This window comes from Bacteroides sp. AF25-5LB, from assembly GCF_003602965.1.
GTDB classification, from domain to species: Bacteria; Bacteroidota; Bacteroidia; order Bacteroidales; family Bacteroidaceae; genus Bacteroides; species Bacteroides uniformis.
In genome coordinates, this window is the sequence record NZ_QTMC01000023.1 from 1 (window position 1) to 56,581 (window position 56,581).

Consider the following 56,581-nt stretch of genomic DNA (forward strand, 5'->3'; position numbering starts at 1 on the left):
TTTTTGTTGCTCAGGTACTTAAAAAAAATATTTTATAATAGTGTTGCGGAATTAAGGTACATATAATAAAGTGGATGCGGATTACTTTACTACGGTTCAAGGTGAAGGCAACAGCTTCAATCCGGCCATGTGGGGAAAAATTGTAAACGGTGCTGTGCAAATGAAACACTTGGGCGGTGTGTTCTGCATCAAAGTGCCTAAGATGCCTATAAAGGCAGGAACCTTGTCTCTTATTGTAGACAAGAAAATTACCGGCACTTTTGCGGTGAACTTAAATGACAATATTCCTGTCATTGCATCAACAGAGACAAGTACCAGTGAAAATAATACAGTAACTATTGAATTCAGTGGTGCTACCCAGGATCAGCCCGGTGTTTTCTATGTGCCTGTTCCTACCGGGACATACGATGTACGTATAAAAGTTACAGAAAACCAAGGCTCTACTGAAAAAGTGAATGTTGCGGCAGGTACTTATACTATTGTCCGTTGTGACTTGAAAAAAATCGAATTGACCAACGGAAATATAGATGCTACGGTTCCTACAGAATCTAGCTCCTTGGATGATGCCGCTACGAAGTTGGCAAGTAACGATGCAGTAAGGGTCAACGGAGAAATTTCAGGTACCAGTAATACAATCAGCGTTCCTGCCGCAACTTCGGGTACCGGTAAGAGCCTTTCATTGGAGAAAGTAGCGAGCGGAGCATCCCTTACGGTTTTAGACGCGAATAGTTCAGGTTCTACAGATAATTCCGTAGACAACTTCACCTTATCAATTCCCAACAATGAAACTGCTGGGTTTGAACCGTTGGATGTAACTATAACCATGCCGAACACAACCGTTGCCCTGACCGGTAACGCGGGTGCAGCTATTTATGGTACAGTCACATCCGAAACAGCAGATAATACACTTGTCATTGGCAACGGTGTGGAAGTTAAAAAGGTGGTCGTGAAAAAAGGTAATATCCGCGTAAATAAGGGAGCGAAACTGGTAGCTATTGAGAAATCGTCAGATAATCAAGCAACGACTGTAACAGTTTATAAAGAGGATGGTGCTGAAATTCCGTCTTCGTTGGGTGAAGAATTTGTCGTTATGGATGCCGCTGTCGCCGATATGCAGAAAGTGTTTGCAGAAGGCGGTACTTACACTTTGCCACAAGACATGAATATTGTAGGAGTTGAAATGATGGTTCCTAAGGGCAAAGAGGTGACACTTGATTTGAATGGCAAGACACTAGAAGCCGCGAACGATGGTCTTATTAGAGTAGAAGGCTCTTTTATTTTGCAAGACAATGCTGGCAATGGTGTCATTAAGGCTACGAAAGATTATGTTTATCAAGTTTATTCTACCGGTATTATTTATGTGGATGGTGAGGATGCCAAAATGACGATGAAGAGTGGTAACATCTATGCAGTACGTGACAATCCGGCAAATAACGGACAGTTTGGTATCGGACTCTGGCGTGGTGCTGACCTTACGATCGAAGGTGGTAAGATTGAAGCCGGTTGGTATGCAGTTTCTGGTAACGGTCAAAATACGACACAGAATTCTGTGATCAACATCACGGGTGGAGAATTGATTTCTGCGGCAGACTATGCTGTCTATTTGCCGCAAGCCGGTACTACCACAATTTCCGGTGGAACCATCAAGGGTGCTTGTGGTGCAATAGGTATGCGTAGCGGCACATTGAATATTAATGACCAGGCTAAGCTCATTGGAGAAGGTACAGGAGATTCCGGTCAATGGGGTGACGGTACTGGAACTATGGGATATGCTGTGATTAACATTGGTACTGGCAATCAAAATACTTATGGCGATTGTACAGTCAACATTACTGGTGGCACATTCATTGCCGAAGGCAAATCGGTAGGAATTGCAAAGCGTGAAGATGGAGCAAAGCACAATATCACAGTGTCGGTTACTGGTGGCACGTTCTCCGATTTGAGCGCAATTGGCTTTATCGCTGAAAATGCGGATGTAAACATTGAACTCAACAAAGATATTGAAATCCAAAAGGCTGTAACCTTGATGAAGGCAGGAGCAATGACAACCGTCAATCTGAATGGTTATACTATTGCCAATAAGACGGATTTTAATAATGCAGGCGATTGGGAAACAGAAGGATTTGTTGTGACTGCCGGTACTCTTAATATCGAAGGAGAAGGTAATGTGGAATGTATAGCCAATACAGAAAATGATGGTTTTCGTGAGGTGATTTCGGCCTATGGTACGAGTGTCGTTAATTTGCGTGGAGGTAACTATAAGAACTACCAACAGAAAAATGGTCAGTATGATTTGATTTATGCAAGGGATAATGCAGTAGTCAATATCTACGGTGGTACTTACGAATCCGGCGGTTATAATGACAGAGGTTATTGGGTGCTGAACCTAAAAGACAATTCTGCTGCTGAAATCAATGTGTATGGTGGTTCATTTAAAAACTTTAATCCGTGTAACCACCTTTGCGAAAACCCCAATGCCAACTTTGTGGCTGAAGGCTATCAAGTGACATGTGACGGAAAGGTTGCCACGGATGCACATGATTTATTAAGTGGAGACAAGACTTATGTAGTTAGCAAAATTGCACAATAGCTGTTGAGTAATAATAAATGTCAGGTATAGGAAACCGTTTCGTTCGTCAAGGCTTCGGAACGGTTTCCTTTTTTTCATAACAAATGATATTCTATCATGAAAATCAATCCAAACTTCAAGCTCCGCGAAATGGCCGGAGAAACCATCATCGTGAATCAGGGACATACGGGTGCCGACCTTACCCGCATCATCTCTCTGAACAAATCCGCGCGTCTGCTATATGAACGGCTGGCAGACAAGGATTTCACAACGGAAGATGCTGCGAAAATCCTGATGGACACTTACGGAATAGACGGACAACAGGCATTGAAGGATGCCACAGCCTGGATGGAGGCACTGAAAAAATGCAAGGTAATCGAATGAAAGAGATCACACTGTACAGACACGAGCGGATGCTCTTCGCCCTGCTCCGGGCCTCGCTGCACGAGCGGAAAACAGAAATCACACTTTTCCTGGACAGCACTGACGAGGAGTGGAAACAATGCCACCGCCTGGCCGTAAGTCAGGGAGTGATGGCGCTGGCATGGGACGGTGTGATGAGACTACCGGCGGAACTGCAACCGCCCCTTTCCGTAAAGCTGGCATGGGCAGCCGCTGTAGAAAGGTACGAGAAAAAATATCTTCACTATTGCAGGACGGCAGATGAACTTTCCCGCTTTTATGCGCAGCATGGCATATCCGCCATGCAGATGAAAGGCGTGGGACTCTCCGCAATCTATCCCGTTCCATGCCACCGCGAGGGAGGCGACATAGACATTTACACCTATTCGGCGGACAAGAGCCGGATGAGCGACGGGGAGGCGAACAGGTTAGCGGACAGCCTGATGCGGCTGGAGAACATAGACGTGGATACGGAACATTCCCCCAAGCACAGCGTATTCTACTACAAAGGTGTTCCGGTGGAGAACCACAAGACCTTCCTGAACGTGGAGAGCTATAAGGCGGCCAGAGAGGTAGAAAAGATGCTGAAAGAACACATGAACCCGCAACCGACGGAATTGGACGGAGGCCGGATCCTTACCCCCTCGCCGCTCTTTAATATGCTGTTCGTTGCTTTCCATGCCGCCCAGCATTACGGGAGCGGTCTGGTGCTGCACCATCTCTGCGACTGGGCGTGCCTGTTGAAAAAACATGGCCTACACATACCGGCAGGCGTCACTGACCGCCGTTTCCTGCGTTTCGTGTCGGCACTGACTCTGTTGGCCGACAAGCTGCTGGAGACGGACGTACAAGTGGTGGACGTACAGGAGAATCTGGCACGGAACATACTGGAGGAGATGCTCCATCCGCGTTACGGGACAAAGGTGCCGGTCAAAGGCAGAGCCGGCATCATCCTCTACAAGGCAAGGAGGATGGCACACCTCACTGCACTCAGGCGTGAGGTATTGGGTGCTTCTGTATATAAGACGATACTGCATTCGGTCATCGCGCATATCCGAGAGCCGAAAACCATATTCCAGCGAGGTACGGAGCAATGACACTGAAGAGAATCTGGCATCTGCTGCAACCCGAAGAGCGCAGGAAGGTATGGAAGATGGCAGGGACGGTGTTCTTCTCCGCACTGCTCGATTTCGTCTCCCTGGCGGCACTGCTGCCCGTACTCTATATCCTGCTGGAAGGGGGCGAAAACCGGCGGGCTGCCCTGCTGTTCTGTCTTCTGGCCATAGGGGTCATCGTTGTCAAGAGCGTGCTGGCAACCGTTTTCACCCGTTACCAGGACAGGTGTCTACTCTCTTTCTACCGGAGACTGAGCTTCTCGCTGTTCTCCGCGTATTACCGCCGCGGACTGCTTTTTATCCGGGAGCGCGGCAGCAGCAGGCTGGCATACGAGACCAACGTTGTATGCTACTCCTTCAGCCACGGCCTGCTCTCCTCCATCTGCCGCATGGCGGGCGACGTGCTGCTCGTCATGCTGGTGACGGCAGCTTTACTCGTGTTCGACGGCATGTCAGTATTGCTACTGTATGTCTCGTTCCTCCCGTTCATGTGTACCTATCTCCTCGTGGTGAGGAAACGGGTCAGGAAATACGGCGAGGACGATATGCTTGCCAAGCGGGAGCAGTCGAGAACCGTCATGGATACATTCGGGGGATACATGGAATTGGAGGTGAACGGTGCTTTCCCCGTCTCTCAGACCGCCTTTCTTAAAGGTCTGGACAGGATAAGCCGCAACCGCATGAGGCTTGACACCGTGCTCGGACTGCCGCTCTTCCTTTCCGAACTGTCGGTTGTCATCGCACTTGGCCTGCTGGTGGCTTCCGGGGACGGAAACGTGAAGATGGTGGTGGGTGTTTTTGCCATTACGGCATTCCGCCTGCTTCCTGCCCTCCGCACCTTGTTGACGGGATGGACGCAGATACAGAACGCGGCATACAGCCTGAATACGATAGAGGAAGGGCTGGCAGGACCGGCAGAGGCGGTCAGCACATATTCCGAAGAAATACCGTTCGAAAAGGAGATAACCGTCAGGAGGCTTGCATACACCTATCCCGATGGCGGGCCGGTGCTGGATAATTTCAATTGCCGTATCCGTAAGGGGGAGCATGTCGGCTTTCGGGGGGCCAGCGGTGCGGGAAAGTCCACACTGTTCAACTTGCTTGCAGGTCTGCTCGAACCCGATTCGGGAGAGATACGGATTGACGGGGTACTCCTGAACGGGATGACACGCGCTTCCTGGATGAGGCGGCTCGGCTACGTCCCCCAGGAGGTGTTCATCTTTAACGGTACACTGGCCGAGAATATCGCCTTGGGCTATGGGACGATTGATTACGGCAGGGTGAAGGAACTGTTGGGACAAGTCTGTCTGGGCAGGTGGGCGGAAGCGTTGCCGGATGGCATGGACACCCTGCTCGGTGAAGCGGGTGGAAGGCTCTCGGGCGGGCAGAGACAGCGTATCGGCATTGCCCGCGCACTTTACAAGCAGGCGGAGGTCCTGCTGCTGGACGAGGCGACATCGGCACTCGACAATGTGACGGAAAGGGAGGTGAACGAAACCCTCTGCCAACTGAAAGAAAGATATAAAGGACTGACGATACTTTCCATTGCCCACCGGGAAAGTTCGCTGGCTTATTGTAAACGGATTATTACCATTGGAAATGAAAATGAATAGAACTTATCAGGTTGCCGGACACCGCTTCATGCTATGGGGAGACAAACTCTGCAAGGCTGTAGAAGGAATTGCCGGATTTAGGCCTTTTGAATCCCAGGATGGCGAGGTGCTGTTCGCCTTCATGGAGGATACCGCCGTGCCGGTGATGGAAAACGTGGAATATACCTTCGGATACGAGGATGTCAGGGGCTTTTTCGGACGGACGGTCAAGGGCTTCATGTTGAAGCTGGAGCCTTCCGGAGGGAATGCGCTGTATCTGTGGTGTACCGACGGAGGGAATGAGGTGTGGATATGCGGCAACCTTTCAGCACGTCTGTACCGCTTCGCCTTGTGGGTGGGCTATGGACTGATGACGCTTCCGTACGGCACCATAGCCGTCCACAGCAGTTGCATCGTTTACCGGGACAGGGCGGTATTGTTTCTCGGTGAGAGCGGAACGGGAAAAAGCACCCATACACGCCTATGGAGGGAGCATGTGGAAGGTGCTTTCCTGCTGAACGATGACAGCCCGGTGCTGCGGGTGGAAGACGACGTCGTGCGGGTCTATGGAAGCCCTTGGAGCGGGAAAACTCCCTGCTACAGGCAGGAGTGTTATAAGCTGGAAGCCTGTGTGCGTCTTTCGCAGGCTCCGTATAACCGGATAACAAGGCTGTCCGTATTGCAGGCTTACGGGGCAGTACACCCTTCCTGCCCGCCGGAATTTGCTTATGACAACGGTTTGTATGACCATGTGAGCAGATGTGTCGACAAGCTGCTCCAGGCTGTTCCGTTCTATCACCTGGCGTGCCTTCCAGACCGGGAAGCCGCACGACTTGCCTGCCGGACGATTTTCAAGGATACGATATGAGAAAGATTCCCAACGAGCTGTTCTTTTCCCGGGTGGAGGCGGAAATCGCCGGAGGACGCCCCGTCCGGTTCCGCCTGAAAGGCTGGTCGATGTTCCCGTTATTGCGTGACGGGCGGGACGAGGTGGTGCTGTACCCCTGTACGGAGGATGAACTTCAGCCTATGGACGTGGTACTTTTCAGATATAACGGAAGACACGTGCTGCACCGCATCATCAAGAGGGAAGGTACCCGGCTGTACATCCGGGGGGACGGCTCTTTTGTAGCCCGGGAGCAGTGTACGGTTGCCGATGTGGTCGGGAAGGTACGTTTCGTCATCCGGCCGTCCGGCAAGGTACTGTCCGTAAGCAGCTGGCGCTGGCGGTTGTCGGGCATGCTGTGGAACAGGATGGGGATATTCAGGAATCCGCTCCTAAGAATCCTGCGCTGTCTGGCAGGGTGACCTGACAGATGTATACATCAGGGCTGCAAGCGGGAATCGAAACCGTTTGCAGCCCGCACTTATTTCTTTTTCTTATGACAAGGGAGTACTTGCCACACTGCCTGACGTTACATTACCACTTTGAAATGTTCACATATCCGCTTTGGCCGACGGCTATAACCGTTTTCTCCATCACATAACTAGTGAAATTTCATGGAACGATCGGTTAAGACGGTTACCGAACACCGTCAGGCCCTTGTCGATTTTTTCGGTGGTTATGTTCGTGTGCCCCAATACCCGGCTCACACTCTCAATGGGGACACCCTTGCTCAAAGCCAGAGTTGCGAATCCATGACGGCTTGAATGGAATGTTTTTAGTAATCCCGCACTCCCTTATCATCTGCTTCAACGGCTTGCAGATTGACCAGTAGTCCAAATTGGGAAACACGAGCCCGTTCTCTTGGAACCTCTCGTAACGTCTGATGATCTGCATGGGAATATCCAGCAGTTTCACCTGGAAATTCACCTTTGTCTTGTGCCGCTTCGACAATATCCATTTCTCACCGTTCACTTCCGCAATGTCATCGGTGGTAAGTTCCTTCATATCCAAAAAGAGAGGGCGGTGAAACTGGCGAAGACAAACAGATCCCGGATATAAGCCAGCTTCCTGTTTGCAAACTCGTGCGTCATTACCGTCTTGATCTCATCTTCGGTCAAGTATTCCCGTTCCTTGACGTTTTGGCTGACGCGGTACTGGGCAAACGGGGTTTTCTGTATCAGCCCGTTGTAATGGACCTTCGCCACGATTGTTTTCAACCACATGCAGTTTGACCACACGCTGGCGTTATGAAGTCCGGCATCAGTGGAGAGATAGATTTCATACTCCTTAATGAAGTCGGGGGTAAGCTCAAGCATGGAAATGTCATTCCGCCTATGGTATTTCTTTATGAACGTCGCCAGATGGTTTCTTGACCTTACCCGCACTTTGTATGAACTCAACGCCCAGTCTATGCCGATACGCTTCTTGAAACTCTCGTTGTCCTTGTCGAACGCGCCGAGCAGTGTCTTGTATTCCGTACCGAGTCCCTGAAAGGCGTTGCGTACCATTTCGGCCGTAACGAACGCTTCTCTATCAGAGAGGCGTTGATAATGTCTGATGATTTGGGCCTTGATGTTGTCAAGGGCGAGATTGATCTCCCGCGCTTCCCTGCTCTTCCCTTTCGCCCGGTTGCCCTTGGCGTCCCATAGCCCTTTGGCGATAGTCTGCTTGCAACTGAACTGGGCTACGGAACCGTTGATTGTCACCCGTCCCATAACTGGGACAATACCGTTTTTCTCCTTGTTGCCGTTCACGTAGAACAGCACTTTGAATGTACCGGTTACCGGGTAATGATTTGAAAACCATTCGCTCTCATTACCTTTCGTTTCCCTGCACTTTAGCATTGGAGAGGTCTTCATCGGTTTTCCTCATAAGTCATTGAACATCAGTTTTGCCATCATCATTTATTCGTTTCTGATTGATTTTTCCAGAGATATGTAATATATTTGTACACACATCAATGATTTTAAACTAAAAGAAAAACAATATGGATAAAGATTCAAAGCAAGTAGTGGTTCTTCTGACACATCCCAATATAAAAGAGTCGCGAGCTAACAAGGCATTGATGGATGCTATTAGTGACATGGAAGAGGTGGCCATATACAATTTATATGAGATGCATGTGGAAGATGCTTTTAATGCAGAGATATGGAGCACTATCATATCGCATGCATCTGCGCTTGTATTTCAGTTTCCGTTCTATTGGATGTCGGCTCCTTCTTTATTGAAGAAATGGTTGGATGAAGTATTTACATATCTGGCAAAAACTCCTGCTGTGGCTGGTAAGACATTGATGGTGGTCACTACTGCCGGCTCTGAACATGATGCTTATAGAAGCGGAGGAAGAAATCGTTTTACGGTGGATGAGTTGTTAAGACCTTATCAAGCAAGTGCTGTACATGCCGGAATGGTATGGCAAACTCCTCTTGTAGTCTATGGAATGGGGACCTCGGAAGCTAGTAAAAATATAGCAGAAGGGATAAATTGCTATAAGCAAAGAATTGAAGCATTGGTGAAGAAAGACATTTCCAGTGATAATTGGTAATAGTAGGACCATATCGAAATGGAACATCTTTTTCATTTTTGAATGTTTGTTTTTCTCTTCATATTTTTCTAAAATCCTGATTTTAAGCAATAAATAAAATATTGTATGAGTTGGCATATTTCTTGTGTTAACTCATACATGAAACTTTATATTATATCAAACAGATTACCCGTTAAGGTTACCAAAGAGGATGAAACGTTCGTGTTTTCACGAAGTGAAGGCGGACTGGCTACCGGTTTGGACTCACTTCAGATTTCCTACGAAAAACATTGGATTGGATGGCCTGGAATATGCGTTGACAACGAAGATAGTAAAGAGGAAATCACTTCTAGATTGGAAGGAATAAATTTCCACCCAGTATTCTTGTCCGAAACACAGATAAAGAATTATTATGAAGGCTATAGTAATAGTACTATCTGGCCATTATGTCACTACTTTTTTGTTTATACGCTGTATCGGAACTCTTTCTGGCAATCGTATCAGGAAGTGAACCAGTTGTTCTGCGATGCCATTTGCCGCGTGATACGTCCAGGTGATAAGGTGTGGATTCAAGACTATCAGTTAATGCTGCTTCTCGGAATGCTTCGGAAGGTTTACCCGGATTTGAATATCGGATATTTCCATCATATCCCTTTTCCTTCCTATGAACTTTTCCGGATATTACCGGAGCGTGCAGAAATCCTGAAAGGATTATTGGGTGCTGACTTTATAGCTTTCCATACTCATGACTATATGCGGCATTTTATCAGTGCTGTCGAACGGGTATTGCGTATTGACTTTAAACTGGACGAAGCACAACTCGGGAATAGAGTAGTTAGGACCGATGCTCTTCCTATGGGAATCAACTACGGACTGTATCACAATGCTTCTTCCAGACCGGAAGTACGGCGGGCGATAGACCGTACACGGAAATTTTTCGGAAATCATAAGTTGATTCTTTCTGTAGACCGCTTGGATTATAGCAAAGGCATTCTGCACCGTTTATGGGGATTTGCTGCTTTTTTAGAATGTCATCCTGAATATTGTGGAAAAGTTACATTGGCAATGGTCATTGTTCCATCACGTGACCATGTAGATAGTTATGCTGAGCTAAAAACCAAGATTGACGAAGAAATAGGTTCTATAAACGGACAGTATTCTACGATGGACTGGACTCCGGTTTGCTATTTCTATCACGGTTTTTCATTTGAAGAACTGGTGGCAATGTACTATATAGCTGATGTAGCTTTGGTAACTCCACTTCGTGATGGCATGAATTTGGTTGCCAAGGAATATGTAGCTTCGAAAAATAATAATCCGGGTGTTTTGATTTTGAGTGAAATGGCGGGTGCAGCTATTGAGATGACGGATGCATTGTTGATTAACCCCAATGACACTGAGGAGATAAAGCAGGCCATTTGTCGGGCTTTGGAGATGCCCGAACAGGAACAACTGAAACGCTTGCAACACATGCAGAAAATTATTTCCGTACAAACGGTTAATAAGTGGGCGGCAGACTTTGTAAGTGAATGGAGCGATACGTGCCGTAAGAATGAACAGCTTCGTAAGAAAAGGATATCTGTTGGTATTATTGGTGCCATCAAAATGAAATATAACCAGGCTAAGCAACGGCTTATCTTGCTGGATTATGACGGAACGTTGGCGTCGCTCAAGACACGACCGGAAAATGCTAAGCCCGCCCCTGAACTCATTGCCACATTGCAGAAGCTGGTTTCCGACCCGGCCAACCATGTTGTTGTTAATAGTGGTCGCGACCAGTTTACTTTAGAAAAATGGTTGGGAAATTTACCTATTGCAATGGCTGCGGAACATGGTGCTTTCTATAAGGAAAATGGCATCTGGCACAAAAACATAAACAAAGCGGAATGGAGTTCCGGATTGGTGTCCATCTTGAAGCTTTTTGTCGAAAAGACACCTCGTTCCCACCTTGAAGTCAAGGAAACGACTTTGGCATGGCATTACCGGGAAAGTGATGCATGGTTAGGAGCTTTGCGGGCACAGCAACTTATCAATGTGCTGGTTAACATCTGTATACAGCAAAAGCTGCAAATCATACAAGGAGATAAAGTGGTGGAGATTAAGTCTCCCGATTATAATAAAGGTTCCGAAGTGAGACGCCAGTTGGAAAAGAAACATTATGACTTTATCATAGCTATGGGAGATGATACTACGGATGAAGATATGTTCAAAGCTTTGCCGGTGAATGCAGTGACAATCAAGGTGGGATATGTGTCGGAGGCAGCAAGCTATAATATGCCATCACAAACGGAAGTCCTGCCTTTTCTTCAAATTCTGGCGAACAAGAAAGACATGAAACAACCCATTGGCGAGAATGTCAAAACGAGCTTGAAAGGGGTATTCGATTTTTTCAGAGACTTGTTAAAAACAAAATAGTAAAAATGAGTAATTTAAATTATGGGGTAGTAGGCAATTGTCGGACTGCCGCACTTATATCCGAAAAAGGCAGCATAGACTGGTTGTGTTTTCCCGATTTTGATTCTCCGTCTATCTTTGCATCACTACTTGATCGGGAAAGAGGAGGAAGTTTTGGATTTGACGTTACAGAAGACTATCATATCTCACAATCTTACGTTCCTCACACTAACATATTGTCTACTTCTTTTTCTTCGAAAGAGGGAGAATTTGTCGTACTTGATTACATGCCTTATTACCGTTCCTGCGAAAATGCCCATTATCTTCCGGCAGAATTGTATCGATATGTGAGGTGGATAAAAGGTAAGCCCCGTTTCAAAGTAAACTATGTCCCTGCTCCCAATTATGCGCAAGGTAAAGTGATTCATAATGTCACTTCTGAATTTATAGAAAGCTATTGTTCTTCTGATAATAAAGATAGACAATATTTGTATTCTTCCCTTCCTTTGCAGGACATCGAACAGAAAAAAGAAATTATATTGGAAAAAGATGAGTTCTTTCTTTTGTCATACAATGAAAAGGTCATTCCGGTGGATATTGAACGGGAAAAAATTGAATATTGCCGTACTTTGGTTTATTGGCTTAATTGGACCAACCGTACTAAGAAATATTCTCTCTATAATGATGTGATAGAAAGAAGCATGCTGGTTTTGAAACTGATGTCTTACTATAATGGAGCCGTACTGGCCGCCCTTACTACCAGTTTGCCTGAATCCGTCGGCGAAGTACGTAATTGGGATTATCGGTTCTGTTGGTTAAGGGATGCCTCCATGTCTATCGAAACTTTGTTCCAGATAGGCCATATAGGAGCAGCAAGACGTTTTATGAAGTTCATACAGTCCACTTTCGTATCCAAGCACGAATCCTATCAGATAATGTACGGCATTCGGGGAGAAAGGCAGCTGACCGAGATTATTCTGGAGCATTTGTCCGGATATAAGAATTCCAAACCAGTACGGATAGGTAATGATGCTTACCATCAAAAGCAGAATGACTCGTTCGGTTATCTGATGGATTTGATTTACCAGTACTATCGGCTGATGCCCGGTACATTAGACGAAATAGAGGATATGTGGGAAATGGTAAAGAGCATTCTTTCCACGGTAATGGAAGATTGGAAGAAACCAGATAAGGGGATATGGGAAATCAGAGGAGAAAGCCGCCATTTTGTTTCATCCAAAGTGATGTGTTGGGTGGCTTTGGACCGTGGTGCAAAGATAGCTTCCATGCTCAATAAATACGGTTATAGTGAACGTTGGCAAAAGGAAGCTGACAAGGTATGGCAGGATGTAATGACATATGGATGGAAGGAAGAACTTCAAAGTTTCTCGCAGACTTATGATAATATGGCAATGGATTCCTCTTTGCTGTTGATGGAACCTTACGGTTTTATTGCAGCAGACGATATCCGATACCATAAGACAGTGAAGGCTGTGAAAAAAGCTCTTTTGCATAAGGGATTGATGTACCGGTATAACAGCGAAGATGATTTCGGGCTTCCTTCTTCGGCTTTTACCATTTGCACTTTTTGGCTGATACGTGCGCTTTTTGTTATCGGAGAAAAGGAAGAAGCCCGTTGTTTGTTTGATGATGTTCTGACATATTCCAATCATTTGGGGTTATTCAGTGAGGATATTGATTTTAATACGAAGGAACAACTGGGGAATTTTCCACAAGCTTATTCGCATTTGGCATTAGTCAATACGGCTATTCTGTTTGCAGAAGAAAATAAGAGATTGGCTTTTATCCGGCCGTAACGAGGAGGGGAACTTAATTAATACTGCAAATGGGAGCATTTTGTATTTGTCCTTCTTTCTTTCGTTTTTAATTCCATTGAATGATGATACCTTTCTTTTTTTATGTATTTTTGCATAAATAAAATTTCACTATTTCGGCAGTTGTTTTGTACTCATATCGCTGATATAGTTTAGGAACTCAAAATAAAGGATTATCATGTTACGGAAGATTAGACTGACTTTTGCAATGATTTGCTTTGTACTCATCACCTTGTTGTTCCTTGATTTTACGGGAACGTTGCATGGGTGGTTCGGCTGGTTGGCCAAAATCCAGTTTTTGCCGGCTGTATTGGCGCTAAATGTGGGAGTGATATTGTTTCTTGTAATTCTCACTTTGGTATGCGGGCGTATCTATTGTTCTGTGATTTGCCCCTTAGGGGTATTTCAGGATATACTGGCATGGCTGGGCTGGCAACCTAAAAAACGCAGGAAGCTTCCTTACTCTTATTCTCCGGCCTTATCTTGGCTGCGCTATGGCGTATTGGGTGTGTTTATCATTGCTTTGATTGCCGGAATTGGTTCATTGGCTGCTCTACTTGCACCCTATAGTGCATACGGACGTATTGCCAATAATCTTTTTCAACCTATATGGCAATGGGGCAACAATCTGCTTGCTTATCTGGCTGAACGGGCAGACAGTTATGCCTTTTATGAAACGGATGTATGGTTGAAGAGCCTGCCGACTTTTATTATTGCTGCCGCTACTTTGGCTGTGCTTGTTGTTCTGGCCGGACGCAACGGACGAACCTATTGTAATACGATTTGCCCGGTAGGAACGGTCTTGGGCTTCCTTTCACGTTATTCGCTTTTCCGCATCACAATAGATTCGGAAAAGTGCAACCAATGCAGTCTTTGTTCACGCAACTGCAAGGCAGCCTGCATCAACTTTAAGGAGCATCAGATTGATGCAAGCCGGTGTGTGGTTTGCATGAACTGCATTGAGAAGTGCAAGCATGGAGCCATTTCCTACAAGTATCATCCTTTCGGCAAACCTGCTGCGGGCAAGGCTAATTCGGAACAGATAAACGAAACCCGCCGCAGTTTTTTCACAGCAACGGCTCTGGTTGCAGCCACTTCTGTTTTAAAAGCGCAGGAAAAGAAAGTAGACGGAGGACTGGCAGCCATTGAGGATAAGAAGATTCCCGAGCGAAGCACTCCCCTCACTCCTCCCGGCTCATTGAGTGCCCGCAATATGGCGCAACACTGCACGGCCTGCCAGCTCTGTGTGTCGGCATGTCCCAATCAGGTTCTTCGTCCTTCTGCGGACTTAAGGAAATTGATGCAGCCGGAAATGTCATACGAACGCGGCTATTGCAGACCGGAATGTACAAAATGTTCGGAGGTATGTCCTACAGGAGCTATCCGCCCGATAATCAAAGTTGATAAATCATCCGTTCAGATAGGGCATGCCGTGTGGGTAAAGAAAAATTGCATACCACTGACGGATGGTGTGCAGTGTGGCAACTGTGCACGCCATTGCCCGACGGGAGCCATACAAATGGTGCCGAGTATACCTGAAGACAAGGATTCTCCAAAGATTCCGGTAATCAATGTGGAGCGCTGTATCGGCTGCGGGGCATGCGAGAATCTTTGTCCGGCCCGTCCGTTTAGTGCCATCTATGTGGAAGGGCATGAAAGACATCGGATTATATAACAAAGTAGAATTTCTATAAGTATGGAAGAACATCATAAAAACAATATGAACCGTCGTGATTTCTTGAAGATAGTGGGGATTACAGCCGCCACATCTACTGCTGCCCTCTATGGATGTGGTTCTAAGGAAGGGAGCAGTGAAGGTAGTAAAGCGTTGGGTCCCATTCCGACGGATAAAATGACCTATCGTAGTTTTCCCGGTTTGGGGAGTGACAAAGTTTCTATTTTAGGATATGGTTGTATGCGCTGGCCTACCGTTCCTGCTCCGGATGGAAAAGGGGAAATGATAGACCAGGATGCTGTGAACGAACTGGTGGATTATGCCATTGCCCATGGTGTGAATTATTTCGATACGTCTCCGATGTATGTACAAGGATGGAGTGAGAAGTCTACGGGAATAGCTCTGAAACGCCACCCGCGCGAATCGTTCTATCTTGCCACCAAACTATCCAATTTTCATCCTGATACCTGGACTCGCGAGGGTTCCATTGCCATGTACCGTAAGTCATTCGAGGATATGCAGGTGGACTATATAGACTACTATCTGCTACACATGATTGGTGGCGGTGGCATGGAGCAATTCCGCAAACGCTACATAGACAACGGTATGATTGATTTTCTTGTCAAGGAGCGTGAAGCAGGACGCATCCGCCGTTTGGGATGGTCGTTCCACGGCGATATCGAAGTCTATGACTATGCCTTGCAGATGCATGACCGTGGTGAAGTTCATTGGGATTTTGTACAAATACAGTTGAATTATGTGGACTGGAAACATGCTTCGGGCAGCAACTTCAAGGCAGAGTATCTGTATGACGAGCTGGCCAAGCGTAAGATCCCTGCTGTCATTATGGAGCCTCTGCTGGGTGGGCGGCTCTCCAATGTCCCCGACCATATTGTGGCACGACTGAAGCAGCGCGAACCCGAACGCAGTGTGGCGTCTTGGGCATTCCGTTATGCCGGTTCTCCCCAGGATGTACTGACAGTGCTGAGCGGCATGACTTATATGGAACATTTGCAGGATAACATCCGTACTTACTCTCCATTGGTACCACTCACAGAAGAAGAAACTCAGTATCTGTATGATACGGCAGATTTGATGATGGAGTACCCCACCATACCTTGCAACGACTGCAAGTACTGCATGCCTTGCCCGTATGGAATTGACATTCCTGCCATCTTGATACATTACAATAAATGTGTCAATGAAGGAAATGTGCCGGAAAGCAGCCAGGATGAGAATTATCGGAAAGCACGCCGTGCTTTTCTCGTAGGATATGACCGAAGTGTACCCAAACTGAGACAGGCCGACCATTGTACCGGGTGCAACCAGTGTTCTCCGCATTGCCCGCAAACGATTGATATTCCCAAAGAACTGCATCGTATTGACAAATTTGTAGAACAGTTGAAACAAGAGACTTTATAAAATGGAGAGTATCATTGACATACTGCACAAGGGAGGATACTCTTGTGTTATGAAGAACCGGGAGGAAGTCCGTACTTTCACCCAACGGGGAGTAGCGGATTTGTATGATTTGTACCAGGCAGATTCTGCATTTATGAAGGGGGCTGCCATTGCCGATAAGGTTATAGGGAAAGGTGCCGCTGCTTTGATGGTACTGGGAGGCTTTAAAACGGTCTATGCCGATATAATCAGCACTCCTGCGCTGGCATTGCTGTGCGAAGCAGGAATTGAAACGACTTTTGCCCAAGAGGTTCCCCATATCATTAACCGTGACAAGACCGGCTGGTGCCCGTTGGAGACGGCTTGCATGGAGCTGAATACGGTAGAGGAGATGTATCCGGTGATTCAGAATTTTATATCAAGAATCAGGGCAAAATAGCAACAGCCTGCTCTCTTTCCCTGATTACCTGATGCCTTTCTCTTCCAGCATCTTGAAGTCTTCCTTGAGCATACCGACATCATCCAGTGTGCGGGCTTCATTGTGGTCGTTCAGATAGACTCTGGGTCTTTCGATAAACAGAGCGCTGGTGACAGATAAAGAGTCATTCCGGTATGGGGTCTCCACTCCACCTATTTCCAGCATTGTCTGGAAGAATGAGGCACTGGAAGATACATTCTTCTGCCTATTGGCTTGTGCGGCCTCCAATAACGATGGGTATCTCTGCCGGTAGTTGTCGGACATCCAAATAAAGAATGGCACATGTATCTGATAATAGGAAGGTACCGGTGAGGCATGCAGAAAGAGATGCCGGTTGTCATCGAAAATATCTTCTCCATGGTCTGAAGTGTATATCAAGGCAGAATTGACATGTTGTTTTTGAAGCATATCTATCAGACGAACCAGAAAATTATCCGTGTAGCGGATAGAATTATCATAGGCATTGATCAGGTTGTCTTTGTATTTCACTTCCGCGTCAACGGGCATGTCCGGCAGGAAGAAAGCCTGCTCTGCCGGATAGCGCTCTTTATAATTGAAATGAGAACCGTAAGTGTGGAGAACTATAAATTGCCTGGAAACTCCTTTGCCCAGTTCTTTTGCTACCAGTTTCAACAGTTTGTCATCAGAGGGGTTGTAATTGGAATCCCCCACATCTTCTTTAATGAAATCATACGTGTCGGCTTCTTTGCCGAAGAAATCTATAAATGAGTGGTTATAGCGCTGGTTCGAGAAAAAGGCGGTCTGATAACCGGCTTCCTTGAATGCTGTGATAATCCCTTTTTGATAATAGATGGAATCAAAACTGGAAGCACTGACCGGTGACAGCAACATCGGAACACTCTTGTGGGTGGTGTTTGATTCTGTCAGCACATGGCTGAAAGCTGTCAGTCCGCCAATGCCCGACAGTCCCGGGTTAGTTTCCCGTTCATAGCCGTACAAAGCCCAGTTGCATGCCCGTGAGGTTTCTCCCACCACCATTACATATACTTCCCTTTCATCAGCCTGATGAGTACTTCTAGCATGAAAGGTAAAATCTTTAGAGGTCTTGTGATAATTCCGCGTTTGGGCCGTCCGTTGAAAGGCAAGTGCTATGTTGTAGCATACGTTGGCAGGATACAGTTCGGATTTCAGCTCATACCGGTCATCTGTCAAATAAGCACTGCCTAAGGATAATATTCCGGCAGACAGCACATACAGAGTGCGACGGCGAGCTTGCCGGATGAATGCTTCGGACAGTCTGCGTTTGTGTACAATGGATATGGTTGCCAGAATTAATGCAGGTATATAGAGCACTACCACAATAACGATGGCAGGTATCAGATTGTCCAGCAGTTCCAGCGCCTCGCTTGAATTGGTTGTCACCAGATTCAGAAACATATCCACTGCGATAATGGACTGACCGAAAAGATATAGTAATACAAGCTGGAAGGCTCCGAAGAAGATGAACGGAAATAGCAGCCAGAATGTCCTGCCACAGTTTCTCGACCAAGCCATTACAGCATAATATATAGAAAGGGGTAGCAGGATATTACATATCTTTGCCGTCCATGATATGGGTTCTGTAAAGCATAGCACTACATTGGGCACTATCAGAATGACCAGAAACAGATAGAACAAATGTTCCTGATTGTCGAACCATTTTTTTATGTCTCTAAAAAGCTTCATTGATATTGAATATAAATCCGGTCTGGTGTTTGCCAAAACCTAAATCCAAACGTACGTTTACTCTCTTTTTGAACTCCCAGCGGTAGCCGAAACCATAATTAGGAAGAATATGCCTGGCCTCCAATTCCGAGAAATTCGGGAATATGGTTCCCGCCCCTACCCATACGGCAACTCCATTTCGCTTCCATACATGTTGGCGTAGTTCCAGCTGGGCATCCATTGCACACTTGTCACGGTAGCGTCCCTCATAATAGCCACGCATAGAATAGGAACTTCCCAATGTTGCCATCAGTCCCCAGGGCGGATTTCCGTAGTTCAGCAGAGTATGGAACTGGCCTGCCAACACCCCACCCTTCCACACGGACTGGTAATAGCTGGTCGTCAGTTCCGTATTGCTGAATGCGTATTTATTTCCCAAAAAGGCCGGACTGAAGCGCTGGTCTATCCGTAGGTAATATCCTTTATAGGCATTTGTCAGAAAATCGCGTGAATCATACAACAAGGAAAACCCCAAGCTCACGTTGGTGCTGTGCGCTTTCATTCCTTTCCATAATTCCGGTTTTTCAAAGTCATGCCCATACACGTAATCAAATGCTGTCATTGAACCGATATAAAAGTTACGTGCCATCCGGAACATGAAGTCCACCTTAACCTGCGCTTGAAAGCGATCGTATTCACTCTCATTGTCATCATTGGCTCCATTGTCATATCCTTGTCCCCAATAAAGGCTTGGGAAAGAATAGAAATACAGATTGTAGTTCAACCGGTATTTGTCTTGGGGAAACAGATGGTTTCCACGTACTCCCAGCAAATAGAATCCCACCGTGGAGACATCCCCATACAGAGAGACATTGGACGGAGGGAGAATACTATCGTTCCGGTCGGTACGGTAGAGTCCTGCCGCCACCAGTCCGATTCCAAATTTGGTGTCACTGGAATAATGAGGCCCGCCTATAATGCTGAAATCAAATTTTTTGTTTTTCTTTTCTTTGTTGGCATCGTTGAAGTAATTCAAAATTTTTTCGAAAAAACTGCGTTTCTTGAGAAGCGAGTCTATCGGATACGTAGAAATTGAGTCCACAGAGTTTTTTGCTTCTGCAGGGTGTGTTTGTGCATGAACAGCCGTTTCTGTAATCAGCATCAATATTGGTAATATCCATTTTGTCAATTTAGTGTCCATTTGCTTGTAGAAAACTTCCGTGGCAAAGTTTGTTTTATGTTCTTCATTACAACAATGTTACCCTTCTTTTTGTTTCCTATTTTTCTCTTTTATGTTCATTTCTACATTGCATGTGGGGTTCACTCTTTTTAACCACATCATTTATAGAGCTTTCCTCAGTTATACTGTTATTTTAATATTACAAAGAACAACATGATATTGAATTAATGAAAACAGCAATGAACATTCTCGATAAAGAGGGGCAGAAACGATGGGTAATCGTAGGCGGTGGCTTCGATGGATTAAAGCTAGTACGAAAATTGAATACTTCGGAAGCCTTGTTCAACCGAACCAGATATTGGACAGCTTTGAACAGGCCCAGAGTACCGGTAATAAAGAAGAGCACAGGCGTCTGATGACCTTTGCCATTGTAGGTGGTGGAGCTACGGAAATAAAGTTGTCCGCTACTCTGGCCGAGATGAGAAAGTTTGTCCTTTCTCAAAACTATCCAGGCTTGAATATCAATGAGAAGCGTATCATCTTGTTGGATGGCTCTTCCAGGCTTTTGTCTGCCTTTTCTGAAAAGTCTTCCAAAGAAGTGACTGATTATCTGAAGAAGCATGATGTGGAAATTAAATTGAATCAACGGGTGATGGGATACGAGAATTATCAGTTGGCATTGAATGATGGGACCGCAAGCAATACCAAAAAAAATGTATTCTGGGTGGCCGGTGTCAAAGCAAACAGCCTTCAAGGATTGCCTGCCTATGGACCGGGAAACCGCTTGAAGGTGGACACTTATAACCGTCTTTCTCAATATCCCAATATTTTCGCTATCGGGAATACGGCCCTTATGATTTCTGAGGAGTATCCCAAAGGACACCCGCAAGTGGTGCAACCAGCCATCCAGCAGGCCCGCAACTTGATAAGGAACTTGCAGCGTGCAGAAGCAGGCCTGCCGCTGCAACCGTTTATATATCAAAACAAAGGCTCCATGGAGACCATTGGCCGCAATCATGCCGTAGTCGAGCTTAAGAAGCTGCGTTTTGGAAGTTTTCCGGTATGGGCTGTGTGGCTGTTCATCCATTTGATGAGTATTGTGGGTGTAAAAAATCGTCTTTCCATCTTCGTAGACTGGATGTGGAGTTACTTTACCTATGACCTGTCTTTACGGATTATCATCAAACCCTTGAAGCGGCAGTAAACTTTTATTGAGTAATATTTGTTATAGTTCATATACGAACTTAAAAATGAATGAATATGTTAAAACGACTTTTATTTCCCGTCAAACCGGACGGAACGGCAACATCTGCTATGCTATTAATTGCAAGAATTGTATTCGGTATATTATTAATGAACCACGGTATCCAGAAGTGGACTAACTTTCAAGAGCTGTCGGCTGTTTTCCCAGACCCATTGGGTGTAGGCAGCCCGCTGTCTTTAGGATTGGCTATCTTCGGTGAATTGGCATGCTCCATGGCATTCATTATAGGTTTTCTCTATCGTTTGGCTATGATACCAATGGTGTTTACAATGGCTGTTGCCTTTTTTGTAATTCATGGCAATGACCCGTTTGCCACGAAAGAGCTGGCTTTTGTGTACCTGGTAGTGTTCATATTGATGTATATCATAGGCCCGGGCAAGTTTGCCGTTGACCGTTGGATCGGAAAGGCTCTTTCTCAAAAAGCTCATAGATAGACACTTCTGTTTTACTGAAAACAGATTTTAAGCTCAAATAGGATGTATTTTCGTAAAAAATCCTATATTTGCGGATGCTTAAAATAACTCAATGAGCTATAAAGCTATTAAACACAGTAAAATAAAAAAGAGTGATTATGAAAAAGTTCAATTTGAAGATGGCTGCGACCGTAATGATTTGCGGCTCGTTTCTTTTCAGTTCTTGTATCGGTTCTTTTGGACTGCATAGTAAACTGGTCAGCTGGAATCAAGGTATTGGTACCAAGTTTGTAAACGAACTGGTTTATCTGGCATTCAATATTGTCCCGGTATATGGCGTTTGCTATCTGGCCGATGCATTGGTCATCAACTCCATCGAATTCTGGAGTGGTTCAAACCCTATGGCCAGCATTGGTGATGTAAAGAAAGTGAAAGGTGAAAACGGTGACTACCTGGTAGAGACACTTGAAAACGGCTATTCTATCACCAAAGAAGGTGAGACCGCTTCTATGGAACTCATTTACAACAAAGAGTTGAATACTTGGAATGTTGTTGCCGATGGTGTCAGCACAGAATTGCTGCAAATGAACAATGACGGCACTGCACAAATGACCCTTCCGAACGGTGAGGAAATGACAGTGACACTGGATGCCCAAGGTGTGGCTGCAGCACGTCAAGCGACAATGATTGACAGCTATTACGCCTTTAAGTAATGGGATAATGGATAAATGATAATGGGTAAATGTATATGCTAATTATCCAGTATCATTTATCCATAGTCATTTATATTTTTAGAACGGATATCCCACAGCAAAGTGGAAAGCAAAATCGCGGCTAAATTTAGGATGAATAATGGGATAACGGTCTTTTTTCTTCTCGTAAGCTGGATTGATTGCTTTCATACCTCCGTCGAAACGCAATACAAAGAAATCTAAGTCAAGACGCAGTCCTAAACCATATGCCAAAGCAATCTGCTTATAGAACTTGTCAAATTTAAACTGACCTCCCGGCTGGTCTTTATAATCCCGTATTGTCCAGATATTCCCGGCATCTACAAAGAGAGCCCCTCTGAATTTCCAGAATAACCGTGTGCGGTATTCAATGCTGGCATCCAGCTTGATGTCTCCCGACTGGTTCATGAAGTTATTATCGCCGGGGAAAGAACCGGGCCCCAAATCACGTACAGACCATCCGCGCACACTATTGGCGCCACCGGAAAAGTAGCGTTTTTCAAATGGAAGCATTGTTGCATTGCCGTATGGAATGGCGATACCGACACCAAAATGAAATGCCAATGAATTGCGGTTGTCAATGACCAGGTTCTTGGCAAAGTCAAAATCGCCTTTCAGGTATTGGGCAAAAGGAATGTTTAATAAAGTGTATTCTCCCGATGCATTCTTCTTCATTCCTCCGAGCTTTGCCACAGCATACAACAAATTGCCCGCTGATTCAAAATTGAAGCGGATGGTATAGGAATTTCCGATGCCGGAATTATTCATCAAAGCCTTTCCGGCACTGTTATAAATATAGCTATAGCCGGTGCGGACAATAAAACGGTCTTCATAATTATATTTGAGGATGTAGTTCTCGTCTTTCTCCAGATAATCCTCTTTAAATCTCTGGTCTATGCTGGGCATGTACAGATAATTGATGTCCAGTAAATCAATGCGATGCTGCGAACGCTGTTGTTGTACTCCCCATTTGTAGCTCCATCCGGCAGACGCCACAATACGTGTGAATTCAGGCCGCATCTGGTAGTTATATTGCAAGCCGAATTCTGTAGTAGCCCTTATCCTCCGTTTGAAATCGCTGGATACAAAGGGAAACATGAACTGTGGAAAGTTGATAGTTGCTTCCGCACCTAATTCTATATAGTCTTGATTTAAGGAGCTCTGCAAACCAGACACAGCCTCGTATGCCCCACGTAGCTTGAACATGAATGTTTCGGAACCTTTGAACATGTTGCGGTGCTGAAAAGCCACTGAAGCGGCAGCTCCCAAGTCGCCGGCAGAGTTTGTGCCTTCCACTTCAAAGGATACGGACTGATGCTTGCCTCTGGTCAGCATCACATAGGCGTTGAGCTTTGCACTGTCACTCTGCTGTACTTCGAAAAAACGGATGTTGGTGTATTTCAGGGCTTGCAGGCGTCCGTAGTTGGAGTAGGTGCGCTGCACGTTTTGCTCATTATAGAGAGTTCCCGGAATGATGCGCAGATTGTTGGTCAGCACTTTGGGACGCAGATAAAGCTTGTCTTTGTAGTAGATGGGGAATCCTTTGTAGTGCAATGAATCATTTACCTCGATGCTGTTCAAGGCAGATGCCTGCAACACATTATAGTCTGTAATGAAACTCACTTTATTGATAGTGTACTGTTGGTGATTCTGCGGTGTATCCTCGTTGTGCTGCTTGTATGGAGCCAAATGCAACGTCAAATCTACCAGGTAAGAATTGCGGACAGTATCTGCGGTATAAGAGATGTACTCTTTATTGAACTTATAATATCCGTTCTGAAGCAGTTTGTTCGTGATACGCTGACGTTCTGCATCCAATACATTGACATCAAAATACATGCCTTCGGATAAGAGGGTTACTGCAGAATCCTGCCGCATGTATTCCTTTATTTTACTGTCCCGGATATCATATTTCAAGGTACGCACTTTATAGGGTTTGCCGGTTGTCACCTTATAGACTAACCTCATCTTTTTCTTTTTGACTTGGCGTATCGGTTCCACCAGAGCACCCATATAGCCCATATTCTGCACAGCTTTAGTGATCTCTTCCCTGGTCCGATTGGTTTCCTCCTCACTGTATATGACAGGAGCATCCCCTAATTTCCTCAATGTACGGTTTATCCAGCGTGTAGAGTCCCGTCCGGACCAGTTGTAGACATACAACTGGGTCTTTATCAGACTGAACCACTTCGCATTGGGATTCTGGCGGATATACATGGAGAGATTAGATGGTTTTACTTCCTTATTGTCAGTATGTATACGCACTTCATCCAGCAAATACGAGCCGTCCGGCACATATTTGGTAGAAGAACAGGAAGCCAACAAAAGTACGATAGTAGTAAGTATCGCGTAGCGGAAACCTTTATCCATACCGAGTCATTAATTGCGCATAAACAGCTACAAATATACTTGTATTTTTTTGTTCCCGAAATAAAAAACGCCGGAAGAGTGCAGAGTTTTTGATTATATTGAAATAATCACGTATTTTTGTCAAATGATAACATGTGTATCCTATGGCATTAAGTAAAAACCGCATTAAATATATCCACTCGTTGGAGCAGAAAAAGAACCGGAAGGCTGACAAGGTATTTCTGGCAGAAGGACCTAAACTCGTAGGGGATTTGTTGGGACATTTTCCTTGTCAGTTCTTGCTGGCAACTTCAGAATGGCTTTCCCGGAACCGCCCTATCTCCACTGTAACGGATGTCACGGAAGTATCGGAGGAAGAACTTTCGCGTGCCAGCCTGCTAAAAACTCCCCAACAAGTGCTGGCTGTGTTCCGGCAGCCGGATGAGGAGACGGATGTTTCCGTCATCAGCCGCTCCCTCTGTCTGGCTTTGGATGATGTGCAAGACCCCGGTAACCTGGGAACGATTGTCCGCCTTGCCGATTGGTTTGGGATAGAGCATATATTCTGTTCGCCCAATACGGTGGATATCTATAATCCCAAAACAGTGCAGGCCACGATGGGAGGTATCGCACGCGTCAGACTGCATTATACTCCCCTACCCGAGCTCATTCGCTCACTGAAGGATATTCCCGTTTACGGCACTTTCCTGGACGGAGAGAATATGTACGGACAATCACTCTCGAAAAATGGGCTGATTGTGATGGGAAATGAAGGAAATGGCATCGGAAAAGAAGTGGAGGCACTCATCAACCGCAAACTATACATACCGAATTATCCCGCCGGCCGTGAGACCTCGGAGTCGTTGAACGTGGCTATTGCTACAGCAGTAGTTTGCGCTGAGTTCCGGCGCCAGGCAGCATTGTAGTAAAATCAAAAGGGAAAAACAACCAGGGAATCAAACAAGACAATTCTTCCTCGATAACCGGAGGGATTGCCGTCAGTATATTGCAGCACGTATCAAAATGAGGATAGTCTGTTTCCGCCTCCGTAAGCAAAGCTATGACGCCCGGTAGCCATTCCGTATTCTCCACCTCTTCTGTCAATGGGAAGATACGTGATACACACTGTCCTTCACCTATCTCCACCACATATTGTTTCAGATAGCCATGTCTGGGAAGAAACAGAAAATGGGAAGCGTAGCGTTTCATGCTTTCGGACGGGGACGTATGGTTCTAGGAGTTGTGGCATTTTCCTGCTCCTGAATTTTCAGAGGCTTCAATTTCTCTGGTTTCCCGATACTGTCCTTGCGAAGGGAGTCTGTGGCCTGCTGAAGGCTGTCCTTTGGGGCAATGACCAGACTGTCTGTGGCGTGATAGCGCATCAGTGAGATACGGTCTGCCAGCAAAGGCTGTGGAGTCTCCTGCTGCGGGTAATAGATGAACCCGCGTATTTCCTTGATTTCTCCTAAGGTATCGGCAAACAAGGTGAGCGTTTCCACACCTGTGCCTTGTACTTTCCGAATGGCACTGATGACACTGTCATTCTTCTCATAAAGAACCTGCATCGCCATCAACGGAGCATGTATGCTGTCCGGTGCACCGTTGTGAAAACGGAAGCGTGCGCTCCAGCGCAACGTGTCACGGTCGTGGAAATTGGTGTCTGAAGGCAACGTAAACGTTATCTTGTTGTCCAGGGGCATGCCCGTCAACTGATAGATATGCTGCCATATCCACACGTCGATACTGTCTCCGGGAAGTGATTCTTTCGGCTTGTTGTCACGCAGGGCAATCAAGTGGTTGATACCGTCTCTTTCGGCTTTTAAGCGTACATTCACTTTCTCGTAGATTTTGGTAAGTACCTCCGGATTACGGGCAAACCAGACCATAGAAGAGTCGAAATCGGCCTGAGTGATGCCATATTTCTTGAAAACCGATTCAATGTAAAGAACCCGCTTATAGCTTTCGTTATACGGTACTTCTTCACCCATAGCTTTGGCTATGTGATAATCGTAAAGCACGTTTTCCATCTTGGCATCCGGAAGGACGGTCTCAGGTCTTTTCACCTTACAAGCCGTCAGACTGAATGCCAGAAGGACTACACTACACCATTGAATTCGATTTATTCCTTTCATGATTTCTTTATGGCTGCGTGATAGGCATCATTGAAATCCTTATTATAGAACAACAGCAATGCAATCATACCACAGCTGATTGCTGCATCTGCAAAATTGAATATCGGGCTGAAAAAAATAAAGTGTTCACCACCGACGAACGGCATCCATGTGGGCCAGTTTGTATCTATGATAGGAAAATAGAACATATCTACCACTTTGCCGTGAAACCAGGAAGCATATCCTCCCCCTTCAGGCAGGAAAGAAGCTATCTGCGAATGAGTGCTTTCATTAAACAGTACACCGTAAAAGACGCTGTCAATAATGTTACCCAAAGCTCCCGTCAGGACTAAAGACACACAGACGATGAATCCCGTCTTCATTCCCAGCTTCACGAATTTATGCAGAAACCAACCTATCACCGTTACCGCAACAATACGGAACAAGGTGAGAAACAGTTTGGCGAATATTTCCATACCGAAAGCCATGCCACTATTCTCAGTAAAGTAGATGTAGAACCAATCTGTGATTCGGATGCTCTCGTGCCAGTACATGTGAGTCTTAATCCAAATCTTGATAATCTGGTCTATAATTAATACCGAGAATATAATGAGTAAGGCTATCCGTCCTTTCGTAAAGAATTTACCCATTTTTATTTCTTGCCGTTGTTTTTAGCTTCGATGCTCAAAGTGGCATGGGGCACTGCACGAAGGCGCTCTGCCGGTATCAGTTTGCCGGTTTCGCGGCAAATGCCATATGTTTTGTTCTCAATGCGCACCAAAGCAGCCTGCAATCCTTGGATGAACTTTAACTGGCGTTGGGCCAGACGTGTGGTTTCTTCCTTGGATAAGGTGTTGGCACCTTCTTCCAGCACTTTGTACGTAGGAGATGTATCGTCGGTGTCATTGCCGTCTGCACCCGTCAGGCTAGCCTTTAACAATTCATAGTCACGTTGTGCTAACTCTAACTTCTCCAGAATGATAGCGCGGAATTCTTCCAATTCAGCATCTGAGTATCTTGTCTTTTCTGCCATAACTTTTACGTGTTAATCAGGTTAGTATTTAATTATTCTTTCACTACGCTCACGTACAGCGAGAAATCGTCGAAGTTTAGTTCTGCACCATTTTCTACGTTGTCTGTCAGCGTCAGTGAAGTTCCTAAAACTTGGTTACAAATATAGTCTTTATATTCGTTTACTGCATCATCTGTTTGAGGATTTTTTGATAATGTAATCTTTATTTTATCGGTTATCTCAAAACCGCTTGACTTGCGGATATTCTGAATACGGTTCACCAACTCGCGCGCAACACCTTCACGACGCAACTCTTCGGTTACGGTAACTTCCAAAGCTACGGTTAGTTTACCTTCGTTGGCAACCAGCCAGCCCGGGATGTCCTCGCTGAAGATTTCCACATCGGCAGTTTCAATCACAGCTTCCGTACCGTTCAGGACGAACGTATAGGAACCGTTCTTCTCCAGTTCAGCGATAGCCTCCTGAGACATTCCGGCCACGGCAGCAGCCACAGCTTTCATCTGTTTTCCGAATTTCGGTCCCAACTTCTTGAAGTCGCATTTCACTTTTTTTACCAGTACACCGGCAGCACCGTCCACAAACTTGATTTCTTTCACATTCACCTCGTTCATGATAAGTGCTTTCACAGCCTCGATGTGTGCACGCTGTTCTTCATCCACTACCGGTATCATGATGCACTGAAGCGGTTGGCGGACTTTGATGTTCACCTTGCGGCGCAGTGCCAATACCATAGAAGTGACGTCTTGTGCCATCTGCATGCGGGTTTCCAATTCCTTGTCTATCATTTCCTCCTTATATTCGGGGAACTTGGCAAGGTGTACGGAAACCACGTTGTCGCGTCCCGTAGCTGCAATCAGGTCTGTGTACAGCATGTCGGCATAGAACGGAGCAATGGGCGCCATCAGCTTGGCTACAGTTTCCAAGCAGGTATAGAGTGTCTGGAATGCAGAGAGCTTGTCCTGCGTCATACCGCCACCCCAGAAGCGTTTACGGTTCAGACGAACGTACCAATTGGAGAGATTGTCGTTCACAAACTCAGAAATGAGACGTCCTGCTTTCGTGGGCTCGTATTCATTGTAGCAGGTATCCACGTTCTTCACCAGCGTATTCAGTACGGAGAGAATCCAACGGTCTATCTCAGGGCGTTCTGCCATGGGCACGTCGGCTTCCTTGTATTCAAATTCGTCTACATTGGCATAGAGGGCGAAGAATGAATAGGTGTTATAGAGTGTTCCGAAGAACTTGCGGCGCACCTCTTCCACTCCATCCACGTCGAACTTAAGATTGTCCCACGGAGAAGAGTTGGTGATCATGTACCAGCGCAACGGGTCGGAACCGTATTTCTCGATGGTCGAGAAGGGGTCTACGGCATTGCCCAGACGCTTGGACATCTTGTTTCCGTTCTTGTCGAGCACCAGACCGTTGGAGATAACAGCCTTATAAGCGGTGCTGTCGAACACCATCGTGGCGATGGCGTGCAGCGTGAAGAACCAGCCGCGTGTCTGGTCCACTCCTTCGGCAATGAAATCGGCAGGATATACCTGATGGCTGTCCAGCAGTTCCTTGTTTTCGAACGGATAGTGTATCTGTGCATAAGGCATGGCACCGGAGTCAAACCATACGTCAATCAAGTCCGTTTCACGCTTCATCGGCTTGCCGTCTTTGGAAACAAGGATAACATCGTCTACGTAAGGACGGTGCAAGTCTATCTTGTCGTAATTCTCTTCGGTATATATACCCGGCTGGAAGCCTTTGTCCTTGTAGGGGTTGGACTGCATCAGACCGGCAGCTACGGATTTCTCTATTTCGTTGTAAAGTTCTTCTACAGACTCGATACATTTTTCCTCGCTATTGTCCTCTGTACGCCAGATAGGCAGCGGAGTGCCCCAGTAGCGTGAACGGCTGAGATTCCAGTCATTCAGGTTTTCCAGCCACTTACCGAAACGTCCCGTACCGGTGCTTTCCGGCTTCCAGTTGATGGTCTTGTTCAACTCTATCATACGTTCCTTACAAGCGGTGCTGCGGATAAACCAGCTATCCAGCGGATAGTACAATACGGGTTTGTCCGTACGCCAGCAGTGCGGATAGTTGTGTACATGCTTTTCTATCTTGAATGCCTGATGAGCGGCTTTCATCATCATGCAGATTTCGATATCCAATGATTCGGCAGCTTGCGCAGCCTGCTCATTATACTTGCCGTCTACGGTGAATTGAGGGTCATAAGCATTCTTTACCCACTTGCCCTGATACTCCTTATACAAGTCCACGTTGACACATGCCTTTACGAAATCCTCATCCAGTTCATCTATCAAATAGAACTTACCGGTGAGATCCACCATCGGGCGAGTTTCACCTTTCTTGTTTATCATGAACAGGGAAGGTATGCCTGCAGCACGGGCCACAAAGGCATCGTCCGCACCAAAGGTCGGGGCGATGTGTACGATACCCGTACCGTCTTCGGTCGTTACATAATCACCCGCGATTACACGGAAACCTTTATCGCTGGCAGTCCAACTGCCGTCTTCGGCCACATCTATCGGCTTTACCCACGGGATGAGTTGCTCGTACTCCATACCTACCAAGTCCGGTCCCTTGTATTCACCTACAATCTTGAAAGGTATCAGCTTGTCTCCCGGTTTATAATCCTCTAATGCAATGCCTTCCGCTTTTTTATTGAAGTGTGCATAGAGCAATGCTTTTGCCAGAACGACGGTCATCTTCTCGCCACTATAGCTGTTGTAGGTCTGCACGGCTACATAGTCAATCTTAGGCCCTACACAGAGTGCGGTATTGCTGGGCAATGTCCACGGAGTGGTAGTCCATGCCAGGAAGTAAGGAGTCCCCCACTCTGCCATTTCCGGCTTCGGGTTCTTTATCTTGAACTGCCCCACTACGGTCGTATCTTTTACGTCACGATAGCATCCGGGCTGGTTCAGCTCGTGCGAACTGAGTCCTGTACCGGCAGCGGGAGAATACGGTTGTATGGTATATCCTTTATAAAGCAGTCCTTTCTTGTAGAGTTGCTTCAACAGCCACCACAACGTTTCGATGTAGCGGTTGTCGTAAGTTATATAGGGGTTCTTCATGTCCACCCAGTAGCCCATCTTGTGCGTCAGGTCTTCCCACTCTTTGGTGAACTTCATGACGTCCTTGCGGCAGGCAGCATTGTATTCTGCCACAGAAATAGTCCTGCCAATATCCTCTTTCGTAATGCCAAGCGCCTTTTCCACACCCAGTTCCACGGGTAATCCATGAGTATCCCATCCGGCCTTACGCTTTACCTGAAATCCCTTCATCGTTTTGTAACGGCAGAAAATGTCCTTAATGGAGCGAGCCATTACGTGGTGAATACCCGGCATACCATTGGCCGAAGGAGGTCCTTCGAAAAACACGAAAGAAGGACAACCTTCACGTTCTGTCATACTCTTGGCGAAAACCTGGTTTTCGTCCCATTTCTCCAACACTTTTCCGTTCACTTCGGAAAGGTCAAGCTTCGAATATTCGGCAAACTTCTTACCCATCTTGATATTTACTATTTGACAATTTACGATTGAAGAATACTCTTGACCAGCATGTTTTTTGGTACATCAAAAGCCATCTTCTTTATTTTAAGAGTGCAAATTTACAAAAAACTTAGATACAAGAGACTTTTTAGGTAGAAAAAGCTGGCTTAGTGCGATAAAATGTTTTATTTGGCGTCAGTTCAATGGATGTGTGGAAGTAATATCCGCTTGATGTGACCTTTCTAAGAAAAGCACTAAAACCCACGGGGTTCTAAGCAAAAAACGGCAAAACGTAAATTTAGTTCAAACAAGCGACCTGAAAACTACAAATAAGAGGGCTATTTTGCTGAGTTCAACAAACGGTATGTAGAATTCTGCGAATGTCATTGCTGCAATCAGCAATAAGCGTGCAAAACAGCATGGGAAAGAATAATAAAATATCACATTGAAAAAAAATAATAGCAGCATCATCTGCGAATAGACTTCAACTGCCGCTGATGTAACTATAATTCAAGATGGAATAATTAAGGAAATGATTCACCACTCCGAAACAATCCAATGTCTCATCGAAAGAGAGAAAGTAATACATCAGGTTTTCGGGTTCTTTCTTTTGGGGCAGGATTTCGTCCACATAGGCAAGAAAGGCGTTTTTTGATGCTGTAATTGCATGGCGGATTTTGAGCATTCAGGCTTCACATCTCCGGTCAGTCCCCCATCACTATAATATTGGCGGCGCTCTTCATAGACTTGGGCGGCTGCCTCATTGATTTATAGTGTAGGCAGGCTTCAGCTATTCTTCCTTGCTCTTCTTCTGCTGCATAGTGGCGTGGAAGGCAAAATAGAGGATGAAGTCTACGAAGTAATAGCGGACACGTTCATAAGTGACAGAATTGACCTTTATGTCAGTTTTCAGGAAGCCCAGGATGGAAAATTGCCTGATGATGACTTCCTGCCGGGTGCGGAGAATACGGGTTTCCTCCTCTACACGCGCCTAGGAGTAATGGAAAGGCTTATATTAAAAGCAATCTGTTTCACCGTAAGCCAGTCGGACAGAATCAGTTCACCGGAGGCCAGACGGTAGTTAAGTAATCGCAGCACATTGATGCAAAGAGGTATTTCGGAAGCGGAGAAAGCTTTTTTGACCATTGTTTCAGTTTTTAGAGTAAAAGTTGTGTAAAGACACGAATAAACTATGGAATTACTATCCGAAATGCCACACTTCAGTAACTTAAATGCCACATTTGATCATCCGGAATGCCATAGGTTTCGGACTACGAAATGTGGCACTTGAGGCGGTAAAGTGTGGCATTTAAGTTACTGAAGTGTGGCATCGGGTACGATGAAAAACCCGGCGTGGAAAGGTTATTTTTTCATCTTCACCTCGTACAAATCGCCTCTCCGGTCTTTCAAGTTACGTACACTGCCGTAGGTATGCAGCTCGTTCAGCAAATCCAGATCCACATCCGATACAAGAATCATTTCGGTATTCGGAGTGGCTTCCGCACGCTTGCCGTCTGTGGGGAAAGCAAAATCGCAGGGAGTGAATACACCGGACTGGGCATACTGAATGTCCATGTTGTGCACACGGGGAAGATTACCTACACTGCCGGCTATCACGACGAAGCACTCGTTTTCGATGGCACGGGCATGGGCGCATACCTTTACGCGGCTGTAAGCATTCTGTGTATCGGTAAGGAAAGGCACAAAGAGTATCTGCATGCCTTGGTCCGCCATGATGCGGCTCAGTTCGGGGAACTCGACATCGTAGCATATCAGCACGCCTATCTTCGCACAGTCCGTGTCGAACGTCTGGATGGACTTGCCTCCACTCAATCCCCAAGACTTTATTTCGTCGGGAGTGACGTGTATCTTCTCATACATTTCATAGCTTCCGTCACGCCGGCAGAGGAATCCTACGTTGTATAGCAATCCGTCCTCCTTGATAAGCGGCATACTGCCCGTAATGATATTGATGTTATAACTGATAGCGAGCTTGACGAAACGCTCCCTGATTTCCTCGGTATAGGCCGCCAGTCCACGGATGGCCTGCGATTCGCCCTCATTGTTGAATTTTGCCATCAGCGGTGCATTGAAGTATTCGGGGAAAAGGACAAAGTCACTCTTATAGTCGCTCACGGCATCCACAAAGAACTCCACTTGTTCAAAGAGGTCATCCAGTGTCTTGTAGGTACGCATCTGCCATTGCACCAAGCCGACACGGACGGTAGTTTTGGGGCTTACATAGTCTTGTGTGGGAGCCTGATAGTAGATATTGTCCCATTGCAGCAGGCAGGCATAGTGCTTGGACTCCTCATCATTGGGAAGATAGTTGCGCATCACCTTGCGCACGTGGAAGTCGTTGGAGAGCTGAAAGGTCAGCACCGGGTCGAAGATTTCCTTTTGCTTCACCTTGTCTATGTACTCCTTAGGACGGAGTTGGTCAGCATATTTATAGTAGTTGGGGATACGTCCGCCAAACATGATTGCCTTCAAGTTCAATGTTTCGCAAAGTTCCTTGCGGTATTCATACATGCGGCGTGCCAGACGCAGGCCGCGGTATTGGGGATGAATAAAGACTTCGATGCCATAAAGGATGTTACCCTTCGGATTGTGGGTATTGAAAGTCTCCTTGCCCGTAACCTGAGCGTAGGTGTGGTCGTTCTTCACATCATCGTAGTTCACTATGATGGAAAGTGCACAGCCCACGATTTTCTCGTCAACCACCGTCACAATCTGCCCCTCGGGAAAGATTCGTATCAGCTTTTCTATTTGTTTGTGTGTCCAGAACACATCGCTTCCGTCTGAATAAACACGCGTAAACGATTGTGCCAACTGGTCATAATCTTCAATCTGCAGATTGCGTATCTGTACCTTATTGATTTTCATTGAATCCATAACTTTCTTGCTATTCCTGATTAAAAACAGTGCAAAGGTACAGTTTATCTTTACATGTTATCTTTCCTTTTGAAGATTTTTCTTTCTCATCTTGGACAGATAAGAGAGAATATATGGGATGATAACAAGAAGAGGAGGCGTTCATCAAGCCTCCTCTTTCTCATTTTATATGAACAGTTTCAATAACGTTCTTATCTATTATTTTTTCTATTCTTCCACAGTCTGGTCATGTCTTCCAGTGTCTTGCCTTTCGTTTCGGGAACAAGCTTCCAGACAAACAGAGCGGCCACCACACAGATGATTCCGTATAAGCCATAAGCAAACATGTGCCCGAACTTGTCTCCCATATCTCCCAAACTCATATTGTACATAGGTACGAAGGTGGAAGATACAATGAAATTGAATATCCATTGGAAGGCTACGGCAATGGCTACTGCAGCGCCACGAATGGTATTCGGGAAGATTTCAGCAATCAGTACCCAGCAGATGGGGCCCCAGCTGAACATGAACGAAGCACTGTAGACCATGATGCTGACAACAGCCAACATGGGAGGAAGCCCTGCCACAACGTTGCAAAGAGCTACTCCGAAAGCACCTATCGCCATGCCGATAGACCCCGAGATGAGCAGCGGTTTACGTCCCCATTTCTCGACTGTAAAGACAGCCAGCAACGTGAACAGAATATTGATGATACCCATGATGACGGTTTGAACCATCGGGTTGCCCATTCCCATCGTTTCGAAGATACGCGGTGCGAAATAGAGTACGGCGTTGATACCTACCGCTTGCTGGAATACACTCAGCATGATACCGATAAAGATAACCATCCAGCCATAAGTGAAAAGCTTTTCCGTCTTTTCCTCTGCCGTGGCTTTGATTTGAGACAGAATAACCTTTGCCTGAGCCAAGCCGTTGATACGGCTTAACACCTGGAGTGCCTTATCATCCTTGCCACTCATGGCAAGATAGCGTGGCGTTTCGGGAACAAACAGTACGAGCAACGCAAAGACTCCTGCAGGAACAGCCTCACTGACAAACATCAGACGCCATCCTATCTCTGTGGTCCATGCTGCCGCTTCGGGATTCAGAATCTGGTTGACTCCTTCAATGGCCTTTATCACCGGATTTGAATTCTCGCCCAAAATAAGGAAATTCACGAAGTAAACCACTAACTGGCCGAAGATAATGGCAAACTGGTTCCATGATACCAGAGTCCCGCGAATGTTGCTCGGCGCAATTTCCGCAATATACATCGGGCAGATGGCGGATGCCAAACCAACGCCGATTCCTCCCAATACACGGTAGAAGTTGAATGCCACGAGCAAGGAATAGGAAGGAACACCATAGTCGAAGAAAAGGAATTCCGGGTAGTAGGAGCCTAATGCCGACAGAAAGAACAAGACGCCGGCTATGAAAAGAGAATTCTTACGTCCCAGATTGGATGCGAAGAATCCCGAAAGAGCACTACCGATGATACATCCGATAAGTGCACTGGAAGAGGTAATGCCGTGAATCGTATCTGTGTAGACAAAATCGGGGGCACCCATAAAGAATGCCTGAAGCCCTTTATCGGCACCGGATATGACTGCTGTATCGTAACCGAAAAGCAATCCTCCAATGACGGCTACCAACACAATAGAGAAGAGGTAGAGTTTACTGCCTTTTTCTGTATAATTCATGATATTAATGATTAATGGTTAATGATTAGCGATTAATGATTAGCGATTAATGATTAATATTGAAACACTTCATGCGCAACCTATTAACCACTAATCACTAAACATTGATCATTATTAGCAGTACATATTCACGATTGCCTCATACAATTCCTGCTTGCCGCTGGTCTGTTTCGGCTCACCGTTGGCTTTTGCGTAAGCTACCAAATCCTCCAGCGTCAGTTTGCCATCTTCAAATTCCTTGCCTTTACCACTGTCGAAGGAAGCATAGCGGTCGGCCAGCATCTTTTTGTAAGGAGACTCTTCAAGCAGTTTGGCTGCACTTTCCAGTGCACGTGCCATCACGTCCATACCGGCGATGTGGGCAATGAAAATGTCTTCCAGGTCGGTGGAGTTACGACGGGTCTTGGCATCGAAGTTTGTACCGCCATTGCCAAAACCTCCGTTACGGATGATTTGCATCATGGCCTGGGTCAGTTCGAAGTTGTCGATGGGGAACTGGTCTGTATCCCAGCCGTTCTGGTAGTCACCACGGTTGGCGTCGATGGAGCCGAGCATACCGTTGTCTACGGCTACTGCGAGTTCGTGCTCGAAGGTGTGACCCGCCAAAGTAGCGTGGTTCACTTCGATGTTCACCTTGAAATCCTTGTCCAGATTGTGAGCCTTCAAGAAGCCGATAACGGTTTCGGTGTCTACATCATACTGGTGTTTGGTAGGTTCCATCGGTTTCGGTTCAATCAGGAAGGTACCTTTGAATCCGCGGGCACGGGCATAGTCGCGGGCGATGGTCAACATCTGTGCGAGGTGCTCTTTCTCACGTTTCTGGTCTGTATTCAGCAAAGACATGTAGCCTTCGCGACCGCCCCAGAATACATAGTTTGAACCTCCCAGCTCGATAGTAGCGTCGATGGCGTTCTTGATTTGAACGGCGGCACGTGCCACTACATCAAAATCGGGGTTAGTGGCTGCGCCATTCATATAGCGAGCATGGCCGAATACGTTGGCGGTACCCCACAACAGCTTGATGCCGGTTTCAGCTTGTTTCTGCTTGGCATACGCTACGATTTCCTTCAGGTTGGCTTCGTATTCTTCAATGGTCTCGGCTTCTTCGCAAAGGTCTACATCGTGGAAGCAGTAGTATTCGATACCCATTTTCTGCATAAATTCAAAGCCGGCGTCCATTTTGTTCTTGGCAGCCTGAACCTTGTCAGCCTCACCGTTCCAGGGGAATTTCTTTGTTCCGCCACCGAACTGGTCGCCGCCTTCTGCGCAAAGAGTGTGCCACCATGCCATGGCGAACTTCAGCCATTCACTCATTTTCTTGCCCATGATTACTTTATCGGCATCGTAGTAACGGAATGCCATCGGGTTCTTGCTCTCTTTACCTTCGAATTTAATCTTTCCTATTCCGGGAAAATACTCTTTTGTTGCCATAATCTTAATTTTGTTTTAAAGGATTAATTATTTGATTTAAATAAGTTGCAAAAATTTGTTCATATCAAGATGCCATGAATCAATCATACATTATCTCATTGCTTCTTCCAGACAGTGTTTCCAGCGCGCATATGCGTCGGCATAAGCCTGGCGGTCTGCCACTTTCGGCTCTATCACCTCGAGCTTCTCAAGCGTGGCAAATGCTTCGTTGCTGTCCTTGTATATGCCCGCACCGATTCCGGCGCCTTTGGCGGCACCTACAGAGCCGTCGGTATCATACAGTTCGATGACAGCTCCCGTCACACCGGCCAATGTCTCGCGGAACAGCGGGCTGAGGAACATATTAGCCTTGCCGGCATGAATTTTCTGCACGGGAATGCCCATTTGTTCCATGATGTCGATTCCATATTTGAAGGAGAAAACGATGCCTTCCTGCGCTGCACGGACGATATGCTGCTTGCCGTGCTGGTTGAAGTTGATGCCATGAATGGAGCAGCCTATTTCCTTGTTCTCCAGCATACGCTCCGCACCGTTCCCGAAGGGCAGGATGCTGATGCCGGCACTGCCGATGGGAGCTTGTGCTGCCAGCAGATTCATATCGCTGTAGGAGATGCCTTCGGGAGCAACGGTACGTTTTACCCATGAATTGAGGATGCCCGTACCATTGATGCACAGCAGAACACCCAGACGGGTTTGCCCGGCAGTATGGTTGACGTGTGCAAAGGTGTTGACACGTGACTTGGGGTCGTAGTTCACCTCACCGTTCACGCCGTATACCACGCCGGATGTTCCGGCGGTGGAAGCTATTTCACCCGGATTGAATACATTCAGGGAAAGGGCATTGTTGGGCTGGTCGCCAGCACGGTAAGTGATAGGCGTACCTTCTTTCAGACCCAGCTCTGCGGCTGCAGCAGCATTGACGCGTCCCTGCTCGGAGAAAGTCGGTTTGATGTCGGCAATCAGAGAGGAGTCGAATCCATAATACTCCATCAGAAAATCAGCAACCCGGTTGTTCTTGAAATCCCAGAACATCCCTTCGGACAAACCGGACACCGTGGTACAGATGGTACCGCTCAACTTCATGGCGATATAGTCGCCCGGCAGCATTATCTTATGAATCTTTTCGTAAACGGAAGGCTCATTCTCCTTAATCCAAGCCAGTTTGGAGGCCGTGAAGTTGCCCGGAGAATTCAGCAGATGTGAAAGGCAAGTCTCCTCTCCCAATGTTTCGAAAGCCTTTTGTCCGTAGGGCACGGCTCTGGAGTCGCACCAGATAATGGCAGGACGCAACACCTGCTGGTTTTTATCTACACATACCAAGCCATGCATCTGATAAGAGATACCAATCGCCTTGATGTCTTCTGCGTTTACTCCGGATTCTGCCAATACAGCTTGTGTGGCCAGTTTCAAATTTTCCCACCAATTTCCGGGGTCTTGCTCTGCCCAGCCGGGCTTCACTGCGATAATTTCCGCTTCAGTCTTGGGGAAGAAGGCAGACGATACACATTTGCCGCTTTCCGCATTTACCAGACTCGCTTTTACAGACGAGCTGCCGATGTCATAACCTAATAAATACATTTCTATCAATATTAAAGAATGAAAGTGATATGAAGAATTCAAAATCCGGCTACCGTCGGATTTTATTGTATATCTTTTTGTCAAAACGGTAGTAACGTGCCGCCCGGTGGGCCACGCCTTGCTGTTTTTCTTCCAGAGGAACGACATATTCCATCAGGGCTATCTTTTTATGGAAATTGCGTACGTCGTACTGCTTGTCATACACCAGCTCGTACAAAGTGCGAAGCTGGGATGCGGTGAACTTACGCGGCAATAAGTCGAACAGTGAAGACGGATTGAACTCGACGTACTGGCGGACATAGGTAATGGCTTCCTTGATAATCAGGTTGTGGTCGAATGCCAGAGCCTTTATATCCGGCATGGCTACCCAACTGGCTTGATAATCGTCCAAATCACGGTTCAATGCGCGGTCTATCTTCACCAGGGAAAGATAGGCTATGGTGACAATACGTTCCACCCTGGACTGCATGGCACGTTCCAGCCAATGCACATCTTTGGGGTCCTTCGTACGGTTTTTTGAACCGAATGCCTTAAATTGCATCAGATTGACGTTCTTCAGGCCCGTTAATTCATTCAACACCCGTTTGGCAGCTTCATCTAAGTCCTCATCCATATAAATCAGACTTCCGGGAAGCTTCATATCATGAAAGATTTCTCCTTCTTCCTCTCCTGCACGCTTAATCAGCAGAACCTTTAGCTGTTCTCCGTCAAAACCAATCACTACACAGTCCACAGAGATATGATTGTTTGCCAACGGCGTTTTTTGTTCTATGTTTTGCATAATATATCTCGTTAAGCGCTGCAAATATAAATAGGTTTTTCTAATTTGCGACAAAGGAAAAGAATATTTTTACAATGTTATAAAGCATTATTTTTCAACTGAATACATATCTTACTTTATACAATATCATTTTCAGTTGTTATCGTATGGAATACAATATGTAATTTACAAGAATACACAAGAGGTCTAATTGTAGGAAGTACAATAAGGAGGAAGTGTTTCATTTATAAGTATTTCAGTATCCGGATATCACAGAAGACCCAAGCATACATATTGTATTTTAGCTTCCTCCTTAAAGTAAGGGTATTGCACAAAAAACATCCGTTTGTGCGGTGAATATCAGAAAAACCTCTACCTTTGCAGCACTTTTTATTTAAACACTAAAAAACGAGTAAATATGAAAGCATTTGTATTTCCGGGTCAAGGTGCCCAATTCGTTGGCATGGGAAAGGACCTGTACGAAAATTCGGCATTAGCCAAGGAACTTTTTGAGAAAGCAAATGATATCCTCGGGTATCGTATTACTGATATTATGTTCAACGGTACAGATGAAGACCTGCGCCAGACTAAAGTTACCCAACCTGCCGTATTCCTTCATTCCGTTATTTCCGCCCTCTGCATGGGCGATGACTTTAAGCCGGAGATGACCGCCGGTCACTCACTGGGCGAGTTCTCCGCTTTGGTTGCTGCCGGTGCACTGAGCTTTGAAGATGGTCTGAAACTGGTGTATGCCCGTGCCATGGCTATGCAAAAGGCTTGCGAAGCACAGCCCTCCACTATGGCAGCCATAATTGCCCTGCCGGATGAAAAGGTTGAGGAAATCTGCGCCCAGGTAAGTGCCGAAGGTGAAGTTTGCGTGGCAGCCAACTATAATTGCCCGGGACAGATTGTAATTTCCGGTTCCATAGAAGGTATCAACAAGGCTTGCGAACTGATGAAGGCTGCAGGTGCCAAGCGCGCCTTACCGTTGAAGGTAGGCGGTGCATTCCACTCTCCATTGATGGACCCTGCCAAAGTGGAACTGGAAGCAGCCATCAATGCAACAGAAATCCATGCTCCGAAGTGCCCCGTATATCAGAATGTAGACGCTATGCCTCATACTGACCCGGCAGAAATCAAGAAGAATCTGGTGGCTCAGCTGACAGCATCGGTACGTTGGACGCAAACAGTGAAGAACATGGTTGCCGATGGTGCTACGGACTTCACAGAGTGCGGTCCTGGTGCAGTACTGCAAGGTCTTATCAAGAAAATTGCACCGGAAGCAACGGCTCACGGGATTGCATAATTCTTTGTGTATAGTATATCTTCAAGGCTGTCTTTCTTCGGAGAGGCAGCCTTTCTTTTTAAAGAGCTTTACTTTCCTCTTGTAATCTCTTCTCTATCTGCTACGTCTGTATAGGTACGGAGATGGTAAGGAAAAGAAAAGTCAGAGACAGGCAGAAAAAAAGCTTCCTTTTGTTTTTTATTTCCGATTTTCCCTTACCTTTGTTGCCGTAAAGACAAAGGGGTGCCCTGACGGGCTGAGATTATACCCTCGAACCTGATGCAGTTAGTACTGCCGTAGGAATTGGATATTTTTTTCTTCACTAAACTTGCCGTAAAGACGCTTCTTTGTATTTACTTCCATTGTTTTATTTCTTAATGAACAGAAAAATGAAAGTATTGGTCAACAACAAGGAAGTGAAAACCGGCGCCACTACCCTTTCACAACTTATCGAGGAACTTGCCCTACCGGTGCAAGGCATTGCCGTGGCCGTAGACAACCATATTGTATTTCGCACGGAATGGACAAAATGCGCCCTGAGGGAATACATGTCCATCATCATTATCAAAGCGGCTTGCGGAGGGTGAGGAAGATGAAGGACGAGAGGCTGAAAAACGGAGGAATGCAGTTCATCACGCACTATACGGAGCGATATTCGTACCTGGATGCTGCACGCATGGCTCTTGAGGGCGGTTGCCGCTGGGTGCAACTGCGCATGAAAGACACCCCGGTGGAAACGATAGAACCCGTAGCCTTAGAGGTGCAGGCCCTTTGCCGACAATACGGTGCGACCTTCATCATTGACGACCATGTGGAACTGGTAAAGAAGCTGCGTGCCGACGGCGTACATCTTGGAAAGAAAGACATGCCCATAGCCGACGCACGCCGGATTCTGGGCGCGGAGTACATTATAGGCGGTACCGCCAATACTTTTGAGGATGTACAGCAACACTACAAAGCTGGTGCCGACTACATAGGCTGCGGCCCTTTCCGCTACACCACCACCAAGAAGAACCTAAGCCCGATATTAGGATTGGAAGGCTATGCCGCCATCGTCAACCGGATGCGGGAGGAGAACGTATGCCTGCCCATGGTTGCCATCGGAGGAATTACCATTGCAGACATTCCCGCCATTATGCAGACGGGAGTCAGCGGAATTGCCCTATCCGGCACGGTGCTGCATGCCGATAGTCCGGCAGACGAGATGCGGAGAATCATTTCTTTAATAAAGAATGAAGAAGCAGGGGAAAAAGTAAAGAACGAAAAATTAATATAACACTACTGACATGGAAAAATTAGTGATTGCGGGACGTGAGTTCAACTCCCGCCTGTTTTTAGGAACCGGAAAGTTCCATTCCGACGAAGTGATGGAACAATCCATCTTGGCATCCGGCACGGAAATGGTGACGGTGGCAATGAAACGAATTGAACTGGACAATAAGGAAGATGATATGCTGGTGCATATACAACATCCCGGCATTCAGCTTCTGCCCAATACCTCCGGCGTGCGCAATGCCGAAGAAGCTGTTTTTGCCGCACAGATGGCGCGTGAGGCTTTTGGCACGAACTGGCTGAAACTGGAGATACACCCCGATCCCCGCTATCTGTTGCCGGATTCTGTGGAGACGTTGAAAGCCACGGAGGAACTGGTCAAATTGGGCTTCGTAGTACTGCCCTATTGTCAGGCAGACCCCACACTGTGCAAGAGACTGGAAGAGGCAGGTGCCGCCACCGTCATGCCGCTGGGTGCTCCTATCGGCACAAACAAAGGACTGCAGACAAGGGATTTCTTGAGGATAATCATTGAGCAAGCCAATATCCCCGTAGTGGTGGATGCCGGTATCGGCGCCCCGAGCCATGCGGCAGAGGCTATGGAAATGGGCGCGTCGGCTTGCCTGGTGAATACTGCCATTGCAGTGGCGGGCGACCCCGTGGCCATGGCGGTAGCGTTCAAGCAGGCTGTAGAGGCAGGACGCATGGCATACGAAGCAGGTCTGGGCGCACAAACCGATAATTTTGTTGCGGAAGCCAGCTCACCGCTGACGGCTTTTTTGAACCTATAAAACTGACAATGCAATGAAGCAGAAGATAAAATTCCCCCGTTCTGAGAAAGTATATTTGCCGGGTACCTTGTTTCCCGAATTGCGCGTAGCTATGCGCAAAGTGGAACAAGTGCCCAGTACGAACTTCATAGATGGAGAAAAGGTGATTACTCCGAACCCAGAAGTGTATGTGTATGATACCAGCGGACCGTTCAGCGACCCTGCCGTCGAAGTGGATTTAAAGAAAGGGCTGCCCCGCCTGCGCGAACCGTGGATACTGAAACGCGGCGATGTGGAGCAGCTTCCCGAAATAACGTCGGAGTACGGACGCATGCGCCGCGACGACAGGTCACTCGATTCTCTGCGCTTTGAGCACATCACCCTGCCCTACCGTGCCCTTCAAGGAAAATGCTGCACACAGATGTACTATGCTAAGCAAGGCATCATCACGCCTGAAATGGAGTATGTGGCGATTCGCGAGAACATGAACTGCGCGAAGCTGGGAATAGAGACACACATCACACCGGAATTTGTACGCCGGGAGATTGCCGCCGGACGTGCCCTGCTTCCTGCCAACATCAACCATCCCGAAGCAGAGCCGATGATTATAGGACGTAACTTCCTGGTGAAGATAAATACCAATATCGGAAACTCCGCCACCACCTCCGGCATTGAAGAAGAGGTGGAAAAGGCTTTGTGGAGTTGTAAATGGGGAGGCGACACGCTGATGGACCTCTCCACCGGGGAGAATATCCACGAAACGCGCGAATGGATTATCCGTAACTGTCCCGTTCCGGTAGGTACTGTCCCCATCTACCAGGCATTGGAGAAAGTGAACGGCAAGGTGGAGGACCTCACCTGGGAAATCTACCGCGACACCTTGATTGAACAATGCGAGCAGGGAGTGGACTACTTCACCATCCATGCCGGTATACGCCGCCATAATGTGCATCTGGCCGAGAAAAGGCTGTGCGGTATCGTGAGCCGTGGTGGCAGCATCATGAGCAAATGGTGCCTGGTGCACGACCGCGAGAGTTTCCTTTACGAACACTTTGATGACATTTGCGATATTCTGGCACAGTATGATGTGGCCATCTCTTTGGGAGACGGACTGCGTCCGGGGTCTACGCACGATGCCAACGATGAAGCGCAGTTTGCAGAACTCGACACGATGGGCGAGCTTGTGCTGCGTGCTTGGGACAAGAATGTGCAGGCTTTCATCGAAGGTCCCGGCCACGTGCCCATGCACAAGATTAAGGAGAATATGGAGCGCCAGATAGAAAAATGCCACGATGCGCCTTTCTATACGCTCGGCCCCATCGTGACGGACATCGCACCGGGTTACGACCATATTACGTCTGCCATCGGCGCGGCACAGATAGGTTGGCTGGGTACGGCCATGCTCTGTTATGTCACCCCAAAAGAGCATCTGGCGCTGCCCGATAAGGAGGATGTGCGTGTAGGTGTCATCACCTATAAGATAGCCGCCCATGCTGCCGACCTGGCAAAAGGGCATCCCGGAGCACAAGTGCGTGACAATGCACTGAGCAAAGCACGTTATGAATTCCGCTGGAAAGACCAGTTTGACTTGTCGCTCGACCCGGAACGTGCGTTCAGCTATTTCCATGCAGGGAAGCATGTGGATGGGGAGTATTGCACGATGTGCGGACCAAACTTCTGCGCAATGCGGTTGTCGAGAGAATTAAAAAAGAAATAAATGGGAATTGATAGAACACTATGTTTTCAGACGAATTAGAACATATATCCTGGGAGGAAACCACGGCACGCATCCATGCCAAGACAGATGCGGATGTACGCCGTGCCCTCTCCAAAGAACATTGTAATGTAGAGGACTTCATGGCCCTCATCTCACCCGCCGCTGCTCCCTATCTGGAGACGATGGCACGATTGAGCAAGAAATACACCGAGGCACGATTCGGGAAGACCATCTCCATGTTCGTGCCTCTTTACATCACGAATTCCTGCACCAACTCTTGCGTGTATTGCGGTTTCCATATCAGCAACCCCATGCCGCGTACCATACTGACGGAAGAAGAAATCGTGAACGAATACAAGGCCATCAAGAAGCTGGCACCTTTCGAGAATTTGCTGTTGGTGACGGGAGAAAATCCGGCCAAAGCAGGCGTGCCCTACATAGCCCGTGCACTAGACCTGGCAAAACCCTACTTCAGCAATCTGAAAATAGAAGTGATGCCCTTAAAGGCGGAAGAGTATGCAGAGCTGAAAGAGCACGGCATGAACGGTGTGATTTGTTTTCAGGAAACCTATCACAAAGCGAATTACAACATCTACCACCCCCGCGGCATGAAGTCCAAATTTGAATGGCGTGTCAACGGTTTCGACCGTATGGGGCAGGCGGGCGTCCATTCCATCGGCATGGGAGTGCTCATCGGTCTGGAGAAAGAATGGCGGACAGACATCACCATGATGGCTTATCACCTGCGCTATCTCCAGAAGCATTATTGGCAGACGAAATACAGCGTCAACTTCCCCCGTATGCGTCCTTCGGAGAATGGCGGCTTCCAGCCCAATGTTATCATGAGCGACCGCGAACTGGCACAAGTCACTTTTGCCATGCGTATCTTTGACCATGATGTGGACATCTCCTACTCCACCCGCGAGCCTGCCGATATACGCGACCATATGGCAACACTTGGTGTGACAACCATGAGCGCCGAAAGCAAGACCGAGCCGGGAGGATATTACAGCTATCCGCAAACGCTGGAACAGTTTCATGTCAGCGACGAGCGCAAGGCTGTGGAAGTGGACAAAGCGTTGAAACGCCTGGGGCGCGAACCGGTGTGGAAAGATTGGGATGCGAGTTTTGATTTGAAGGCTTTCAAGAGATGAGTGGCCGAATACAGAACCTTAATAATAATGAACAAATGAACCGATATGCCAGACAAACGTCCCTCCCTGAAATAGGCGAAGCCGGACAAGAGAAACTGCGTAATGCCAAGGTGTTGATAGTCGGTGTGGGAGGATTGGGTTCTCCCATTGCCCTCTATCTGGCGGGAGCAGGAGTCGGAACGCTGGGATTGGTGGACGATGACCAGGTCAGCATCAGTAATCTTCAACGTCAGGTTCTGTATGCTGAAGCTGACCTTGGGCAGCCTAAACCTCTATGTGGCGCCCGTAGAGTGCAGGGTTTGAACAGCGATGTAAACGTGGAAGCGTACCCCTTCCGTCTGGACAAGAAGAATGCCGGGGAACTGATAAGGAACTACGATATAGTGGTAGACGGGTGTGACAACTTCGCTACCCGCTACTTGCTGAATGACGTATGCAACGCTTGGGGAAAGCCCTACGTTTATGGTGCCATTCAAGGCTTTGAAGGCCAAGTGTCCGTCTTCTGCTACGGTGAAGGTGCGAAAAACTACCGTGACCTCTATCCGGATGAAGAAGGGACACTGCTCATGCCGTCTCCGGACAAATCGGTTATCGGCGTAACCCCTGCCATTGTGGGTAGCGTAGAAGCCAATGAAGTATTGAAACTGATTTGCGGCTACGGTGAACCCTTGGTTGGAAAGCTATGGACGATTGATTTAAGGACCATGCAGTCGTATATTTTCTCATTATAGACAAACATCCATAAAGATATGAAGCTGATAGTCATTACCACGCCGCAATTCTTTGAAGGAGAAGCAGCGGCAGTTACCTCCTTATTCCAAAACGGTTTGGAAATACTCCACCTGCGCAAGCCGGGAGCTTCGGCAGAGGAGATGGGGAATTTTCTTCAACAACTACCGATGGAATATATGCCGCGCATTGTCACGCATGAGCAATTCCAGCTGGCATCCGTTTTCGGTCTGAAAGGAATTCATCTGAACGGGCGCAATCCGCAGATACCGTCCGGATATAAGGGACACATCAGTTGTTCCTGCCACTCTCTTGAAGAAGTGTTGAAACATAAATCAGATTGTAACTATGTGTTCCTCAGTCCCATTTATGACAGTATATCCAAAGAAGGCTACTCTTCCGCTTACTCCTGCGATACCTTGAAGAAGGCACAGAAAGCTGGTATTATCGACTCCAACGTCATGGCATTGGGTGGCATCAGCCTGGAGCATCTTCCGGAAATAGCCGCTTTAGGTTTCGGAGGTGCCGTCCTGCTAGGAGACATCTGGCAGCAAGCGAAGGAAGATTTCATCCCCCACTTCCTCCACCTGAAACAGCTCTCCTCCCCCCTTCTTTAATTTTTAATTTTTAATTATCTCATGCTTCCCCCTATTATCCTTTCCATTGCTGGTTCCGACTGTTCGGGCGGTGCAGGCATACAAGCAGACATAAAGACCATTTCCGCTTTGGAAGGTTATGCCGCTTCCGTCATCACGGCTGTTACTGCACAAAACACACTGGGAGTACAATCGGTTTATCCGATACCTGCGGATATGGTTAAAGCACAAATCACCTCTGTTATGGATGATTTAAGGCCGGATGCCGTCAAGATAGGTATGGTACATGATGCCAGTATTGTGACCGCCATTGTCGATTGTCTTCAGACTTATACTCCGGAGTGTATAGTCTATGACCCCGTCATGATATCGACCAGTGGACGGCGACTGATGACCGAAGAAACTATACAAGTCATTAAGGCGGAACTGTTTCCGCTATGCACCCTCATTACTCCCAACCTGAATGAAGCAAGCCTGCTGTGGGGGCAAACCATTGCCGGCACTGTAGAGATGCAGCAAGCGGCACGGGAATTATCCTGCAGATACAACACCGCTGTCCTCGTCAAAGGCGGACATCTGGAGGGCAATGACATGTGCGACGTGCTTTATTGCCGGCAACCTTCTGCCGGGGCTGACGTCCTGCCATCCGGATGCATCCTCTATTCCAACCCCAAAATAGAGAGCCGTAACCTGCACGGCACGGGGTGTACCCTTTCCTCTGCCATAGCTACATTTCTTGCCGGTGGCAGCAAACCCGATGAAGCGGTCCGCAAGGCTAAAGAGTATATCAGTATTGCGATAAATCAGGGGAAAAACATGGATATAGGACACGGAAACGGTCCGTTATGGCACTTTCCTTTATCGGAATAAGAGCTCGTCGAAACGCATTATCTGTTTACCCTAAACGCATTATCTGTCAGCCTCCGATACATCATGTGTTTGGCACCAACGGACAATGCGTTCTGACAAGCCTGCTCCTTAGTAGCGTATGCCCAAAATGTTCCTGGCATCGTCTTTCTTGAACAGTGAATCAATGACGTCTAAAATCCCTACTTTTTTTAGCCATATACCTATTAATATGAAATAATCTGTTATTTTTGCAGATACTATCACAATAAATAGGTAAAAACACATGGAAAAAGCAAAAGTATACTACTCTGACTTGCGTACCTCCCCTACATCCAATCTTTTGGATAAAATGGAACGCTTGCTGAGAAGGGCAGGCATCGAGCAACTTCCTTTGAAAGATAGCTTTGCTGCCATTAAAATCCATTTCGGCGAACCCGGTAACCTGGCATACTTACGTCCCAATTATGCAGCTCGAATGGCAACCCTGCTTCGCAGCCTGGGAGCCAAACCTTTCTTGACGGACTGCAACACGCTGTATTCCGGTCGTCGTGCCAATGCCGTAGACCACTTGCAAAGTGCGATGGAGAATGGCTTTAACCCTATCTCGGCCCAGTGCCAGGTCATTATCGGCGACGGGCTGAAAGGAACGGACTACCGCGAAATCCCTCTGAACGGGGAATATTGTCCGGCACCCAAAATCGGTACAGCGATAGCCGACGCCGATATTGTAATCAGTATGAACCACTTCAAGGGACACGAACAAGCCGGTTTCGGCGGCGCCTTGAAGAATCTGGGTATGGGATGTGCCAGCGTAGGCGGAAAGCTGGAACTGCACTGCGCCTCGCAACCCAAGATTGACGTAGAAAACTGCATAGGCTGCAACATCTGCGTGAAACACTGCGCACACGACGCCGTGCACCTCAATGCAAGCCGCAAGGCAGAAATAGACTACGCCAAATGCGTAGGTTGCGGACAGTGCGTAGCCCTCTGCCAGCACGACGGTGCCGTGATGGGAGCCGAAGATACTTCCGAGCGCCTGAACTACAAGATTGCGGAATATGCCCTCGCTGTCGTTATGGGCAAGCCCCATTTCCACATCAGCTTCATCATGAACGTATCTCCCGAATGCGACTGCTGGAACCACAACGATGCCGCCATCGTGCCCGACCTCGGCATTCTGGCTTCGGCAGACCCGGTTGCACTGGACAAGGCATGTGCAGATATGGTCATCCAAGCCCCGATACTGCACGGTAACAATTGCCTTGCCACGGCACACGAACACGATGACTTGTGTGGATGCGACAAGTTCCACTTGATGCACCCCGACACGGACTGGCTTGCCGGGTTGCGCCATGCCGAGAAAATCGGATTGGGAACCATGAAATATGAATTGGTGAAGATTTGACTAAACCTTTTCTGTCTTAAACAGTCATATTAAAAATAGATTTATCAATTAATGCATAATATTATACAAATGGAAACATCTGCAAAACTTTATTCCCTGCCTTTCGGCAACGTAAAGACCTATCTATTCGTCCTGCTGTTCGTGGCAGGAAACATCGCCTTGCCGCAACTCTGCCATCTGGTCCCGGCAGGCGGTCCGACGTTGCTTCCCATCTATTTCTTTACACTGATAGCTGCTTATAAATATGGTTTCAAGGTAGGTCTGCTGACGGCTCTCTTGTCTCCGGTCATCAATCATCTGCTTTTTGCCATGCCTGCAGCAGCCGTGTTGCCGGCCATACTTATAAAGTCCGGTCTGCTGGCCGGAACCGCCGCTCTTGCTGCACGCTATGCCAAGAATATCTCTTTATTGGCATTGCTGGGTGTAGTCCTCTCCTATCAAATTATCGGTACGGTCTTTGAATGGGCGTTGTGCGGTAATTTCTTTCTGGCTGTGCAAGATTTCCGTATGGGCATTCCGGGCATGCTGATTCAGTGGTTCGGAGGATATGCACTGCTGAAAGCAATCGCAAAGAAATAAACGTATATTCTCAAACAGTATCCCTTAATCCTAAAACTTTGTTCGCACACTGCGGATACATATCCCCAGTTTGCGGATGTCTATCCCAAGGCTTGGGATAGACATCCGCAAACCATAAACAAAGTTTTTTCTTAACTGATAAAAACTTTTTCCCTAACTAAGAAAAACTTTCTCCTTAATAGAGAAGACTTTTCTCTTAATACTTTGAACTTTTTTCCGCTATTTTCCTTTCTCCCTACAATAAAATCATTAATTTCGTGCCGAACAATATATCATATTTTCAACATGGAAGTAGTAACGAACAACTGGTTCACTAAAAAATATCCAATAGGTTTTGCCTTAAGCGGCGGTTTCATCAAAGGCTTTGCCCATTTGGGTGCCATGCAATCCTTATTGGAACATGACATAAAGCCCAATATACTTTCCGGAGTCAGCGCCGGAGCCTTGGCCGGGGTATTCTACGCCGACGGCAATGAACCGCATAAAGTTCTTGACTACTTTGCCGGGCACAAGTTTCAGGACCTGACCAAACTGGTGATTCCCAAAGTCGGATTGTTTGAATTGGGAGAATTCATCGATTTCCTGAAAAGCAATCTGAAATCCAAGAAACTGGAAGAACTGCAAATCCCTCTGATTATTACAGCTACTGACCTGGACCACGGACGCCTGGTACATTTCCATAAAGGGGACATTGCCGAACGCGTAGCAGCTTCGTGTTGCATGCCGGTATTGTTTGCCCCGGTCAATATAGACGGCACCCATTACGTGGACGGAGGTCTGCTGATGAACCTGCCTGTCTCTACCCTCCGCCGTATATGCGAAAAAGTGATTGCCGTGAATGTCAGCCCTCTGATGGCGACCAAGTATAAAATGAACATTGTGAGCATTGCCTTACGCTCCTATCACTTTATGTTCCGCTCCAACTCTTTTCCTGAACGCGAGAAGGCTGATTTGCTGATAGAACCTTATAACTTGGAGGGATACAGCAATACAGAGTTGGAAAAGGCGGAGGAGATATTCATGCAGGGATATAATACGACCAATGATATATTGGAACGTCTGCTCATAGACAAAGGCAGCATTTGGAAAGAATAAAATAACCATTCTATAACATAGAAAACAAAGAAATGAACGACGAAAACAAATTGATTATTTATCAAGTGTTCACCCGACTATTCGGAAACAACAATAACCACTGCATCAATAATGGCAGCATCACCGAAAATGGATGCGGCAAGATGGCTGACTTTACAGCCAAAGCGTTGGGAGAAATCAAGAAACTTGGCGCTACACATATATGGTACACGGGCATCATCGAGCATGCTACGCAAACTGACTACCGCCGTCACAATATCCAACCCGACCATCCGGCCATTGTGAAAGGTAAAGCCGGATCTCCCTATGCCATCAAGGACTACTATGATGTCGATCCGGATCTCGCCAAGGACGTACCGGAGCGTATGAGAGAGTTTGAGAATCTGGTGCAGCGCACTCACCGTAGCGGTCTGAAGGTTATCATAGATTTTGTTCCCAACCACGTAGCCCGTCAATATCACTCGGATGCCCAGCCGGATGGCACTTCACAACTGGGTTCAAACGATGATACCAATTATGCGTTCAGCCCATATAATAACTTCTATTATATCCCGAAATCGGAACTGCATGGCCAATTTGACATGAAAGGTGCAGCCGCCGAACCTTATAGGGAGTTTCCGGCAAAAGCTACCGGAAACAACCGTTTTGACGCTTATCCAAACATCACCGATTGGTACGAAACTATAAAGTTGAATTATGGAGTGGATTATCAGAACGGCGGGACTTGCCATTTCGACCCCATTCCCGACACATGGACCAAGATGCTGGATATCATGCTGTTCTGGGCGGGAAAGAATATAGACGGTTTCCGTTGCGATATGGCCGAAATGGTTCCCGTAGAGTTCTGGGAATGGGCAATTCCGCAGGTCAAGGAGCAATATCCCTCCCTGCTGTTTATAGCCGAAGTCTATAACCCGGGAGAATACAAGAATTACTTGTTCCGTGGCAAGTTTGATTATTTATACGACAAAGTAGGACTTTATGATACCTTGCGGGCTGTTACTTGCGGGTATGAATCGGCAACTGCCATCACCCGTTCCTGGCAAAGTCTGGGAGGTATAGAAAAACGCATGCTGAACTTTCTGGAAAACCATGACGAGCAACGTATCGCTTCCGACTTTTTTGCCAGTAACCCACGCAAGGCGATTCCGGCACTCATTGTGTCAGCTTGCATGAACACCAATCCGATGATGATTTATTTCGGTCAGGAGTTTGGTGAGCTGGGCATGGATAGCGAAGGTTTCAGCGGCCGGGACGGACGTACAACCATCTTTGACTATTGGAGTGTAGATACCATCCGCCGTTGGCGCAATGACGGCAAGTTCGACGGCAAGATGCTGACGGAGGACCAGAAACACCTATACAGCATTTATAAACGGCTGCTGACTCTTTGCAATGAAGAAAAGGCCATCTCTCAGGGGGCTTTCTTCGACTTGATGTATGCCAATGTCAACGGATGGCGCTTTAATGAACATAAGCAATATACATTCCTGCGCAAATTTGAGAGAGACCTGCTGCTGTTCGTCGTGAACTTCGACCATATCTCGGCAGACCTTGCCATAAATATTCCTTCCCATGCTTTTGACTTCCTACAAATACCGCAGATGGACCAGTACAAAGCTACGGAGCTGCTCAGCGGAAAAGAAGAAAACATAAGTCTGCTTCCCTATAAGGCTACTAATGTGGCCGTCGAAGGATATGGAGGAAAGATACTTAAGATAAAGCTATAACGGAGTCACAACTCAGGTGATTTATTAGGTTTGGCACTAATTATGCAGAACAACACGGATTTCTTAATCGCTTCGCGGCTTTCCGCATAATCAGTGCCAAGTCTTTATTGGTTCTCTTCCATATATTCCTTCAGTCGATATAGCCGCGTGATGGCAGGATTATAAAAATCATCAGGATAATGTGCATCTATATCACTGAGGTTAGCTTGCACAAAACGTTTCACATCCACTATGTTCTCAGCATCAGACAATGTTACACTTTGAGGGAAAGATGTGCTCTTTGCCCAATCTATCAGCGCTTTAACGCTATCTTCATCAAATTTATATTCGGCCATATTCTACATTTTTTCTTGCAAAGATAGTGCAAACTGGATGCAGAATAAAATGACCCACCCATTTTTTATGCTAAAGTTATCCTCATCTGCATGAACAAAATCTCGATTTGTTGTGTTATATAAATGTGTTTTTCATAGTATTAGATATAAGATTAATTAAAAGAGACGTACCCGCTTGTGATAAGTAAGTACATCAAAAACAGAAGCGTCTGTTTGATTGATAAATGTGTAAGGAGCATCGGTTTACCAGAGCCGATGCTTTTTTTACCCTTCTTTGTAGCATGTTAGAAATATTATCCGTAAATTTGGCAGATAATAAGGAAAGAATATGATATGAATATCCCTGTTATATTTCAATTTTTGAAAGAACTGTCTGCAAACAACAATCGTGAATGGTTCAATTCTCACCGGGAACAGTATGAAGTAGCCCGCAGCGAGTTTGAAAACTTGCTTACAGTAATTATCTCCCGTATCTCTTTGTTTGATGAAAGCATCCGTGGCATAGAAGCAAAGGACTGTACATACCGTATTTATCGTGATACACGCTTTTCCGAAGATAAAACTCCCTACAAGACACATCTGGGAGGATATATCAATGCGAAAGGAAAGAAATCCGACCATTGTGGCTATTACGTGCATCTGGAACCGGGAAACTGCCTGTTGGCCGGTGGAAGTTATTGTCCTCCCTCGCCCTTGTTAAGAGCTCTGCGACAAGCAGTATACGATAATATGGATGAATTTCGTAGCATAGTGGAAGATCCCGCTTTCAAGCAATACTTCCCCATCATCGGAGAGAATTTTCTAAAAACAGCTCCAAAAGGATTTCCAAAGGACTATCCCTATCTGAAATACCTTCAGTGTAAAGAGTATACGGTTGCCTGCTGCCAGCCGGACAGCTTCTTTCTTGCTCCAGACTTTTTGGATCGTACAGACGACATCTTCAAGCAGATGAAGCGTTTTTCTGATTTTGTGAATTACACCATAGACGACTTTGAATAATTTACCTATATAACTAACTTAAAACATTTGAATTATGGTTGTAGACAGACTTGAAAACATAGAAAAATATACTTTGCTGCATCCTCTGTTTGAGCAGGCCATTGATTTTTTAAAATCACATGATTTGCACTCTTTGGAAATCGGCAAGACCGAACTGAAAGGAAAGGACTTGTTGGTCAATGTGGCTCAGACAAATCCAAAAGAAAAAGAGAATGCCAAACTGGAAACTCATAAAGACTATATTGACATTCAAATACCTTTGTCCGGTACGGAGATAATAGGTTATACCGCCGCCCAAGACTGCCTTCCGGTTGATGCTCCTTACAATGCGGAAAAAGACATCACTTTTTTTGAAGGACTGGCAGAGAGCTATATTGCAGTGAAGCCCGGAATGTTTGCTATCTTTTTCCCTCGGGACGGGCATGCTCCGGGTATTACTCCTGACGGTGTAAAAAAAGTAATTGTGAAAGTTAAAGCGTAAATTTATCAAATATCCAAAACTCATCCTCTATATGGAAACATTGAATTTAATCAAGAATGACCCATGGCTGGAACCTTTTGCCGATGCCATCAACGGACGTCATCAACATGCCATAGACAAAGAACTAGAACTGACCAATAAAGGAAAGTTAACCTTATCTGATTTCGCATCCGGATACCTCTATTTCGGTCTGCATCGTACTGACGACGGCTGGGTTTTCCGCGAATGGGCGCCTAACGCAACCCAAATCTTTATAGTCGGAACTTTTAACGGTTGGAAGGAAGAAAAGAAATACAGCCTGAAACGCAAGGCAAACGGCAATTGGGAAATCAAGCTTCCTGCTGATGCTGTGAAACACGGTGACTTGTACAAGCTGATGGTACATTGGGACGGCGGTTGCGGTGAGCGCATTCCTGCATGGGCTACACGTGTCGTACAAGACGAACAGACTAAAATATTCAGTGCCCAAGTTTGGGTTCCGGAGAAACCCTATAAAATGAAGAAGCGGGTTTTCAAGCCGTCTACAGATCCTTTGTTGATATATGAATGCCATATCGGTATGTCTCAGCAGGAGGAAAAGGTCGGTAGCTATAAGGAATTTCAAGAAAAGATTCTTCCACGTATCGCCCAAGAAGGCTACAACTGCATACAGATTATGGCTATCCAGGAACATCCCTATTATGGTAGCTTCGGATACCATGTTTCCAGTTTCTTTGCCGCTTCTTCCCGCTTTGGTACTCCGGAAGAACTGAAAGAACTGATTGATACAGCCCATAGCATGGGGATTGCGGTTATCATGGATATTGTCCATTCACACGCTGTGAAGAATGAAGTGGAAGGCTTGGGTAACTTTGCCGGTGATCCTAATCAATATTTCTATCCCGGTGGACGTCGGGAACACCCGGCTTGGGATTCACTTTGCTTTGATTACGGCAAGAACGAAGTTATTCATTTCCTGCTTTCTAACTGTAAATTTTGGTTGGAAGAATATCATTTCGACGGCTTCCGCTTTGACGGAGTGACTTCCATGCTATATTATAGCCATGGTTTGGGAGAAGCATTCTGTAATTACGGAGATTACTTCAACGGACATCAAGACGACAATGCCATTTGTTATCTGACACTTGCCAACAGGCTTATCCATCAAGTCAATGCCAAAGCCATTACTATTGCCGAAGAAGTATCGGGAATGCCCGGACTGGCGGCAAAATATGAAGATGGCGGCTACGGATTTGATTACCGTATGGCCATGAATATTCCCGATTATTGGATTAAGACAATCAAGGAGAAAATAGATGAGGACTGGAAGCCATCCAGCATGTTCTGGGAAGTGACCAACCGCCGCAAAGATGAAAAGACCATCTCCTATGCGGAAAGCCATGACCAAGCTTTGGTGGGTGACAAAACCATCATTTTCCGCTTGATTGATGCGGATATGTACTGGCACATGCAGAAAGGAGACGAAAACTATACCGTAAATCGCGGCATTTCTCTCCATAAAATGATACGTTTACTGACTGCGACTACTATCAACGGCGGTTATCTTAACTTTATGGGCAATGAATTCGGACATCCGGAATGGATTGACTTCCCCCGTGAAGGTAACGGTTGGTCATGTAAATATGCCCGCCGTCAATGGGATTTGGTGGACAACAAGAATCTGGCATATCATTATATGGGTGACTTTGATGCTGCCATGTTGGTAGTTGTAAAAAGCATAAAGAACTTCCAGGCTACTCCGGTCCAAGAAATATGGCATAATGACGGTGACCAGGTATTGGCCTATATGCGCAAGGACTTGATTTTTGTATTCAACTTCAACCCTAAGCAGTCTTTTACTGATTACGGTTTCTTGGTTCCTGCCGGAACTTATGAAGTTATTTTGAATACAGATAATCCAGATTATGGCGGTAATGGTTTAACGGATGATACCATCAAACATTTTACCATTCACGACCCGCTTTACAAAAAAGACAAGAAGGAGTGGCTGAAGCTTTACATACCGGCACGTACAGCTGTTGTACTGAGAAGAACTAAATAATCATTTTATAACATTAAAAAAGGAGGTTGTGTCAAAACGTTGGCACAACCTCTTTTATATTTTAAGTTCTGCTATATTTTC

At 46.5% G+C, this 56,581-nt stretch carries 47 protein-coding genes, 2 pseudogenes and 1 riboswitch; of the genes and pseudogenes, 33 read left to right on the forward strand and 16 right to left on the reverse strand.

Annotation, left to right across the window (positions count from 1 at the left end; all coding sequences use genetic code 11):
* Nucleotides 1–70: 70 nt before the first annotated feature.
* The 6 genes from DWY57_RS18820 to DWY57_RS18845 all read left to right on the forward strand — a co-directional run bounded on the left by DWY57_RS18820 (nt 71) and on the right by DWY57_RS18845 (nt 6,986).
* Entirely contained in the window at nt 71–2,590 is a 2,520-nt protein-coding gene (locus tag DWY57_RS18820; protein ID WP_119962261.1) for a hypothetical protein, read from the forward strand.
* A 96-nt stretch (nt 2,591–2,686) separates the two neighbouring features.
* The gene (locus DWY57_RS18825; protein WP_119962262.1) at nt 2,687–2,953 is read left to right on the forward strand and encodes a PqqD family peptide modification chaperone; all 267 of its coding nucleotides are present in this window, start codon (nt 2,687–2,689) and stop codon (nt 2,951–2,953) included.
* Complete coding sequence (locus DWY57_RS18830; protein WP_243634733.1) at nt 2,950–4,068, forward strand: nucleotidyltransferase family protein; 1,119 nt, start codon at nt 2,950–2,952, stop codon at nt 4,066–4,068. Before DWY57_RS18825 ends, DWY57_RS18830 begins: the two co-directional genes overlap by 4 nt.
* Complete coding sequence (locus DWY57_RS18835) at nt 4,065–5,699, forward strand: ABC transporter ATP-binding protein (RefSeq protein WP_119962263.1); 1,635 nt, start codon at nt 4,065–4,067, stop codon at nt 5,697–5,699. Before DWY57_RS18830 ends, DWY57_RS18835 begins: the two co-directional genes overlap by 4 nt.
* On the forward strand, nt 5,686–6,546 hold the full coding sequence (locus DWY57_RS18840; RefSeq protein WP_317126741.1) for a hypothetical protein: 861 nt from the start codon (nt 5,686–5,688) through the stop codon (nt 6,544–6,546). The genes DWY57_RS18835 and DWY57_RS18840 overlap by 14 nt, the downstream gene beginning before the upstream one ends.
* Nucleotides 6,543–6,986 carry a S24/S26 family peptidase gene (locus DWY57_RS18845; protein ID WP_119962264.1) on the forward strand — a complete coding sequence of 148 codons (444 nt, stop codon included), beginning with the start codon at nt 6,543–6,545 and terminating at the stop codon, nt 6,984–6,986. The genes DWY57_RS18840 and DWY57_RS18845 overlap by 4 nt, the downstream gene beginning before the upstream one ends.
* Nucleotides 6,987–7,157: 171 nt before the next feature.
* Here the strand turns inward: DWY57_RS18845 and DWY57_RS18850 are convergent.
* Nucleotides 7,158–8,279: pseudogene (locus DWY57_RS18850) on the reverse strand (tyrosine-type recombinase/integrase).
* A 272-nt stretch (nt 8,280–8,551) separates the two neighbouring features.
* Here DWY57_RS18850 and DWY57_RS18855 point away from each other — a divergent pair.
* The 6 genes from DWY57_RS18855 (at nt 8,552) to DWY57_RS18880 (ending at nt 16,832) form a co-directional block, all read left to right on the forward strand.
* Nucleotides 8,552–9,109, forward strand: a complete 558-nt coding sequence (locus DWY57_RS18855; protein WP_117964602.1) for an NAD(P)H-dependent oxidoreductase — start codon at nt 8,552–8,554, stop codon at nt 9,107–9,109.
* Between the two features lie 138 nt (nt 9,110–9,247).
* Complete coding sequence (locus DWY57_RS18860) at nt 9,248–11,503, forward strand: bifunctional alpha,alpha-trehalose-phosphate synthase (UDP-forming)/trehalose-phosphatase (RefSeq protein ID WP_119962277.1); 2,256 nt, start codon at nt 9,248–9,250, stop codon at nt 11,501–11,503.
* A gap of 5 nt (nt 11,504–11,508) precedes the next feature.
* Nucleotides 11,509–13,299 (forward strand): glycoside hydrolase family 15 protein, encoded by a 1,791-nt coding sequence (locus DWY57_RS18865; RefSeq protein WP_119962265.1) that lies wholly within the window; start codon nt 11,509–11,511, stop codon nt 13,297–13,299.
* A 196-nt stretch (nt 13,300–13,495) separates the two neighbouring features.
* Entirely contained in the window at nt 13,496–14,992 is a 1,497-nt protein-coding gene (locus DWY57_RS18870; protein ID WP_119962266.1) for a 4Fe-4S binding protein, read from the forward strand.
* 21 nt (nt 14,993–15,013) lie between these two features.
* Entirely contained in the window at nt 15,014–16,414 is a 1,401-nt protein-coding gene (locus DWY57_RS18875; RefSeq protein WP_117599627.1) for an aldo/keto reductase, read from the forward strand.
* Nucleotide 16,415: 1 nt separating this feature from the next.
* Complete coding sequence (locus tag DWY57_RS18880) at nt 16,416–16,832, forward strand: DUF1893 domain-containing protein (protein WP_005825513.1); 417 nt, start codon at nt 16,416–16,418, stop codon at nt 16,830–16,832.
* A 24-nt stretch (nt 16,833–16,856) separates the two neighbouring features.
* Here DWY57_RS18880 and DWY57_RS18885 read toward each other — a convergent pair whose 3' ends face one another.
* The gene (locus DWY57_RS18885; protein WP_117599626.1) at nt 16,857–18,557 is read right to left on the reverse strand and encodes a lipid A phosphoethanolamine transferase; all 1,701 of its coding nucleotides are present in this window, start codon (nt 18,555–18,557) and stop codon (nt 16,857–16,859) included.
* Nucleotides 18,544–19,737 (reverse strand): BamA/TamA family outer membrane protein, encoded by a 1,194-nt coding sequence (locus tag DWY57_RS18890; RefSeq protein WP_117964606.1) that lies wholly within the window; start codon nt 19,735–19,737, stop codon nt 18,544–18,546. The genes DWY57_RS18885 and DWY57_RS18890 overlap by 14 nt, the downstream gene beginning before the upstream one ends.
* Nucleotides 19,738–19,943: 206 nt before the next feature.
* On the opposite strand from DWY57_RS18890, the pseudogene DWY57_RS18895 reads away from it, so the two are divergent.
* From DWY57_RS18895 to DWY57_RS18905, 3 genes and pseudogenes are all read left to right on the forward strand, one after another.
* Nucleotides 19,944–20,920: pseudogene (locus DWY57_RS18895) on the forward strand (FAD-dependent oxidoreductase).
* A 56-nt stretch (nt 20,921–20,976) separates the two neighbouring features.
* Entirely contained in the window at nt 20,977–21,414 is a 438-nt protein-coding gene (locus DWY57_RS18900) for a DoxX family protein (protein ID WP_117599739.1), read from the forward strand.
* A 137-nt stretch (nt 21,415–21,551) separates the two neighbouring features.
* Entirely contained in the window at nt 21,552–22,106 is a 555-nt protein-coding gene (locus tag DWY57_RS18905) for a DUF3332 domain-containing protein (RefSeq protein WP_117599624.1), read from the forward strand.
* 78 nt (nt 22,107–22,184) lie between these two features.
* Here the strand turns inward: DWY57_RS18905 and DWY57_RS18910 are convergent, their stop codons facing one another.
* The gene (locus DWY57_RS18910) at nt 22,185–24,494 is read right to left on the reverse strand and encodes a BamA/TamA family outer membrane protein (protein WP_117964607.1); all 2,310 of its coding nucleotides are present in this window, start codon (nt 24,492–24,494) and stop codon (nt 22,185–22,187) included.
* Between the two features lie 143 nt (nt 24,495–24,637).
* Here DWY57_RS18910 and DWY57_RS18915 point away from each other — a divergent pair, with 143 nt between their 5' ends.
* Nucleotides 24,638–25,399: an RNA methyltransferase gene (locus DWY57_RS18915; RefSeq protein WP_117964608.1), complete on the forward strand. Its 762-nt coding sequence runs from the start codon at nt 24,638–24,640 to the stop codon at nt 25,397–25,399.
* Here DWY57_RS18915 and DWY57_RS18920 read toward each other — a convergent pair.
* The 6 genes from DWY57_RS18920 to DWY57_RS21460 all read right to left on the reverse strand — a co-directional run bounded on the left by DWY57_RS18920 (nt 25,353) and on the right by DWY57_RS21460 (nt 31,805).
* Nucleotides 25,353–25,682 (reverse strand): hypothetical protein, encoded by a 330-nt coding sequence (locus DWY57_RS18920; RefSeq protein ID WP_117599621.1) that lies wholly within the window; start codon nt 25,680–25,682, stop codon nt 25,353–25,355. The two genes, DWY57_RS18915 and DWY57_RS18920, sit on opposite strands and share 47 nt — an antisense overlap.
* Nucleotides 25,679–26,605: a DUF4296 domain-containing protein gene (locus DWY57_RS18925; protein WP_117964609.1), complete on the reverse strand. Its 927-nt coding sequence runs from the start codon at nt 26,603–26,605 to the stop codon at nt 25,679–25,681. Before DWY57_RS18925 ends, DWY57_RS18920 begins: the two co-directional genes overlap by 4 nt.
* Nucleotides 26,602–27,234 carry a lipoprotein signal peptidase gene (locus DWY57_RS18930; protein WP_117964610.1) on the reverse strand — a complete coding sequence of 211 codons (633 nt, stop codon included), beginning with the start codon at nt 27,232–27,234 and terminating at the stop codon, nt 26,602–26,604. The genes DWY57_RS18925 and DWY57_RS18930 overlap by 4 nt, the downstream gene beginning before the upstream one ends.
* A 2-nt stretch (nt 27,235–27,236) precedes the next feature.
* Nucleotides 27,237–27,617 (reverse strand): TraR/DksA C4-type zinc finger protein, encoded by a 381-nt coding sequence (locus DWY57_RS18935; protein ID WP_005654117.1) that lies wholly within the window; start codon nt 27,615–27,617, stop codon nt 27,237–27,239.
* Nucleotides 27,618–27,649: 32 nt separating this feature from the next.
* The gene (gene ileS / locus DWY57_RS18940) at nt 27,650–31,138 is read right to left on the reverse strand and encodes an isoleucine--tRNA ligase (protein WP_117599618.1); all 3,489 of its coding nucleotides are present in this window, start codon (nt 31,136–31,138) and stop codon (nt 27,650–27,652) included.
* 466 nt (nt 31,139–31,604) lie between these two features.
* On the reverse strand, nt 31,605–31,805 hold the full coding sequence (locus DWY57_RS21460; RefSeq protein ID WP_226791171.1) for a hypothetical protein: 201 nt from the start codon (nt 31,803–31,805) through the stop codon (nt 31,605–31,607).
* 78 nt (nt 31,806–31,883) lie between these two features.
* Here DWY57_RS21460 and DWY57_RS21465 point away from each other — a divergent pair, with 78 nt between their 5' ends.
* Nucleotides 31,884–32,201 carry a hypothetical protein gene (locus tag DWY57_RS21465; RefSeq protein ID WP_243634734.1) on the forward strand — a complete coding sequence of 106 codons (318 nt, stop codon included), beginning with the start codon at nt 31,884–31,886 and terminating at the stop codon, nt 32,199–32,201.
* A 281-nt stretch (nt 32,202–32,482) separates the two neighbouring features.
* Here the strand turns inward: DWY57_RS21465 and DWY57_RS18950 are convergent, their stop codons facing one another.
* The 5 genes from DWY57_RS18950 to DWY57_RS18970 form a co-directional block, all read right to left on the reverse strand.
* A complete protein-coding gene (locus DWY57_RS18950) occupies nt 32,483–34,015 on the reverse strand; it encodes a carbon-nitrogen hydrolase family protein (RefSeq protein ID WP_117599617.1) in 1,533 nt (510 codons plus the stop codon).
* A gap of 191 nt (nt 34,016–34,206) precedes the next feature.
* Complete coding sequence (xylE, locus tag DWY57_RS18955; RefSeq protein WP_117599616.1) at nt 34,207–35,694, reverse strand: D-xylose transporter XylE; 1,488 nt, start codon at nt 35,692–35,694, stop codon at nt 34,207–34,209.
* Between the two features lie 114 nt (nt 35,695–35,808).
* On the reverse strand, nt 35,809–37,125 hold the full coding sequence (xylA, locus tag DWY57_RS18960; protein ID WP_117599615.1) for a xylose isomerase: 1,317 nt from the start codon (nt 37,123–37,125) through the stop codon (nt 35,809–35,811).
* A 90-nt stretch (nt 37,126–37,215) separates the two neighbouring features.
* Nucleotides 37,216–38,703 (reverse strand): FGGY-family carbohydrate kinase, encoded by a 1,488-nt coding sequence (locus DWY57_RS18965; protein ID WP_119962267.1) that lies wholly within the window; start codon nt 38,701–38,703, stop codon nt 37,216–37,218.
* 49 nt (nt 38,704–38,752) lie between these two features.
* Nucleotides 38,753–39,484, reverse strand: coding sequence for an NUDIX domain-containing protein (locus tag DWY57_RS18970; RefSeq protein WP_117599613.1), 732 nt, complete (start codon nt 39,482–39,484; stop codon nt 38,753–38,755).
* Nucleotides 39,485–39,881: 397 nt separating this feature from the next.
* Here DWY57_RS18970 and fabD point away from each other — a divergent pair, with 397 nt between their 5' ends.
* The 13 genes from fabD (at nt 39,882) to DWY57_RS19035 (ending at nt 52,644) form a co-directional block, all read left to right on the forward strand.
* Entirely contained in the window at nt 39,882–40,769 is an 888-nt protein-coding gene (gene fabD / locus DWY57_RS18975) for an ACP S-malonyltransferase (RefSeq protein ID WP_117599612.1), read from the forward strand.
* A gap of 208 nt (nt 40,770–40,977) precedes the next feature.
* Nucleotides 40,978–41,068, forward strand: a riboswitch (TPP riboswitch).
* A 69-nt stretch (nt 41,069–41,137) separates the two neighbouring features.
* Nucleotides 41,138–41,335, forward strand: a complete 198-nt coding sequence (thiS, locus tag DWY57_RS18980) for a sulfur carrier protein ThiS (RefSeq protein WP_117599738.1) — start codon at nt 41,138–41,140, stop codon at nt 41,333–41,335.
* Between the two features lie 5 nt (nt 41,336–41,340).
* On the forward strand, nt 41,341–42,024 hold the full coding sequence (locus DWY57_RS18985; protein WP_117599611.1) for a thiamine phosphate synthase: 684 nt from the start codon (nt 41,341–41,343) through the stop codon (nt 42,022–42,024).
* A 10-nt stretch (nt 42,025–42,034) separates the two neighbouring features.
* Nucleotides 42,035–42,811 (forward strand): thiazole synthase, encoded by a 777-nt coding sequence (locus DWY57_RS18990; protein ID WP_117599610.1) that lies wholly within the window; start codon nt 42,035–42,037, stop codon nt 42,809–42,811.
* 13 nt (nt 42,812–42,824) lie between these two features.
* Nucleotides 42,825–44,507, forward strand: coding sequence for a phosphomethylpyrimidine synthase ThiC (gene thiC / locus DWY57_RS18995; protein ID WP_119962268.1), 1,683 nt, complete (start codon nt 42,825–42,827; stop codon nt 44,505–44,507).
* A gap of 20 nt (nt 44,508–44,527) precedes the next feature.
* A complete protein-coding gene (thiH, locus tag DWY57_RS19000; RefSeq protein ID WP_117599608.1) occupies nt 44,528–45,661 on the forward strand; it encodes a 2-iminoacetate synthase ThiH in 1,134 nt (377 codons plus the stop codon).
* Nucleotides 45,662–45,696: 35 nt separating this feature from the next.
* On the forward strand, nt 45,697–46,392 hold the full coding sequence (locus DWY57_RS19005; RefSeq protein WP_117599737.1) for a HesA/MoeB/ThiF family protein: 696 nt from the start codon (nt 45,697–45,699) through the stop codon (nt 46,390–46,392).
* A gap of 18 nt (nt 46,393–46,410) precedes the next feature.
* Nucleotides 46,411–47,007: a thiamine phosphate synthase gene (locus tag DWY57_RS19010; RefSeq protein ID WP_117599607.1), complete on the forward strand. Its 597-nt coding sequence runs from the start codon at nt 46,411–46,413 to the stop codon at nt 47,005–47,007.
* 21 nt (nt 47,008–47,028) lie between these two features.
* Nucleotides 47,029–47,856 carry a bifunctional hydroxymethylpyrimidine kinase/phosphomethylpyrimidine kinase gene (gene thiD, locus DWY57_RS19015; protein WP_119962269.1) on the forward strand — a complete coding sequence of 276 codons (828 nt, stop codon included), beginning with the start codon at nt 47,029–47,031 and terminating at the stop codon, nt 47,854–47,856.
* 262 nt (nt 47,857–48,118) lie between these two features.
* A complete protein-coding gene (locus tag DWY57_RS19020; RefSeq protein ID WP_119962270.1) occupies nt 48,119–49,240 on the forward strand; it encodes a DUF362 domain-containing protein in 1,122 nt (373 codons plus the stop codon).
* Nucleotides 49,241–49,309: 69 nt separating this feature from the next.
* A complete protein-coding gene (locus tag DWY57_RS19025; protein ID WP_057087573.1) occupies nt 49,310–49,819 on the forward strand; it encodes a hypothetical protein in 510 nt (169 codons plus the stop codon).
* A gap of 285 nt (nt 49,820–50,104) precedes the next feature.
* Complete coding sequence (locus DWY57_RS19030; protein ID WP_119962271.1) at nt 50,105–50,914, forward strand: patatin-like phospholipase family protein; 810 nt, start codon at nt 50,105–50,107, stop codon at nt 50,912–50,914.
* Nucleotides 50,915–50,946: 32 nt separating this feature from the next.
* Nucleotides 50,947–52,644, forward strand: a complete 1,698-nt coding sequence (locus DWY57_RS19035; protein WP_119962272.1) for an alpha-amylase family protein — start codon at nt 50,947–50,949, stop codon at nt 52,642–52,644.
* Nucleotides 52,645–52,748: 104 nt separating this feature from the next.
* Here the strand turns inward: DWY57_RS19035 and DWY57_RS19040 are convergent, their stop codons facing one another.
* Entirely contained in the window at nt 52,749–52,979 is a 231-nt protein-coding gene (locus DWY57_RS19040) for a hypothetical protein (RefSeq protein WP_117599602.1), read from the reverse strand.
* 333 nt (nt 52,980–53,312) lie between these two features.
* Here DWY57_RS19040 and DWY57_RS19045 point away from each other — a divergent pair, with 333 nt between their 5' ends.
* The 3 genes from DWY57_RS19045 to DWY57_RS19055 are packed head-to-tail and all read left to right on the forward strand — an operon-like array spanning nt 53,313 to nt 56,500.
* Nucleotides 53,313–53,978: a DUF2461 domain-containing protein gene (locus DWY57_RS19045; RefSeq protein ID WP_117966448.1), complete on the forward strand. Its 666-nt coding sequence runs from the start codon at nt 53,313–53,315 to the stop codon at nt 53,976–53,978.
* A 34-nt stretch (nt 53,979–54,012) separates the two neighbouring features.
* Nucleotides 54,013–54,459: a YhcH/YjgK/YiaL family protein gene (locus tag DWY57_RS19050; protein ID WP_119962273.1), complete on the forward strand. Its 447-nt coding sequence runs from the start codon at nt 54,013–54,015 to the stop codon at nt 54,457–54,459.
* Between the two features lie 31 nt (nt 54,460–54,490).
* The gene (locus DWY57_RS19055) at nt 54,491–56,500 is read left to right on the forward strand and encodes an alpha amylase C-terminal domain-containing protein (RefSeq protein WP_119962274.1); all 2,010 of its coding nucleotides are present in this window, start codon (nt 54,491–54,493) and stop codon (nt 56,498–56,500) included.
* Nucleotides 56,501–56,581: the final 81 nt, after the last annotated feature.

Coding starts and splice junctions, on each gene's coding strand:
- DWY57_RS18825 (WP_119962262.1), top strand. CDS start 2,687: ATGAAAATCAATCCAAACTTCAAGCTCCGCGAAATGGCCGGAGAAACC.
- DWY57_RS18830 (WP_243634733.1), top strand. CDS start 2,950: ATGAAAGAGATCACACTGTACAGACACGAGCGGATGCTCTTCGCCCTG.
- DWY57_RS18835 (WP_119962263.1), top strand. CDS start 4,065: ATGACACTGAAGAGAATCTGGCATCTGCTGCAACCCGAAGAGCGCAGG.
- DWY57_RS18840 (WP_317126741.1), top strand. CDS start 5,686: ATGAAAATGAATAGAACTTATCAGGTTGCCGGACACCGCTTCATGCTA.
- DWY57_RS18845 (WP_119962264.1), top strand. CDS start 6,543: ATGAGAAAGATTCCCAACGAGCTGTTCTTTTCCCGGGTGGAGGCGGAA.
- DWY57_RS18855 (WP_117964602.1), top strand. CDS start 8,552: ATGGATAAAGATTCAAAGCAAGTAGTGGTTCTTCTGACACATCCCAAT.
- DWY57_RS18860 (WP_119962277.1), top strand. CDS start 9,248: ATGAAACTTTATATTATATCAAACAGATTACCCGTTAAGGTTACCAAA.
- DWY57_RS18865 (WP_119962265.1), top strand. CDS start 11,509: ATGAGTAATTTAAATTATGGGGTAGTAGGCAATTGTCGGACTGCCGCA.
- DWY57_RS18870 (WP_119962266.1), top strand. CDS start 13,496: ATGTTACGGAAGATTAGACTGACTTTTGCAATGATTTGCTTTGTACTC.
- DWY57_RS18875 (WP_117599627.1), top strand. CDS start 15,014: ATGGAAGAACATCATAAAAACAATATGAACCGTCGTGATTTCTTGAAG.
- DWY57_RS18880 (WP_005825513.1), top strand. CDS start 16,416: ATGGAGAGTATCATTGACATACTGCACAAGGGAGGATACTCTTGTGTT.
- DWY57_RS18885 (WP_117599626.1), bottom strand. CDS start 18,557: ATGAAGCTTTTTAGAGACATAAAAAAATGGTTCGACAATCAGGAACAT.
- DWY57_RS18890 (WP_117964606.1), bottom strand. CDS start 19,737: ATGGACACTAAATTGACAAAATGGATATTACCAATATTGATGCTGATT.
- DWY57_RS18900 (WP_117599739.1), top strand. CDS start 20,977: ATGTTAAAACGACTTTTATTTCCCGTCAAACCGGACGGAACGGCAACA.
- DWY57_RS18905 (WP_117599624.1), top strand. CDS start 21,552: ATGAAAAAGTTCAATTTGAAGATGGCTGCGACCGTAATGATTTGCGGC.
- DWY57_RS18910 (WP_117964607.1), bottom strand. CDS start 24,494: ATGGATAAAGGTTTCCGCTACGCGATACTTACTACTATCGTACTTTTG.
- DWY57_RS18915 (WP_117964608.1), top strand. CDS start 24,638: ATGGCATTAAGTAAAAACCGCATTAAATATATCCACTCGTTGGAGCAG.
- DWY57_RS18920 (WP_117599621.1), bottom strand. CDS start 25,682: ATGAAACGCTACGCTTCCCATTTTCTGTTTCTTCCCAGACATGGCTAT.
- DWY57_RS18925 (WP_117964609.1), bottom strand. CDS start 26,605: ATGAAAGGAATAAATCGAATTCAATGGTGTAGTGTAGTCCTTCTGGCA.
- DWY57_RS18930 (WP_117964610.1), bottom strand. CDS start 27,234: ATGGGTAAATTCTTTACGAAAGGACGGATAGCCTTACTCATTATATTC.
- DWY57_RS18935 (WP_005654117.1), bottom strand. CDS start 27,617: ATGGCAGAAAAGACAAGATACTCAGATGCTGAATTGGAAGAATTCCGC.
- ileS (WP_117599618.1), bottom strand. CDS start 31,138: ATGGGTAAGAAGTTTGCCGAATATTCGAAGCTTGACCTTTCCGAAGTG.
- DWY57_RS21460 (WP_226791171.1), bottom strand. CDS start 31,805: ATGCTCAAAATCCGCCATGCAATTACAGCATCAAAAAACGCCTTTCTT.
- DWY57_RS18950 (WP_117599617.1), bottom strand. CDS start 34,015: ATGGATTCAATGAAAATCAATAAGGTACAGATACGCAATCTGCAGATT.
- xylE (WP_117599616.1), bottom strand. CDS start 35,694: ATGAATTATACAGAAAAAGGCAGTAAACTCTACCTCTTCTCTATTGTG.
- xylA (WP_117599615.1), bottom strand. CDS start 37,125: ATGGCAACAAAAGAGTATTTTCCCGGAATAGGAAAGATTAAATTCGAA.
- DWY57_RS18965 (WP_119962267.1), bottom strand. CDS start 38,703: ATGTATTTATTAGGTTATGACATCGGCAGCTCGTCTGTAAAAGCGAGT.
- DWY57_RS18970 (WP_117599613.1), bottom strand. CDS start 39,484: ATGCAAAACATAGAACAAAAAACGCCGTTGGCAAACAATCATATCTCT.
- fabD (WP_117599612.1), top strand. CDS start 39,882: ATGAAAGCATTTGTATTTCCGGGTCAAGGTGCCCAATTCGTTGGCATG.
- thiS (WP_117599738.1), top strand. CDS start 41,138: ATGAAAGTATTGGTCAACAACAAGGAAGTGAAAACCGGCGCCACTACC.
- DWY57_RS18985 (WP_117599611.1), top strand. CDS start 41,341: ATGAAGGACGAGAGGCTGAAAAACGGAGGAATGCAGTTCATCACGCAC.
- DWY57_RS18990 (WP_117599610.1), top strand. CDS start 42,035: ATGGAAAAATTAGTGATTGCGGGACGTGAGTTCAACTCCCGCCTGTTT.
- thiC (WP_119962268.1), top strand. CDS start 42,825: ATGAAGCAGAAGATAAAATTCCCCCGTTCTGAGAAAGTATATTTGCCG.
- thiH (WP_117599608.1), top strand. CDS start 44,528: ATGTTTTCAGACGAATTAGAACATATATCCTGGGAGGAAACCACGGCA.
- DWY57_RS19005 (WP_117599737.1), top strand. CDS start 45,697: ATGAACCGATATGCCAGACAAACGTCCCTCCCTGAAATAGGCGAAGCC.
- DWY57_RS19010 (WP_117599607.1), top strand. CDS start 46,411: ATGAAGCTGATAGTCATTACCACGCCGCAATTCTTTGAAGGAGAAGCA.
- thiD (WP_119962269.1), top strand. CDS start 47,029: ATGCTTCCCCCTATTATCCTTTCCATTGCTGGTTCCGACTGTTCGGGC.
- DWY57_RS19020 (WP_119962270.1), top strand. CDS start 48,119: ATGGAAAAAGCAAAAGTATACTACTCTGACTTGCGTACCTCCCCTACA.
- DWY57_RS19025 (WP_057087573.1), top strand. CDS start 49,310: ATGGAAACATCTGCAAAACTTTATTCCCTGCCTTTCGGCAACGTAAAG.
- DWY57_RS19030 (WP_119962271.1), top strand. CDS start 50,105: ATGGAAGTAGTAACGAACAACTGGTTCACTAAAAAATATCCAATAGGT.
- DWY57_RS19035 (WP_119962272.1), top strand. CDS start 50,947: ATGAACGACGAAAACAAATTGATTATTTATCAAGTGTTCACCCGACTA.
- DWY57_RS19040 (WP_117599602.1), bottom strand. CDS start 52,979: ATGGCCGAATATAAATTTGATGAAGATAGCGTTAAAGCGCTGATAGAT.
- DWY57_RS19045 (WP_117966448.1), top strand. CDS start 53,313: ATGAATATCCCTGTTATATTTCAATTTTTGAAAGAACTGTCTGCAAAC.
- DWY57_RS19050 (WP_119962273.1), top strand. CDS start 54,013: ATGGTTGTAGACAGACTTGAAAACATAGAAAAATATACTTTGCTGCAT.
- DWY57_RS19055 (WP_119962274.1), top strand. CDS start 54,491: ATGGAAACATTGAATTTAATCAAGAATGACCCATGGCTGGAACCTTTT.